At 61.2% G+C, this 57,671-nt stretch carries 49 protein-coding genes and 1 tRNA gene (1 of these 50 running past the window's edge); 25 read left to right on the top strand and 25 right to left on the bottom strand.

The window, feature by feature from the left end:
• Positions 1–163 precede the first annotated feature (163 nt).
• The 5 genes from MRX98_RS15655 to MRX98_RS15675 form a co-directional block, all read right to left on the bottom strand.
• The gene (locus tag MRX98_RS15655; RefSeq protein WP_246911745.1) at positions 164–769 is read right to left on the bottom strand and encodes a DUF1638 domain-containing protein; all 606 of its coding nucleotides are present in this window, start codon (positions 767–769) and stop codon (positions 164–166) included.
• 14 nt (positions 770–783) lie between these two features.
• Entirely contained in the window at positions 784–1,797 is a 1,014-nt protein-coding gene (locus MRX98_RS15660; protein WP_246911747.1) for a uroporphyrinogen decarboxylase family protein, read from the bottom strand.
• Between the two features lie 61 nt (positions 1,798–1,858).
• Complete coding sequence (locus tag MRX98_RS15665; RefSeq protein WP_246911750.1) at positions 1,859–2,218, bottom strand: hypothetical protein; 360 nt, start codon at positions 2,216–2,218, stop codon at positions 1,859–1,861.
• Positions 2,219–2,650: 432 nt separating this feature from the next.
• Positions 2,651–2,725 (bottom strand) — tRNA-Glu (locus MRX98_RS15670).
• A gap of 113 nt (positions 2,726–2,838) precedes the next feature.
• Positions 2,839–3,051, bottom strand: coding sequence for a PLDc N-terminal domain-containing protein (locus tag MRX98_RS15675; RefSeq protein WP_246911757.1), 213 nt, complete (start codon positions 3,049–3,051; stop codon positions 2,839–2,841).
• Positions 3,052–3,230: 179 nt separating this feature from the next.
• Here MRX98_RS15675 and radA point away from each other — a divergent pair, with 179 nt between their 5' ends.
• The 10 genes from radA to MRX98_RS15725 all read left to right on the top strand — a co-directional run bounded on the left by radA (position 3,231) and on the right by MRX98_RS15725 (position 14,601).
• Positions 3,231–4,613, top strand: coding sequence for a DNA repair protein RadA (gene radA, locus MRX98_RS15680; protein ID WP_246911779.1), 1,383 nt, complete (start codon positions 3,231–3,233; stop codon positions 4,611–4,613).
• A gap of 160 nt (positions 4,614–4,773) precedes the next feature.
• The gene (locus tag MRX98_RS15685) at positions 4,774–5,805 is read left to right on the top strand and encodes a rhodanese-like domain-containing protein (protein WP_246911786.1); all 1,032 of its coding nucleotides are present in this window, start codon (positions 4,774–4,776) and stop codon (positions 5,803–5,805) included.
• Positions 5,806–5,934: 129 nt separating this feature from the next.
• The gene (locus MRX98_RS15690) at positions 5,935–6,285 is read left to right on the top strand and encodes a TraR/DksA family transcriptional regulator (protein ID WP_246911789.1); all 351 of its coding nucleotides are present in this window, start codon (positions 5,935–5,937) and stop codon (positions 6,283–6,285) included.
• 125 nt (positions 6,286–6,410) lie between these two features.
• Positions 6,411–7,925 carry a DUF1846 domain-containing protein gene (locus tag MRX98_RS15695; protein WP_246911792.1) on the top strand — a complete coding sequence of 505 codons (1,515 nt, stop codon included), beginning with the start codon at positions 6,411–6,413 and terminating at the stop codon, positions 7,923–7,925.
• Between the two features lie 526 nt (positions 7,926–8,451).
• Positions 8,452–9,429, top strand: a complete 978-nt coding sequence (locus tag MRX98_RS15700) for an NADH-quinone oxidoreductase subunit B family protein (RefSeq protein ID WP_246911794.1) — start codon at positions 8,452–8,454, stop codon at positions 9,427–9,429.
• 24 nt (positions 9,430–9,453) lie between these two features.
• Entirely contained in the window at positions 9,454–10,938 is a 1,485-nt protein-coding gene (locus MRX98_RS15705; protein WP_246911797.1) for a Ni/Fe hydrogenase subunit alpha, read from the top strand.
• A gap of 15 nt (positions 10,939–10,953) precedes the next feature.
• Complete coding sequence (locus tag MRX98_RS15710; protein WP_246911800.1) at positions 10,954–12,792, top strand: FAD-dependent oxidoreductase; 1,839 nt, start codon at positions 10,954–10,956, stop codon at positions 12,790–12,792.
• Positions 12,789–13,244, top strand: a complete 456-nt coding sequence (locus MRX98_RS15715; protein ID WP_246911804.1) for a hydrogenase maturation protease — start codon at positions 12,789–12,791, stop codon at positions 13,242–13,244. Before MRX98_RS15710 ends, MRX98_RS15715 begins: the two co-directional genes overlap by 4 nt.
• Positions 13,241–13,645, top strand: coding sequence for a hydrogenase iron-sulfur subunit (locus tag MRX98_RS15720; protein WP_246911806.1), 405 nt, complete (start codon positions 13,241–13,243; stop codon positions 13,643–13,645). The genes MRX98_RS15715 and MRX98_RS15720 overlap by 4 nt, the downstream gene beginning before the upstream one ends.
• 233 nt (positions 13,646–13,878) lie before the next feature.
• Positions 13,879–14,601, top strand: a complete 723-nt coding sequence (locus MRX98_RS15725) for a polyamine aminopropyltransferase (protein WP_246911807.1) — start codon at positions 13,879–13,881, stop codon at positions 14,599–14,601.
• A gap of 15 nt (positions 14,602–14,616) precedes the next feature.
• Here the strand turns inward: MRX98_RS15725 and MRX98_RS15730 are convergent, their stop codons facing one another.
• The 3 genes from MRX98_RS15730 to MRX98_RS15740 all read right to left on the bottom strand — a co-directional run bounded on the left by MRX98_RS15730 (position 14,617) and on the right by MRX98_RS15740 (position 19,253).
• Positions 14,617–16,227, bottom strand: a complete 1,611-nt coding sequence (locus MRX98_RS15730) for a long-chain-fatty-acid--CoA ligase (protein ID WP_246911809.1) — start codon at positions 16,225–16,227, stop codon at positions 14,617–14,619.
• An 804-nt stretch (positions 16,228–17,031) separates the two neighbouring features.
• Positions 17,032–17,973, bottom strand: a complete 942-nt coding sequence (locus MRX98_RS15735) for an aldo/keto reductase (RefSeq protein WP_246911812.1) — start codon at positions 17,971–17,973, stop codon at positions 17,032–17,034.
• A gap of 77 nt (positions 17,974–18,050) precedes the next feature.
• The gene (locus tag MRX98_RS15740) at positions 18,051–19,253 is read right to left on the bottom strand and encodes an NTP/NDP exchange transporter (protein ID WP_246912081.1); all 1,203 of its coding nucleotides are present in this window, start codon (positions 19,251–19,253) and stop codon (positions 18,051–18,053) included.
• A 324-nt stretch (positions 19,254–19,577) separates the two neighbouring features.
• Here MRX98_RS15740 and MRX98_RS15745 point away from each other — a divergent pair, with 324 nt between their 5' ends.
• Positions 19,578–21,713, top strand: coding sequence for a VTT domain-containing protein (locus MRX98_RS15745; RefSeq protein WP_246911814.1), 2,136 nt, complete (start codon positions 19,578–19,580; stop codon positions 21,711–21,713).
• Positions 21,714–22,400, top strand: a complete 687-nt coding sequence (locus MRX98_RS15750) for an endonuclease/exonuclease/phosphatase family protein (RefSeq protein ID WP_246911823.1) — start codon at positions 21,714–21,716, stop codon at positions 22,398–22,400.
• An 18-nt stretch (positions 22,401–22,418) separates the two neighbouring features.
• On the opposite strand, the gene MRX98_RS15755 is transcribed toward MRX98_RS15750, so the two are convergent.
• Both MRX98_RS15755 and htpX read right to left on the bottom strand, forming a co-directional pair.
• Positions 22,419–24,425, bottom strand: coding sequence for an oxidoreductase (locus MRX98_RS15755; protein ID WP_246911826.1), 2,007 nt, complete (start codon positions 24,423–24,425; stop codon positions 22,419–22,421).
• Positions 24,426–24,631: 206 nt separating this feature from the next.
• Entirely contained in the window at positions 24,632–25,513 is an 882-nt protein-coding gene (gene htpX, locus MRX98_RS15760; protein ID WP_246911828.1) for a protease HtpX, read from the bottom strand.
• Between the two features lie 502 nt (positions 25,514–26,015).
• Between htpX and MRX98_RS15765 the strand changes: the two genes are divergently transcribed.
• The 7 genes from MRX98_RS15765 (at position 26,016) to MRX98_RS15795 (ending at position 30,044) form a co-directional block, all read left to right on the top strand.
• A complete protein-coding gene (locus tag MRX98_RS15765) occupies positions 26,016–26,318 on the top strand; it encodes an AtpZ/AtpI family protein (RefSeq protein ID WP_246911830.1) in 303 nt (100 codons plus the stop codon).
• Positions 26,305–26,700: an ATP synthase subunit I gene (locus tag MRX98_RS15770; RefSeq protein WP_246911833.1), complete on the top strand. Its 396-nt coding sequence runs from the start codon at positions 26,305–26,307 to the stop codon at positions 26,698–26,700. Before MRX98_RS15765 ends, MRX98_RS15770 begins: the two co-directional genes overlap by 14 nt.
• 5 nt (positions 26,701–26,705) lie before the next feature.
• Positions 26,706–27,380 (top strand): F0F1 ATP synthase subunit A, encoded by a 675-nt coding sequence (gene atpB, locus MRX98_RS15775; protein WP_246911836.1) that lies wholly within the window; start codon positions 26,706–26,708, stop codon positions 27,378–27,380.
• A 2-nt stretch (positions 27,381–27,382) separates the two neighbouring features.
• On the top strand, positions 27,383–28,597 hold the full coding sequence (locus MRX98_RS15780; RefSeq protein ID WP_246911839.1) for an ATP synthase F0 subunit C: 1,215 nt from the start codon (positions 27,383–27,385) through the stop codon (positions 28,595–28,597).
• A 33-nt stretch (positions 28,598–28,630) separates the two neighbouring features.
• The gene (atpE, locus tag MRX98_RS15785; RefSeq protein ID WP_246911842.1) at positions 28,631–28,879 is read left to right on the top strand and encodes an ATP synthase F0 subunit C; all 249 of its coding nucleotides are present in this window, start codon (positions 28,631–28,633) and stop codon (positions 28,877–28,879) included.
• Positions 28,880–29,002: 123 nt separating this feature from the next.
• Positions 29,003–29,467, top strand: coding sequence for a F0F1 ATP synthase subunit B (locus tag MRX98_RS15790; protein WP_246911845.1), 465 nt, complete (start codon positions 29,003–29,005; stop codon positions 29,465–29,467).
• Positions 29,454–30,044, top strand: a complete 591-nt coding sequence (locus MRX98_RS15795) for a F0F1 ATP synthase subunit B (RefSeq protein ID WP_246911848.1) — start codon at positions 29,454–29,456, stop codon at positions 30,042–30,044. The genes MRX98_RS15790 and MRX98_RS15795 overlap by 14 nt, the downstream gene beginning before the upstream one ends.
• Before the next feature lie 28 nt (positions 30,045–30,072).
• Here the strand turns inward: MRX98_RS15795 and MRX98_RS15800 are convergent, their stop codons facing one another.
• From MRX98_RS15800 to MRX98_RS15835, 8 genes are all read right to left on the bottom strand, one after another.
• The gene (locus MRX98_RS15800; protein ID WP_246911850.1) at positions 30,073–30,504 is read right to left on the bottom strand and encodes a DUF3783 domain-containing protein; all 432 of its coding nucleotides are present in this window, start codon (positions 30,502–30,504) and stop codon (positions 30,073–30,075) included.
• Positions 30,501–31,049, bottom strand: coding sequence for a hypothetical protein (locus MRX98_RS15805; RefSeq protein ID WP_246911852.1), 549 nt, complete (start codon positions 31,047–31,049; stop codon positions 30,501–30,503). The genes MRX98_RS15800 and MRX98_RS15805 overlap by 4 nt, the downstream gene beginning before the upstream one ends.
• A 378-nt stretch (positions 31,050–31,427) precedes the next feature.
• Positions 31,428–32,555, bottom strand: coding sequence for a glutamate 5-kinase (gene proB / locus MRX98_RS15810; RefSeq protein WP_246911854.1), 1,128 nt, complete (start codon positions 32,553–32,555; stop codon positions 31,428–31,430).
• A complete protein-coding gene (locus tag MRX98_RS15815; protein WP_246911858.1) occupies positions 32,536–33,855 on the bottom strand; it encodes a glutamate-5-semialdehyde dehydrogenase in 1,320 nt (439 codons plus the stop codon). Before MRX98_RS15815 ends, proB begins: the two co-directional genes overlap by 20 nt.
• 160 nt (positions 33,856–34,015) lie before the next feature.
• Complete coding sequence (locus MRX98_RS15820) at positions 34,016–34,429, bottom strand: acyl-CoA thioesterase (RefSeq protein ID WP_246911860.1); 414 nt, start codon at positions 34,427–34,429, stop codon at positions 34,016–34,018.
• A gap of 26 nt (positions 34,430–34,455) precedes the next feature.
• Positions 34,456–35,250 carry a thioesterase family protein gene (locus tag MRX98_RS15825; protein ID WP_246911870.1) on the bottom strand — a complete coding sequence of 265 codons (795 nt, stop codon included), beginning with the start codon at positions 35,248–35,250 and terminating at the stop codon, positions 34,456–34,458.
• Between the two features lie 621 nt (positions 35,251–35,871).
• The gene (amrA, locus tag MRX98_RS15830; RefSeq protein ID WP_246911872.1) at positions 35,872–36,474 is read right to left on the bottom strand and encodes an AmmeMemoRadiSam system protein A; all 603 of its coding nucleotides are present in this window, start codon (positions 36,472–36,474) and stop codon (positions 35,872–35,874) included.
• Between the two features lie 27 nt (positions 36,475–36,501).
• On the bottom strand, positions 36,502–38,478 hold the full coding sequence (locus MRX98_RS15835) for an LOG family protein (protein WP_246911875.1): 1,977 nt from the start codon (positions 38,476–38,478) through the stop codon (positions 36,502–36,504).
• A 225-nt stretch (positions 38,479–38,703) separates the two neighbouring features.
• On the opposite strand from MRX98_RS15835, the gene MRX98_RS15840 reads away from it, so the two are divergent.
• Both MRX98_RS15840 and MRX98_RS15845 read left to right on the top strand, forming a co-directional pair.
• On the top strand, positions 38,704–39,693 hold the full coding sequence (locus tag MRX98_RS15840) for a hypothetical protein (protein WP_246911877.1): 990 nt from the start codon (positions 38,704–38,706) through the stop codon (positions 39,691–39,693).
• 318 nt (positions 39,694–40,011) lie between these two features.
• Positions 40,012–44,397 carry an acyl-CoA dehydratase activase gene (locus MRX98_RS15845; protein WP_246911885.1) on the top strand — a complete coding sequence of 1,462 codons (4,386 nt, stop codon included), beginning with the start codon at positions 40,012–40,014 and terminating at the stop codon, positions 44,395–44,397.
• A gap of 34 nt (positions 44,398–44,431) precedes the next feature.
• Here the strand turns inward: MRX98_RS15845 and MRX98_RS15850 are convergent, their stop codons facing one another.
• Entirely contained in the window at positions 44,432–44,644 is a 213-nt protein-coding gene (locus MRX98_RS15850) for a hypothetical protein (RefSeq protein ID WP_246911888.1), read from the bottom strand.
• A 189-nt stretch (positions 44,645–44,833) separates the two neighbouring features.
• Here MRX98_RS15850 and MRX98_RS15855 point away from each other — a divergent pair, with 189 nt between their 5' ends.
• The gene (locus MRX98_RS15855; protein WP_246911891.1) at positions 44,834–45,934 is read left to right on the top strand and encodes an inositol-3-phosphate synthase; all 1,101 of its coding nucleotides are present in this window, start codon (positions 44,834–44,836) and stop codon (positions 45,932–45,934) included.
• A gap of 10 nt (positions 45,935–45,944) precedes the next feature.
• Here MRX98_RS15855 and MRX98_RS15860 read toward each other — a convergent pair whose 3' ends face one another.
• The 3 genes from MRX98_RS15860 to MRX98_RS15870 all read right to left on the bottom strand — a co-directional run bounded on the left by MRX98_RS15860 (position 45,945) and on the right by MRX98_RS15870 (position 48,142).
• Positions 45,945–47,381 (bottom strand): diadenylate cyclase, encoded by a 1,437-nt coding sequence (locus tag MRX98_RS15860; RefSeq protein ID WP_246911893.1) that lies wholly within the window; start codon positions 47,379–47,381, stop codon positions 45,945–45,947.
• 112 nt (positions 47,382–47,493) lie between these two features.
• A complete protein-coding gene (locus tag MRX98_RS15865) occupies positions 47,494–47,922 on the bottom strand; it encodes a DUF2914 domain-containing protein (protein WP_246911896.1) in 429 nt (142 codons plus the stop codon).
• Positions 47,923–47,995: 73 nt separating this feature from the next.
• Positions 47,996–48,142 (bottom strand): hypothetical protein, encoded by a 147-nt coding sequence (locus MRX98_RS15870; RefSeq protein WP_246911898.1) that lies wholly within the window; start codon positions 48,140–48,142, stop codon positions 47,996–47,998.
• Positions 48,143–48,294: 152 nt separating this feature from the next.
• On the opposite strand from MRX98_RS15870, the gene MRX98_RS15875 reads away from it, so the two are divergent.
• Together MRX98_RS15875 and MRX98_RS15880 are read left to right on the top strand one after the other, a co-directional pair.
• Positions 48,295–49,653 carry an MFS transporter gene (locus tag MRX98_RS15875; RefSeq protein ID WP_246911900.1) on the top strand — a complete coding sequence of 453 codons (1,359 nt, stop codon included), beginning with the start codon at positions 48,295–48,297 and terminating at the stop codon, positions 49,651–49,653.
• Positions 49,654–49,857: 204 nt separating this feature from the next.
• A complete protein-coding gene (locus MRX98_RS15880; protein WP_246911903.1) occupies positions 49,858–52,119 on the top strand; it encodes a hypothetical protein in 2,262 nt (753 codons plus the stop codon).
• Positions 52,120–52,275: 156 nt separating this feature from the next.
• Here the strand turns inward: MRX98_RS15880 and MRX98_RS15885 are convergent, their stop codons facing one another.
• Together MRX98_RS15885 and MRX98_RS15890 are read right to left on the bottom strand one after the other, a co-directional pair.
• A complete protein-coding gene (locus MRX98_RS15885; RefSeq protein WP_246911905.1) occupies positions 52,276–54,246 on the bottom strand; it encodes an ASKHA domain-containing protein in 1,971 nt (656 codons plus the stop codon).
• Between the two features lie 52 nt (positions 54,247–54,298).
• A complete protein-coding gene (locus MRX98_RS15890; protein ID WP_246911908.1) occupies positions 54,299–55,210 on the bottom strand; it encodes a histidinol-phosphatase in 912 nt (303 codons plus the stop codon).
• 210 nt (positions 55,211–55,420) lie between these two features.
• Between MRX98_RS15890 and MRX98_RS15895 the strand changes: the two genes are divergently transcribed.
• Entirely contained in the window at positions 55,421–56,716 is a 1,296-nt protein-coding gene (locus MRX98_RS15895) for a 4Fe-4S dicluster domain-containing protein (protein ID WP_246911926.1), read from the top strand.
• A gap of 223 nt (positions 56,717–56,939) precedes the next feature.
• Here MRX98_RS15895 and MRX98_RS15900 read toward each other — a convergent pair whose 3' ends face one another.
• Positions 56,940–57,671: the 3' portion of a DNA internalization-related competence protein ComEC/Rec2 gene (locus MRX98_RS15900; protein WP_246911928.1), read on the bottom strand. 1,701 nt of this gene lie beyond the right edge of the window; the window shows 732 of its 2,433 coding nt (coding positions 1,702–2,433); the start codon falls outside the window, past its right edge; it ends in the stop codon at positions 56,940–56,942.

Raw genomic sequence — 57,671 nt, forward strand, 5'->3', positions numbered from 1 at the left:
TTGGTCTGCTTGACCTGCAGGAATGCGAAAATCAACGGCAGGGTCAACAGTGGTATCCATGCCGCGGAATTCAGTGCGGTATAAACCGAATAAGGGTCGGCCAATCGACCCGCCAGTGGCGTTGCCACCCCCTCTTTAAAGCGGCAGCGTCAGCTCCGAATGACTACCGCGGAGAGCGGGCAATTGCTTCAGAAATCACCTTTTCAACTCCGTCCAGGCCCACATCAATCAACGCCATCAGCGGCAGGCCGGTCAATACACTAACCCGTTGTAACTCCTCCGAGCAAAGGGCAAGATCGCCCATTGCGTCGATGGGTACAATGGCGGAAAGCATCTTGAATTGCTCTCGAACAGCTACCGGATCTTGATTGAACAGGTTGCGGCCGAATTGGAGAAATGCTCGGTTAAGAAAGAAAAAGCGATGTTCGGGATCGATCTCCAATAGACGGCCGTGCCCGCCCAAAAGACAATCAATGCAGTTGACAGCGGACACCTTGGTCATGCCGTGGTCGGCTACAAGACGGGCCATTTCGCCATTGAAGCCCAGACACGCATCGCCATACACAATAACCACCTGCTGCCCGAATTTCGTGCGGTAAAAAGCCATTGCAGCTGACAGGGCCTTGCTGAGATGCTGTGGATGGGAGTGCAGCCGCGAACTTAAAAAGTGGGTATGCGCAACGACCCGACCCTGGGCTTGCAAAGCTTGAATCTCTTCGCGCAGGATGCCGCAGGAGATAAGCAAAGGGGTAATTCCACCGGATGACATTACGGCCTCCCGTTTCAAGCAATCGGTGGTTCTGGATAAGATCGTGCCGCTTCTACAAAGGCGATAATGTTCTCGATTTTTGCCGGTGGATAGATGTCAGCCGGCGGCAAGACCATGGAAAGGCCTTTGTCAAGAAAGAAACGGACCGTAGCGCCAACCTCGTCCGGGCTTGCTTGGGCCAGCATGGTGCTGTTGCCAATGACAGCCGCAAGTGGCAGATTCCGAGGTGCCATACCCAGAACCTTGTCCAAATCGCAGGATTGGTCTACACCCAGGCCATCGGCCCTGCACTGAGGCATTTGCCCAATATAGCGGTCGGCGTTCCCGGCGAGGAATAAAATGTGGGGCACCGGCTTGTCAAAAAGGATGTCCTCTATAAATGGCACAACCAACCTTGAGAAAAGTCTGGGGGAAATCGCCGCAACCCCACCTTCTTGCACTACGATGAATTGGGCGCCGGCCCGCACATAGGCATCCCGCACAGCGATTATCGTTTGAGACAGCTTTGCCAGAATGGCACAGACCGCCTCGGGCTGCTTCATCGTCATGACCAGCAGTTTATCCATGTCCATAATCTGGCCGGCCAGGGTGAAAGGGCCGACGACAAAGGCGCCCACCGCACCGCGGCCTTCGGCCATCGCTTTGGTTTGAGAGATGGCCGAAGCAATAAGGGGAATACGTCCTGCCGAACCGATATCCTTCGGTAAAACGATGGCATCAGCGTCGCCCCCGAGTTTATGGGCTATGGTCGGGTAAACCGGTATGCCGTCTTGTTCGTCGTGGTAGCGAACGGCGGCCCCGAGTGCCTCGGCTTCCACGTTAAGGTCAAAGGGCAGTACTGTGGATTCAAATCCCAACTCCAGTTTGGTCAGGGCCGCCAGTGCCATAGGCGCATCCCCTTGCAGAATATGATTAAAGCACCATCCTCGCTGCCACAATATCTTGATGGGCAAAAAAGACCCCAGGCTGAAAACGGAGCGCTTCCCGCTGCGAAATTTTTCGAGCAACTCAATGAAGGCATTGTTCATGCGATTCCATCCATGGCGGTCGCCACCGAAAATGGCGAATCCGGGTTCATAGGAATTAAGACTATACCCACCGCAAGGCCTTCTGCAATCCCAACGAAGCCAAACTCACCTTCGGCCCCAATCTCAGCTGAACGTTGCGTCCCTTGCCCACGACCCGGCGAAGCTCGGTGGTGACCACGCGCATCCGGTCATATGCGGCAAGATCGATGTTGTTGCGGCGCTCGGTCCAAGACCGTCCAGACCCGGAAGCGGCAGTAGACGTGTGGTCGGCCTGTAAAGTGACCTGATCGCGGACCTGCCCATGCTCGAACACAACCAGATGCTTCAGCTGCTGAGGGTTCTCCTCGGCAGCCCATGCCAATGCCGATTCACTGAGCAGGCAATACCAGCGTGCGCGGCGGATCAGTTGTGCGCTGTGCATGATGATCCCTTCCGTGGCAGAGGCTACTTTTTCCGGGGTCCAGGCATTTCGTCCTCTGACGCTTCTGCGGCCATATCCCGATCCCGATCATCTTCAGCTTCGCCTTGTGAGACTGTTTTCAATTCAACGGGTTTGTTTTCATTCAACCGATCCCGCCACAGCTTAGCTCCCAAGGAGGTCACAATGCGTAGGGGAGTGCGATTCTCCAGATCGGACTTGTGGATATGATAAAACAGGTCCAAACCCTCCTGCAGGCATTGGAATGGATCGGGTACGGGAAGCTTTGGAGGATTTGAAACCGAGTGCCGCGCAGATCATCAAATTCAGGCCGAGTGAAAAAGGTGCGCGGAGAGCAGGAAAGAAAAAAGCCGTCTAAGGAGCCGTCAACTCCCTGTTCGGCAATGTGTGTATGTTCGTAACTTATTGATTTTTTGGTGATCCCACCGGGATTCGAACCCGGGTTACCGGCGTGAGAGGCCGGCGTCCTAACCGCTAGACGATGGGACCCCAAGAATTGCGATGGCCGTGGAATATAGAAACCGGTTGAATTTGTCAACTCATTTTAAAGGTAGTGCGGGGTCGCGGCGCGTTGGAAAGGCTGTCTGTCGGCCTGCTGTTGTTCAAGCGGGCGGGACTTCGCCCGCGCGTCTGCCTTTGCGGTAGCCGAGGACCAGGTAGAGGACCGGGCCGAGGAAAGGGATCAGGGCGATGAAGGCCCAGCCGGCTTTTTTTTCGATGCCGCCGAAATCCTTGCGGGCGATGTCCACAATGGCCCAGCAGGTCAATAGATAAAAGAGGACGCCGGTGAGAATGATCCAGTAGGTGAGGGTCATGGCGCGGGGTTGTCCTTCCAGCCCATGGGCAGTGTTTGCATCGGCGGCCACACAATGGCCGTAATGGGTTGTCTTCGCATGACGGCAATCGACGCCCTGCTTGCCTGCGGGCACAATGGCATGCTATGGTGCGGCCTGTCAATGGATAATGGTTTGAATATGTGGAGAATAGTGGCGCCATGAGCAAGCGGTCGGTCAAGGGCGGCAAGTCGGTTTTCAGTTGTCAGGCCTGCGGGTTTCAGTCGCCCAAGTGGCTGGGCAAATGTCCTTCCTGCGACCAGTGGGACACCTTTGCCGAAGAGATCGCCGCCGCGGAGCACCGGGGGGGGCCCTTGCGGGGCATCGACGGTTTGCAGCCGTCCGTGCCGGTGCCCATCGATGCGGTGGATGTGCAGGACCAGCCGCGGCTTTCCACCCGAGTGGCGGAGCTGGACCGGGTGCTGGGCGGCGGGTTGGTGGCCGGCTCCCTGGTGTTGATTGGCGGTGACCCGGGCATCGGCAAATCCACCCTCATGCTCCAGGCCTTGCACGGCATGGCCGCCCGGCGGCACAAGGTGCTCTATGTGTCCGGCGAGGAGTCGGTGCGCCAGTTGCGCCTGCGCAGCCGGCGCCTGGCGGCCGAGGCGCCCCACCTGTTCGTGGTGGCGGAGATCGATCTGGACGCCATCTTGAAGATGGTGGCCGAACACCGGCCCGATGTGCTGGTGATCGATTCCATCCAGACCATGTACAGCAGCGATTTGACATCGGCGCCGGGCAGCGTGGGCCAGGTGCGCGAGTCGGCCATGCGGCTGATGCTCAACGCCAAAAAGACCGGCGTGCCCACCTTGCTGGTGGGCCATGTGACCAAGGACGGGTCCATCGCCGGGCCCAAGATTCTGGAGCACATGGTGGACACGGTGCTCTATTTCGAGGGGGACCGCAACCATGTCTTCCGCATCCTGCGCACGGTCAAGAACCGCTTCGGCTCCACCAACGAGATCGGGGTGTTCGAGATGCAGGCCGGTGGTCTGGCCGAGGTGCCCAATCCGTCGGCCGTCTTTTTGTCCGAGCGGCCCGACAACGCGGCGGGTTCGGTGGTCACCGCCAGCATGGAGGGCACGCGGCCGATCCTGGTGGAACTGCAGGCCCTGGTGAGCAGCACCAACCTGGGGACCGCGCGGCGCACGGTGCTGGGGCTCGACCCGCAGCGGGTGTCCCTGCTGGTGGCGGTGATGGAAAAGAAGTTGGGACTGCACATGGTGGGGCACGACATCTTCATGAACGTGGCCGGCGGGGTCAAGATCGACGAACCGGCCGTGGACCTGGCGGTGCTGGCGGCCATCGCTTCCAGTTTCCTGGACAAGCCGGTGACCGGCGAAACCCTGGTGCTCGGCGAGGTGGGCCTGGCGGGCGAGGTGCGGGCCATCGGCAACATGGCGATTCGCCTGACCGAGGCGGCCAAAATGGGCTTTCATCGTTGCCTGGCCCCCCGCGGCAGCCTCAAGCGCCTGGAGGCCCCCGACACCATTCGCCTGGTCGGTGTGCGCACCGTCGCCGAGGCCATGGAAGCCTTGTTCTGAAAAAACCGCCGGCCGCTCCGCCCGATTTGTATCCTTCGCGAAAGTGATTAACTTTGTCGGAAACTTTGCCGCCGGCTGTCGCGCCCACGGCCGTCAAAGACCGTGGGATGGGTGGCGGCCGCCATTGAAAAAGACATCACAACAGTGAAGGAGCAAAACGATGAAACAGCTTTCCCCTCGACGCAGATTCTGGACCGGAGCGATCTGGATTGCCGCGGTCGTGGCCCTTTTGGGGTGCGCCCATGCAACGCAGGCGCCCCAAGGGCTCGACGAAACGCAAGTTTTGGTAGCCTTTTTTGAAAATGAGCGCAACTACATCCACGACAGTCCGCCTTTCGTAATCGGTGCCCAGAACTTGCGGGTCAATCTGCTCACCAAGGCGAGGCAGCAGTACCTCATCGACATCCGGGCGCCGGCGGATTTCGGTCGGGGCCACATCCAGGGGGCGGTCCATGTGCCTTTCGCGGATGTTTATGATCATGTCAAAGGGCTGGATGCCGCATCCTTTGAAAACATCGTGGTGATCGATTGTGACGGCCAGGCGGCCGCATATGTCGTCTCGCTGCTGCGGGCCGCGGGGTATCCCAATGCCGTCTCCCTGAAATGGGGCATGAGCGGTTGGGCCATGGCCTTTGCCGACGGGGCCTGGCTCAAGAAGTTGAGCAACGTGCGTGCGGATGCATTCGTCACCAAACCGTCGCCGCCCAAGAACCCGCCCGGGCCGATGCCCCGCATTGCCACCGGCGGCACCACGGCCGAGGCGATCCTTGAGGCCCGCCTGCGGCAACTGTTTGCGGAAGGCTACGCGCCTGCAGTCGTGACCCACGATTTCGTGTTCGCACGGCTCGATCAAAACACCGACATGTACGTCATCAACTACTGGCCGCCGGAACTGTACGCCAAGCAAGGGCACATCCCCGGTGCCGTGAACTACCCACCGGCGGAAAAGCCGTTTTTGAGCACCACCCACCTGGCCACCCTTTCCACCACCGGGCCCAATATCCTCTATTGCTTCACGGGGCAGACCAGCTCCTATGTGGCCGGTTACCTGCGCATCCTCGGCTACGACGCCCGGTCCTTGGCTTTTGGCGCCAACAGCATGATTTACGATCAGATGCATGCCGGCAAGGTGCCCAACACCTTCGTTCCCGAGACCGAGATCAAGAACTACGATTATGTCGGCGGCCGTTGATCCACCGGTGATAGAGTTGTAAAGCAACACTTCTGTACGGCCCGGAGCCCTTGCTCCGGGCCGTTTCACTTGATTCAAGCGGCGCGATGTGTTTTTCAATGACCTTTTTAATCCGGAAAGGAGCTGTGCATGACTCCGGAACAACGTGATCGTTTTCGTGAACGCCTCGAAACCCAGCGCCAGGAATATCTCGACAGTCGCATGGCGGCCAGGGAGTCCACGCAGCCGGTCCAATTGGACCAGGCCAGCGTCGGCCGGCTTTCACGGCTGGATGCCATGCAGGGCCAAGCGATGGCCAAGGAAGCCCAACGGCGCAGGGATGTCCAGCTGCAGCGGATCGAGTTGGCGCTCAGGCGCATCGACAGCGGGGAATACGGTTTCTGCAACGCATGTGAGGAAGAGATCGCCTTGCGGCGGCTGGAAAGCGACCCGGCCGCGGCCCTCTGCATCGCCTGCGCGTCTCGACAGGAGCAGGAGTAAAGGTGGTTTTAAGTTAGGGTTGCGCATCGGCAATTGCCGTGTTTATAAAGCGGGGTTTCGAAGGCGCCGGTGGTGGGTGCCGCTCATTCTTGTTTCAACCGAAAGGCCTGTCAAAAGGAGAGGTGATGTCGCTGACGGCGTTCGATAACGAAAAATATATTCGCGAACAGACCGAAGAGATTCTGGAAAAAACCAAACTGTTCGACCACAAGCTCTATCTCGAATTCGGCGGCAAGCTGCTTTACGATTACCATGCCGCCCGGGTGTTGCCGGGCTATGACCCCAACATCAAGATGCGCTTGTTGAAAGAGCTGAAACACAACGCCGACATCATTCTGTGCATCTATGCGGGGGATATCGAACGCAAGAAGATCAGGGCCGATTTCGGCATCACCTACGATGCCGAAGCGCTCAAGCTGATCGACGATTTGCGCGCCTGGGGCATCGATGTGCTGGGGGTGGCCATCACCCGCTACAACGAACAGCCGTCGGCCAAGTTGTTTAAGAACCGGTTGGAAAGGCGGCAAATCAAGGTCCATACCCACCGCTACACCAAAGGGTATCCCACCGACATCGATCTGATCGTCAGCGACGAAGGATACGGTGCCAACGATTTCATCGAATCGGACAAGCCCCTGGTGATCGTCACCGGCCCCGGGCCGGGCAGCGGCAAGCTGGCCACCTGCCTTTCCCAAGTCTACCATGAATACAAGCGGGGCGTGCGGGCCGGTTACGCCAAGTTCGAGACCTTTCCCATCTGGAACCTGCCCATCAACCACCCGGTCAACGTGGCCTATGAGGCGGCCACGGCGGACATCAAGGACTACAACCTGATCGACCCCTATCACCTGGAGGCGTACAACAAGAAAGCGGTCAACTATAACCGCGACGTCGAGGTGTTTCCCGTATTGCGCCGGATTTTGAAAAAAATCAGCGGCGGCGAGGCCGTTTATCAGTCCCCCACGGACATGGGGGTCAACCGGGTGGGCTTTGCCATCACCGACGATGCCCAGACCCGCGAAGCGGCCCGGCAGGAGGTGATCCGGCGCTATTTCCGCTATCGCTGCGAGTATGCCATGGGGCTGATCGACAGCGAAACGGTGCAGCGGGTGGAGCTGCTGATCAAGGATTTGAACATCGGCCCGGAATACCGGCCCGTGGTCGACCCGGCCTACGACGCGGCCCTGGAGGCCCAGGAAAAGGAGGAGTGCAACGAGGGGATTTGCTGCGGCGCCGCGCTTCAACTCAAGAACGGCACCATCATTACCGGCAACAACTCCCAATATTTTCACGCCGCCTCCAGCCTGGTGCTCAACGCCATCAAGCACCTGGCGGGCATCCCGGCGCAGATCAAACTGCTGCCCGAGTCCGTCATCGAATCGGTCAGCCACTTGAAGACCCACATCCTCAATGAAAAAACCCTCAGTCTGGATTTGGTGGAAACCTTGATCGCCCTGAGCATCAGCGCCCCTTCCAACCCGGTGGCCCAGTTGGCCATGGAGCAACTCACGGCCCTCAACGGCTGCGAGGTGCACATGACCCACATGCCCACGCCCGGCGACGAAGCCGGCTTCCGGCGGCTGAGCGTCAATTTGACCACCGACCCCAATTTTTCCTCCAAGGACCTTTTTGTCGCCTGACGGGCACACGCTTTTTTCCTGCATCCCCTTCAAGGCACCAATTGCATCCCTTCCCGGATCAAGGCGCGGCCCTTGCGCCCCTCTCGCGGTCCGGTGATGTTCCACTATCATCAACATCCCGGCCGGAACCGGCAACCGATACGCATCCGATGGTGTTGCCCCCTTGAAAAGGGTTGACACGCCAAGGCATTTCATCATTTAATTAATTCGAATCACAAAATGAAGACTTTGCCGTTCAACCCCAATATCGTGTTCTCATGCATTGCATATTCATTGCGGTGAAACACCCAGTCATAAAATATCGCATCGAAATATAGATAGTTTTCATTTTTCAGCGTTCAGCTTCAGAAATTCGAAACGGAAACCCGGCAACAGCGAAAACCGTGGTGGGCGCCACAGCCGATGTTCTGTCCTTGTGGAGACTGTCCAGTTGGGGCTGTCTCTTTTTTTTAAATGGTAACGCTCCAAAGACCAGTGGGGCTTTTCGATGGTCAACCAAATTGCTCGGCCATGAAAGGAGGCGGCAATGGCAAAACCGAAGGTGGCTTTTTACTGGTGCGCATCGTGCGGCGGTTGCGAAGAGGCGGTGGTGGATCTGAACGAGAATCTCCTGGTGGTGGCCGACGCGGTGGACATCGTCTTCTGGCCGGTGGCCATGGATTTCAAGAAAAGGGATGTGGAAGCGATGCAGGATGGCGAAATCGCGGTCAGTTTCATCAATGGCGCCATCCGGCTGGAGGAACAGGAGGAGATGGTCCACCTGATGCGCCGCAAATCGGGGCTGGTGGTGGCCTTCGGCGCCTGTGCCCACCTGGGCGGCATACCGGGTCTGGGCAATTTCCACGACCGCAAGAGCATTTTCGACCGGCAGTTTCTGGAAGCGCCCACGATGGTCAATCCCGAAGGCGTGCTGCCGCAAACCTCGACCATGGTCGATGTCGGCGAACTGACCCTGCCGGCCTTTTTCGACACGGTGCAAACCCTGGATCAGACCATCGACGTGGATTACTACCTGCCCGGTTGCCCGCCACCGCCCGATTTGATCCTGAATGCGGTCAACGCCATCCTGGAAGGTAAGCTGCCCGCCAAGGGCGCGGTGCTGGCGCCGACCAAGGCCCTGTGCGAAACCTGCCCGGTGCGGGACAGCAAGCCGGAGAAGATGGCCATCCGGGAAGTGCGGCGCCCCTGGCAGGTGCGCATGGACCCGGAAAAATGTTTTCTCTCCCAGGGGGTGATTTGCATGGGGCCGGCCACCCGCTCGGGCTGCGGTGAGTCCTGCATTCGCGCCAACATGCCCTGCCGGGGCTGTTTCGGGCCGGTGGAAGGGGTCGAGGACCAGGGTGCGGCCGCCTTGGCCATGGTGGCTTCCATGCTGGGGCTGGACGCCGAGGAAAGTCTGACAGAGGCGCAGGAAGCGGAGTTGATCAACAGCGTTCCCGATCCGGCGGGCACCTTTTACCGCTTTTCACTGGCCGGTTCCCTGTTGCGACGGAAACGCCTGTAGCGTCTACAAGGAGGATTATCATCCATGCAAAAGATTACGATAGATCCCATCACCAGGCTGGAAGGGCACGGCAAGATCGAAATTTTCTTGAACAATGAGGGGGGGGTCGACCGGGCCTATCTGCAGATACCGGAGCTGCGCGGTTTCGAAAAGTTTTGCGAAGGCCGGCCTGCCGAGGAAATTCCCCGCATTACCACCCGTATCTGCGGTGTTTGCCCCACCGCCCATCATCTGGCCGGCACCAAGGCCCTGGACGATCTGTTCAAGGTGGAACCCACCCCAACCGCCAAGAAGATCCGGGAGTTGATGAACAGCGCCTTTGTCGCGGAAGACCACGTGCTCCATTTCGTTTTTCTGGGCGGCCCCGATTTCGTGGTGGGCCCGAACGCACCGGCGGCCGAACGCAATGTTTTGGGGGTGATCAACAAAGTGGGCCGGGAAGTGGGCGGCCAGGTGATCGAAATGCGCAAGCGCATGCGCAATGTCCTGCGCATCATCGGCGGCAAGCCGGTCTGCCCCACCTGCGGACTGCCCGGCGGCGTCTCCAAGGGGATTTCCGAGACGGAACGGCAAACCATCAAGGAAGCCGGCGCCTACGGTGTCGAATTGTGCGGCGCCCTGTTCAACCTGTTCGAGGATGTGGTTTTGAAAAACCAGGACTACCTCGATCTGATCACCGGCGACGCCTTCAAGCACCAGACCTATTACATGGGCATGGTGGACAAGGAGAACCGGGTCAATCTCTACGATGGCGACATCCGGGTGGTGGACCCCAAGGGCAACCGTTTCGCCCGTTTCAAGCCCCAGGAATACCTGGAGCACATCGGCGAACATGCCGAGCCCTGGACCTACGTAAGGTTTTCTTTCCTCAAAAACATCGGCTGGAAAGGGTTCGTGGACGGTGAGCAGAGCGGTGTTTACCGGGTGGCCCCCCTGGCCCGGTTGAACGCGGCGGTGGGCATGGCCACGCCCAGGGCCCATGCGGAGTACGAAAAAATGTACGCCACCCTCGGCGGGCGTCCGGTGCACAACACCCTGGCCTTTCACTGGGCCCGCTTGATCGAGGCCATGTATGGCGCCGAACGGGTGGTGGAGCTGGCCGAAGATCCGGAGATCACCTCGGATGATCTGGTCAACCTGCCGGTCAACCCGCCCCGCGAAGGGGTGGGCATCGTGGAGGCCCCACGGGGCACCCTGATTCACCACTACCAGACCGACCCCAAAGGCATCATCACCAAGGTCAACCTGATCGTGGCTACCCAGAACAACTCGGCCGCGGTCAACATGTCGGTGGAGAAAGCGGCCAAGGCGCTGATCAAAAACGGCGAGGTGTCCGAAGGGCTGCTCAACACCATCGAAATGGGGTTCCGGGCCTACGACCCGTGCCATGCCTGCGCCACCCACTCCCTGCCGGGGCAGACGCCCCTGGAACTCAATGTCTACGATGCCGACCGCAACCTGGTGCGGCAGTTGCGGCACGGCCTGGGCAACCAGCGCCGAACGTCATAAGAGGAGGGTCGACCCATGAGAATCAATGTCGCTTTCATGAAAGAAGAATCCAGCGGCCGGCCGGATCAGGTGGAAGAGGTGATCCGCGAATCCACCGGCAGCCTCCAGTTGCCGCCCTGTCAGTTGGCCTGTCCGGTCGGCGAGGACATCCAGCGCACCAATGTCATGCTTTCCCAGCTCTCCAGCGATCCCAAGCGCGCCTCCTGGGAGATCTTGAACGTCGGCGACGCCATTTACAACAAAAACCCGATGTTCATGATCTGCGGCTACATCTGCGGGATATGCGAAAGTCAGTGCACCTACAAGGAGCACACCGGCGCGGTCAAGCGGACCCTCTTGAAGCGGTTCGTGACCGAGCACTACATGCCCTACCTGGACATCAAGAAGCCGCTGCCGGCGCCCAAGAAGCAGAAGGTGGCCATCATCGGCGGCGGCCCCTCGGGACTGACGGCCGCTTACAAACTGGCCACCAAGGGGTACCGGGTCTCCCTGTTCGAACGCAGCTCCAAGCTGGGCGGCGGCATCCGTTACATTCCCACCTACCGCCTGCCCGCCCGGGTGCTGGACAGCACGGTCAACAACCTGGTGCGCATCGCCAACACCGACGTGCACTACAATGTGGAGTTCGGGGCCGACATCACCCTGGAAAGTTTGAAAGAGGACGGCTTCGAAGCCATTTTCGCCGCCACGGGCACGCCCATGCTGCGCAACATCACCTTCGGCGGCCAGGAACTGGTGGGCACCGCCATGCGCTATGTGATGTACGGTCTGCCGCTGCTCTACGAAGCCAACTACGGGGTGATTTCGGCCAACTGGCTGGCCGGCAAACGGGCCCTGGTGATCGGCGGCGGCAACGTGGCCTTCGATGTGGCCCGCATGGCCCGCCGCCTGGGCGGCGACGTCACGGTGATATGCCTGGAAAACGAGGACAAATCCAGCAAGGACGGCATACCGGCCGACCAGGTGGAGATCGACGACGCCCTGGAAGAGGGTGTCAAGATCCTCTACAGCCGCGGGGTGCAGAAGATCCTGGGCGAGCATGGCCGCTTCACCGGTATCCGGGCTCCCAAATGCACCAGCGTCTTCAATGAAGAGGGGCGCTTTCAGCCGCAGTTCGACATGAACGATGTGCAGAACATCAAGGCCGACGCTCTTTTCATCGCCGTGGGACAATCGCCGGAACGCTTTGTCTATGAGCACGAGAACCTGCTCAACGACCAGGGCCAACTGGATGTCGATCCGGTGACCCGCATGAGCAAACAGATGCCGGGGGTTTTTCTGGGCGGCGATGTCACCCGGATCGGGCTGGCCGCCGAAGCGATGCGCGACGGCCTGATCGCCGCCGAATCCATCAACCGCTATTTGAACAACGAAGATTTGAAGCAGGGCCGCCAAAAGGAGGTGGAGCGCTGCACCGGCCCGGAGGTGCATGCTTTCCGGCCGGCGCCGATGGTCGAGAAAGTGTCGCCGGAAGAGCGCATGAATTTCGATATCGTGGAAAAGGGATTCACTCTGGCCGAGGCGGTGGCCGAGGCCCGACGCTGTCTCTATTGCGGCCCCTGTAAAAGCTGCAAGGCTTGCGTGGCTCTGGGCTACCAGGAACAGATCCCCAACATCGAGGTGGATGCTTACAAATGCAGTGGCTGCGGGGTTTGCATCTCCGTCTGCTGTTTCAATGCCCGGCGCCTGGAGAAACACGGTGAGGACATGGTGGCGGTGGTGGACACCAGCGTTTGTAAACGGTGTGGTTTGTGCGTGGGCGCCTGTCCATCCAATGCCATCACCATTTATGACAACACCGACAACCAACTGGAACATCTGTACGCGTCTCTGTCCGCCGGTGCCAAGCAATGACGCGTGTGCTTCGCGTGTTGGGGGTCGGCAATCCCATTCTAACCGATGACGGCGTCGGTTGGGAGATTGTCGAAGAAATACGCCGGCTGCGCCCGGCGTTGGATGCCGTGACGGTGTGCGCGGGGGCCATGGGGGTGTTCGACTACATTGTGGATTGTGAGCGGGTTGTGCTGATCGACTCCATCAAGTCGGGCACGGTGGCCCCCGGCACCGTGCTGCGGCTGTCCCTGGAAGATTTGACGCCCAGCCTGGACCAGCCCACCTCCCACGGCATGGATATCGCCAGCGCTTGTCGCATCGGCGAAGCCCTGGGTTATCGCATGCCCCGTCAGATCAGTATTTACGCGCTGGAAATCGCCGACAACACCACCATCGGCGAGGGATGTACGCCGGCGGTGGCCGCCCGCATTCCGGATGTCGCCAAGGAAATCATTGCTGAGGAGGCTTTATGAATAAATACGCACCCGAAATAGCGGTGTTCGCCTGCAACTGGTCATCGGCCAACGACGAGCAGGCCGATTGCAACCCTTACGGTCCGGTGGTAAGAACCATGTGCTCGGCCCGGGTGGAGCCGGTCTTCGTGCTCAAGGCGCTCATGGCGGGCGCCGACGGCGTGATGGTGATCGGCTGCAATCCCGGTGATTGCCACTACAAGCGCGGCAGTTACAAAACCTTTCGCCGCATGGCCTTGTTGAAACGGATGCTGGAGCAGTTCGGCATTGCCCCGGAGCGGTTGCGGGTGGAGTGGCTACCGGGAGAGGACCATCCGGGCATGCAGGCGGCCGTGGAGAGCTTTGCCGAAGAGATCGCCTGGATGGGGCCATTTCCGCGTCAACTGCAACAGGTCGCATAACGCCAAGCTGAGGGGCGCGGTTTTATGCGTCGCCTCCAGCTGTTGTTGACGACGTATTTCCGAATTTCTCGTTCTCGTACGCGTTCTCGTACTCGTACGCGTTCTCGTTCTCGTACTCGTACTCGTACGCGTACGAGATTCGAGTACGAGTACCGCCCCTTCGGGGCTGAGTACGCGTACGACTTTGCTGAGTACGCGTACGACTTTTTTGATCACCAACAGGAGTTCGTTCCGTGCGTCGGGCCTTTGAAATTCTGGATGATCGGCCCACCCCCATGGGCGAACTGGTGTTGCGCCGCCGGCGACAACTGTCGCTGGGTGTGGATGTTTACGAAATCAAGCTTGGCGAAGATTTTCTCATGTCGAGCCTGTTCACGGCGTCGGAAGTCGCCCTGGCGCGGCTGGGGTTGGCGACGCTCGACGGTAGCGATTTGGAAGTGGTGGTCGGCGGCCTGGGACTGGGTTATTCGGCCCGGGAGGTGCTGGCCCACGAGACGGTCAGCACCCTGCTGGTGGTCGAGGCCCTGGCGCCGGTCATCGACTGGCATACCGGGGGACTGCTGCCCCTGGGGCCGGCGTTGGCCGCCGATCCCCGCTGCCGCCTGGTGCAGGGCGACTTTTTCGCCCTGGCCGCCTCGGCCGCCGGTTTCGACCCGCAATCCCCCGGCCGGCGCTTCGATGCCATCCTGGTGGATATCGACCACGCACCGGATCAATGGCTCGCGCCGCACCATCAACCCTTCTATCAACCCCAAGGGCTGCGGCGCGCGGCCGCCCGCCTGCGTCCGGGCGGCGTGCTCGGCCTCTGGTCCGACGGATTGCCCGACGAACGCTTCACCGCCCGCCTGGCCGAAGTGTTCGCCACGGCCCGCGCCGAACCGATCACCTTCTACAACCCTCTGCAGGATCGCGAAGCGACCCAAACGGTCTATTTGGCGCAGGTGGGCGCAGATTGACGGCGCGGCGGTCGATCAGTTCACCCGCCGCTCATGGCCCTTCCACTCTTGCTCGCGCAACTTGTACTTCTGGATCTTGCCGGTGGCGGTCTTGGGCAGCTCGCCGAAGGCCACGTACTTGGGCGCTTTGAAGCGCGCCAGGTGCTGCTTGCAAAAGGCGATGATCTCCTGGGCATCGGGCTGACGGCCCGGCTTGGGCAGCACGAAGGCCTTGGGCACCTCGCCCCACTTGGGGTCGGGTACAGGGATCACCGCCACCTCCATTACGTCGGGGTGCCGGAAAATGACGTTCTCCACCTCCACGGTGGAGATGTTCTCCCCGCCGCTGATGATGATATCCTTCTTGCGATCCATGATCTGCGCATAGTTGTCCGGATGCATCACGGCCAGGTCGCCGCTGTGAAACCATCCGCCTTCGAAGGCGGTTTCGGTGGCCTTGGGGTCTTTGTAGTAACCCAACATGACATTGTTGCCCCGCATCACGATCTCGCCCATGGTCTTTCCATCGCGGGGGACCGGCGCCATGGTGAGAGGATCGACGACGTCCATGTGGTGGGCCACGATGTAGGGCACCCCCTGGCGCGCCTTGAGCTGCGCCTTCTCCTCGTCGGGCAGGTGGTCCCATTTGCGCTGCCACTGGCAGACGCTGTGGGGGCCGTAGACTTCGGTCAAGCCGTAGGTCTGGGTGATGTTGGCGCCGATGCCCTCCATGTTCTGAATCACCGTGGGCGCCGGCGGCGCGCCGGCGGTCATGATCTCCAGGCGATGGTCCAGACGGATGGTGTGTTCCGTGGCATAGGCCGACATGCCGATGAGGATGGTGGGAGCGGCGCACAGATGGGTCACCCCTTCCGCGGCGATGATGCGGAAGATCTCTTCGGGCACCACTTTGCGCAGGCACACGTGTGTGGCGCCCATGGCGGTGATGCCCCAGGTGAAGCACCATCCGTTGCAGTGAAACATGGGCAGTGTCCAGAGATAGACGCTGTGGGCGGTGGTGCCGAATTCCAATTGTTCGCCGATGGCATTGAGGTAGGCGCCGCGGTGCTGGTACATTACCCCCTTGGGCAAGCCGGTGGTGCCGCTGGTGTAGTTGATGGTGATTACCTCCAGCTCGTCTTCCACGGCCAGTGGCACCGGCGTGGGCGCCTGCTCCGCCAGCAACGCTTCATAAGCCGGTCCCGGCAAGAGGGTGGCGTCGCTGACGTCGCAAATGTTGACGAAGTGCGATACTTGGGGCAGGCGATCACGCATGGGCGCCACCAGGTCGGCGAATTCATTGTCCACGAACACCGCTTTGGCATCCGAATGGTCGATGATGTAGGCCACTTCGTTGGCCGAAAGGCGGATGTTGACACTCACCAGCACGGCGCCGAGCAACGGCACGGCATAGTGGGCTTCAAGCATGGGCGGCGTGTTGGGGCAGATGTAGGCCACCTTGTCCCCTTTGCCGATGCCCATTTTTTGCAGGGCCCCGGCCAAACGATAGACCCGTTCCAGGAATTCACTGTAAGTGCGCCGCCGGTCACCGTAAACGACCGCCACCTTGTCGGGGAAAACCATGGCGCTGCGGAGCAGGAAATGGACCGGGCTGAGGACATCGTAGTGCACATTGGGAGCCGGCATGGTGCTGTTTCCTTTCTTGGCATAAGCGGGTGGATGATAGGATCACGGCATCTGAAAAAGTGAGCCGCCGCTGTTTGCGAGGGCTTGGCCGACGCATCAGGCGCCGGCGGATTTTTCGATCCGGCTGATTATCGATCACATCGGAGTCGGCACGCTGCAGGAACCGTTTGAGAGCCATTCAGGATACTTCGGCGATTTTACAAAACTAACGCCGTTCAGTCAAATGGTGTTGGCCGGTTTGTTGTGTTTGGATAAAGATAGTTTAAAGTTGAAAAGTTTAAAGTTTAAAGCAAGGAATGCTGTCGATTTAAAGATGGTTTGTGCTTGACAGCGGATAGCGTTCACGCCACCTGCACGAACAATCCGGTTGCCGCTGTTTCGGCGGGTGGCACTGGCAACTGGTTGCCAGTGTTGCGCAGCAACAAGAGGTCATGCGCATCACTGCCGCCACTGGCAAGGCGGATAACGTTCACACCACATGCACGAACAATCCGATTGCCGCTGTTTCGGTTACCAGGGCACAAGACCGACCGGGCAGATAAGTGCTGCCGCCCGGTATCTGTTGAACAGTGTGATGGGTGTACGGTTGACGCCGCTTTTGTGAAAAGCCTCTTGGCCTTCGGCCACCGGCAACCAGTTGCCGGTGCCACCCCCGACGCTGCCGCAACACCATATATCCCCACGCTTTCCTCGGGCGGCGTGGGAAATGGACTGCCTGATCAAAATCCTTTCCACTGGCATCCCCACCCCCTAGAATCGACAGCATTCCTCAACTTAACACTTAACACTTAAAACTTAATAATTTTAAAGCTTTGCAATATATTCGACCATCCGCCGCCGCATGGCCCCATCCGGCAATCGGCCGAATCCGGCGGCCATGTTGTCCAGCATGTGGTGTGCTTTGGAGGTGGCCGGAATGACGCAAGTGACGGCCGGGTGGGCGATGACGAACTTGAGGAAGAATTGTCCCCAACTGCGGGCGTCGAATTCGGCACTCCACTCCGGCAGGGGCGTGCCGCGGGTTTTGCGAAACAGGTCGCCTCGCTGAAACGGCCGGTTGATCAGGACGGCGATGCCCCGGTCGGCGGCCAGGGGCAACAGGCGCTCCTCGACGGTGCGATCTTGCAGGTTGTAGGAAAATTGGACGAAGTCGAAGGGTTCGGTGCGCAGCAGGCCCTCCAGTTCGGCGTGGCCCCGGCCATGGGAGGTGGTGATGCCGATATAGCGAATACGGCCCTGCTGCCGCCACTCCCGCAGCACCGGCAGGTGGGTCTGCCAGTCGCGCAGGTTGTGAATCTGCATCAAATCCATGGTGGCAACGCCGATGCGCTCAAAGGATTGAGCCATTTGCCGCATGCCGTTTTCTCGGCCGTCGGTCCACACTTTGGTGGCGGCAAAAACCACCTCTTGCCGGCCGGTGGCCACCAGCAGTCGGCCTACCACCGACTCGGCGCGGCCATACATGGGGGAGGTGTCGATCAAGGTCCCGCCGTGGTCGAAAAATGCGTGCATGACATCGGCCAGGTCGTTTAAAACAGCGGCGCTGTCGCCCGCATCGAAGGTGCGCGAGGTGCCCATGCCCATCACCGGCAGTTGCTCGCCGGTGACGGGAATGGTGCGCCGGATCGGGTCGGGCGCCGCGGCGGCGGATAGCAGCCGGCCCGGCGCAAGGGCGATTCCGGCCGCAAAAGCGCCGGTGCCCAGAATGAAAGTGCGGCGGTTCATATGCCAGGATGAAATGTTCATGGTGTGTTCCTCCATCGTCATGGGTGCGGAATGAAGTGCCCTGGTTGGGGCATCCGCCTTACGCCATGGTTTGAATATCAACGGTCTTGGGGTCGCGTGGCGGCGATCCGCTCCTGCTGTATGCCCAACCGGAAAGCGACCAAGGTCCATAAGCCGGCCAAAGGTACGGCCGCCAGGGAGATGCCGGCAACGGACAATCCGATGGCCGACATGCCCGCATAGACCCAGGCGCTGACCGCGTCCCCGCCACGATAGACCACGGTGTCGATGAAATTCTTGGACTTATACTTCTCCTCCTTGCCGAGCACCACGTACAACATTTCGCGGGCCGGCCGCATCAGCGCGTAATTGCCTGCCCGGCGAATCACCTGCACGGCTACGATGGCCCATAAGGCGGGTGTCATCGCCAGCAGCAGAAAACCGACCGTCAGCATCAAGGGGATGGTCGCCAGTGTCCAGGCAAACCCCAGTCGCGTGACGATGCGACTGGTCAGTAGAAGTTGGGTGATCAGGGTCAGCGCGTTGACCGTGAAATCCATGCCGGCGAAGAGCGCTGTGCGCTGGGCCGGATCGCTGAAGTGATCGCGGACGATATGGGCCTGATGAAAGTAAAGGAAGGTGGCCAAGGTGGTGAACAGCAGCATCAGGCAGCAAATGCCGAGTAGATAAGGCGATTGCAGCACCAATTTGACGCCGCCCAGAATGTCGCCGCCCACAGGCTTGTCCATGGCGGCTTGGGGGTTGGAAGGCGCGCCCCCGTCTTTGCTGCCGTTTGGCCCGCCATGTGGTTCCAATGTGCGGCCCCAGTTCACCAAGCGGTGGATGCAAAGCACCGACCAGGAAAGAAGGGCGGCCGATAACGGCAGCAGGTTGGTCGGCCCCAGGGGCATCACCAGTAGAGCGGTCAGGGCCGGACCGGTCAAGGCGCCGGCTGTTCCCCCGGCGGCGATGATGCCGAAAAGCCGTTTGGCTTGTTGCGTGGTGAAGATGTCGGCCATGAAACTCCAGAAGACCGAAACGATGAACAGGTTGAACACGCTGGCCCAGATGAAAAAGGCGCGCGCAACGTAGGCGTGGGTGATCTCCATGCGGAACAGCAAAAAGAAGAGCAGCAGGCAACCGATGAAAAAATAGTATATGTAAGGTAGAAAGCGGTGCGGTGCATGGCGTCGGGTCAGCCAGCCGAATAGCGGCACGGCCGCCAACATCACCAAAAAGGTGCCGCTGAAAAGCCATTGCAGATGCTGCACGCCGCCGGCGATTCCCATTTCATCCCGCATGGGGCGCACGATGTAATATCCGCAAAGCAGGGAGAAGAAGTAGCTGAAGGACCAAAAAAGCGGGCGCCACTCATCCGGACGCAGGCCTAAAAGCTGCCGCCATCCTGAGTGGGCGCGTTCTGCGGTGTACGAAGCGGATCGGGAAACACGGGCGGACGATTGGGCAAAAGGAGTACCTCCTGTTCTCTATAATGGGCAATATTGGAACGGGTGTTCCGGGTGTCAATAAAACGCTGCATATCAAGACCTCCATTTGTCATCCTTTCCTCAACATGTTTATGGTAATGTAATGCGAGTCCATCGTCGTCGCCGGGGGAGTAGCGCATGAAGGATCTGTTCAAGCCGGGAGTCAACTGCGGGAAGGTGGCCGTCGCCCATCGGGCGGCCTTCATCGTGGACGGCGAGGCCTATTATCGCGCGGTTTACGAAGCGCTGCAGCGGGCCCGGCGCCATGTGTTCATCATCGGTTGGGATCTGCACAGTGAGCTGAAACTGGTGCGCGATGGGCGCGATCATGTGCCACCCGTGCGGCTGCGGGCGCTGCTCAACCACCTGGCCGCCAAACACAAAGGCTTGCACATCCACCTGCTGTGCTGGGATTTCGCCATGATTTACGCCATGGAGCGGGAATTTTTGCCCTGGTACAAATTGCAGTGGCGCACCCATCGCCGGGTGGCCTATTGCCTGGACGGCGCCCATCCCGTGGGGGCTTCCCAACATCAGAAACTGGTGCTGATCGACGATTGCCTGGCCTTTGCCGGCGGCTTTGATCTGAGCGAACAGCGGTGGGACACGCCGGCCCACCGCCCCGAAGATGCCCGGCGGGTGACACCCGACGGCAAGCCCTATCCCCCGTTCCACGATGTGCAGATGGCGGTGGACGGCCCGGCGGCCCGGGTGTTGGCCGAGCTGGCGCGCACGCGCTGGGCGGCGGCCGGCAATCGTCCACCGGCGATGGTGCCGCTGGACAAGACATCCGATCCCTGGCCGCCGAGCGTCGTGCCGGATCTGCGGGAAGTGCCGGTGGCTGTCGCCCGCACCATCCCCGAATACGAATCCCGCGCGGCGGTGCGGGAGGTGGAGCGGCTTTACCTGGATTCCATCGCCGCCGCCCAGCGTTGGATCTATGTGGAAAATCAATACCTGAGTTCCCACCGCATTTGCCAGGCGCTGGAAGGGCGCTTGGCCGAAACCGATGGGCCGGAAGTGGTTTTGGTGTTGCCCGAACGCACCGGCGGCTGGCTGGAACAGCACACCATGGATATCCTGCGCGGCCGTATATTGGCGCGGCTGCGGCAGGCCGACCGCCACGACCGCTTGCGTGTCTACTGCCCACGCATCTCCGAAACGCCGGCATGCCATCTGATGGTGCACGCCAAGGTGATGGTGATCGACGATCAGGTGGCACGGGTGGGCTCTTCCAATCTGAGCAATCGCTCCATGGGCCTCGATTCGGAGCTGGACCTGGCGGTTGCCGCCGGCACGGACGAGCGTGTGGGCCAAGTCATCGCCGGTTTTCGCAATCGCTTGTTGGCCGAGCACCTGGACAGCGATGTCGATATGGTGGCGCAACTGCTGGACCGCAAGGGATCGTTGATCGCGACCATCGAGGCGCTGGCCACCGGATCCCGTGCCCTGGTGCCCCTAACCGGCGATGTGCCGCCCGAGGTGGACCAGTGGGTTCCCGAATCCGAGCTGCTCGATCCCGAGCAGCCGGTGGCGCCCGAAGCCCTGGTAGACTATTTCGTCACACCGCGGGAACAGCCCTCGGCCTTTCGCCACTTGCTCAAGGTGCTGGTGGTGCTGGGCCTGGTGCTGGCCCTGGCGGCTCTGTGGCGCTGGTCGCCGCTGGGGGCATGGCTCGATTTGGACAAGGTGCTTTCGACGGCCCGGTGGCTGCGGCAGCAGGCGGCGACCCCCCTGCTGGTGCCCCTGGCCTATGTTTTGGGCGGCGTGGTGGTCTTTCCGGTCACCTTGATGATTCTGGCCACCGTTATGGTGTTCGGTCCCTGGTGGGGGTTGGGTTACGCTTTGTTGGGGGCGGAGCTGAGCGCCGCCGTTTTGTTCTTACTGGGCCGCCGCCTGGGCCGGGATGCGGTGCACCGTTTTGCCGGCAACCGGGTTCGCCGCATCAGCCGCAAACTCTCTCGCGCCGGCATCCCCACCATCGTCACCTTGCGCATCATACCGGTGGCACCCTTTTCGGTCATCAACCTGGTGGCCGGTGCATCCGAAATCCCTTTCCGCGATTTCGCCATCGGTACCTTGATCGGCATGTTGCCGGGGATTGTCACCATGGTGGTGTTGGCCCACGGCATCTCCTTTTTCCTGCAACGACCGGCATGGGACCGGTTCGCCCTGGTGGCCGGGGTGCTGCTGCTGGCCGTCGGCGGGTTGCTGGTGTTGCGCAGTTGGCTCAAGCGGCGACACAGCGGCGCAGCGGCCCGTAGAGGGTCTTGAATGACGCTTCGGGTCGCTACCTACAACATTCACCGCTGCGTCGGCCGGGACGGCATGGTCTCCTGCCAGCGGATCGCAACGGTGCTCAAGGGATTGCGGGCCGATGTGATGGCCCTCCAGGAGGTGGCCTACGATCCCGACACCCTGGGCAGGGGGTTGGGTCTGTTGACCCGCACCCTGCGGGCCACGGCCATTCCCGGTCCAACCCTGATGGAACACAAGGGGTGGTACGGCAACGTCCTTCTCACCCGCATCCCGCCGTGCGCCGTCCAGCGCCTGGACCTGCGTCGGTCGGGCCGCGAGGCGCGGGGTGCCGTGGCGGTGACGATCATCAAAGCCGAACGCCGCATCCGCATCGTGGCCACTCACCTGGGCTTGGGGCCGGCGGAACGGCGCGCCCAGACCCGGCGCCTGCTGACCTGGTTGGCGGGCGGCAACGCCGATATCACCATTTTGATGGGCGATTGCAACGAGTGGTGGCCGTGGGCCCGCGTTTTGCGCTGGGTCGCCGGCCGTTTCGGCCACTCGCCGGCACCGGCCAGCTTTCCCGCCCACCGGCCCCTGCTCTCCCTGGACCGCATCTGGGTGGCCCCCGCCCACCGATTGCTGACAGTGGACGCCTACCGCAAACCACCTGCCGCCGAGGCATCCGACCATTTGCCCCTGGTGGCCCGGGTGCGACTATAAAGCGCTCTGCGCGGGCTCTCATCCTACCAGGATCAGGTTCTGGTCGGAGATCCGCTGCATCACCGCCGCCGAAACGCTGCCCAACAACCAGCGCCGCACGCCGGTGACATTGCGCCGCCCCATGACCACCGTTCCGTAGCCGCCGTTGGTCATTTCCCCTAAAAGCGCTTCGGCCGCACCCTGACCGGCGGGAAGCACCTTCAACGGTGTGTCCGGGTCCCAGCCTTGGATCTCCAATGCTTGCCGCCATTGCTGTCGAGCCGTTGCCCGCTCCTTTTCCAGCACATGGGCAAAAGTGATGTCGAACCGCGATGGTGGATAGGCGTGGTGAATGTAGCGCAGCAGCAGCCCTGCGTCTGCGGACAAATCGCAAGGCACCAGGATTTTGGTCGGACGGGGGTGGGTGCCGAGAAAACCGATGGCGCCGCTGGTGTGCTTGGCCGCCAAGCGTTCGCGCCAGCCTTGTGCGGGTGCCGTTCCCAGAAGAATTACGCCGAACCGGCCCTCTTGCGTCGCATCAAGCACCTCGCGATCCAAGGGCTGGCTGGCGGTGCGGATCACCCAATCCACCTCCCCATCGGCCGCCGCGGGCACTTGGCGGAGGCTACGCAACCATCCCAGGAACGGGGGGATGGCGGCCTCGAAGGCGGGATCGGCCGTGGTTTTATGAAGCAACAGAAAACGGACCCGGGTTTGCGCTGCCGGGGGGAATCGGGGCGGCCGGTTGGCGCGAATTGCTGCCAGATCCTGCACTTCGGCGGCCACCACCAGGGTACGCCCCGTCCGTCGGGAAAGGAGGTCGGTCTCCAGATCGATCCGCACCCGCTGCGCCTCGGTCCAGCGGACACAAGCGACGCCTTGATCGTGGATCACCCGTTGCAGGCAAAAGCCGCAGTTGACGCATACCCGGACCTTGCGACCGACCGCCGCCTTTTGCGGCCAGCGGGGATCGGCCAGCAGGGGGCGGGCCAGGCCGATCAGGTCGGCGGCCCCGCGGCGCAGCACCTTGGCCGCCACGGCAGGGGTGAAAAGGCGCCCCGACAGGACCACGGGCAGCCTCACAGCCGCCTTGAGGGCCGTGCCCTCTTGGGCCAGGTGGCCCGGCCGGGCGGTGATGCGGGTCACTTCGGGCTTGAACATGGAGGTGTAACTGCCGGCGGTCAGCGACAGGTAGGCCACCCCCTCTTCTTCGAGCCGACGGGCGAAGGCGACGGCCTCGGGCAGGTCGATGCCGTCGGGGACCCACTCACGCACCATCAGGCGCCATCCGACCGGATAATCGGGCGGCAACCGGCGCCGGACTTCCTGCAGCACCGCCAGGGGAAAGGCGGCCCGTTCGGCCGGGCTGCCGCCGAGTGAGGCATCGATCTTGTTGCTGTAGGCCGAAAGGTAGGATGCCAACAAGTAGCCGGTGCCGCCGTGCAGCTCGACCATGTCGAAACCGGCTTCACGGGCCAGCCGGGCGGCAGCCCCGAAATCGGCGATGGTTTGATGCCGCTCCTTGTCGGTCATGGGTCTTTGCCAACGGGCCAGCATCTCCATCATCTGTTGCGTGAGGCGGAAGCGCTGCTTGACGGGAAAGGTTTCCATGAAGGCCCGCAAGGACGCCACGTCGTGCAGGATGTTTTCGGCATCCATGGGGCTGGGAACCAGGGGCCGGCCGGCCTTGGCGAAAGGGCCGCCGTGGTTCAATTGCAGACAGGCCAGGGCGCCTGCCTCGCGGATGGCCTCGGCCAACCGGGCGAGCCCCGGCAGAAAGGCGTCGCCATGCACGCGCAGATTGCAGCGGGAGGTGACGCCTCCGGGAGATATGGCGCCATTGCCCACCACCACGAGCGCGGCACCTGAAAGAGCCAGGCGCCGGTAGTGGTCGATCATCAAAGGTGTTACCGCCCCCTCCGGGTCGGCATAACCGGTGAACAACGGTAGCGCAACCAGACGGTTGCGCAAACGGTGACCGCCGATATCGGCCGCTTGGAAGAGCGGGGCATGATCGGGATTGGTCACAGGCGTTTCGGTCGGCATGTCGGCACGCACAAGCGGGCGTCGCAAGGCGGATCGCAAGGGGCTCGGTCCCGAGGACGTTTCCCTATGGGCGATAGGGGCCTATCGGCCATCCGCTTTGCCGCAAATGAAGGGGGGGTGGGTTGTTCCGCCCCACCCCCGCCGTGTTGTGGCTGAATTCCAGGCATCGACGCCGGCAAAAGGGCCGGCGTGTTCTTTTTCCGCCGTTATCCGCGCCGCAGTGCCGCAATGCGCTCTTCCAGCGGTGGGTGGGTCATGAACAAACGTTTAATCCCGCCGCCGCCCTTGCCCGAAATGCCGAAGGCCGCCATCTGATCGGGCAAATGGGGTTGCGTCACGCTGCGACGCAAGGCCTCCAGCGCCGATGCCATTTTTTCCCGACCGGCCAGGCGGGCCCCGCCCGCATCGGCGCGGAATTCACGCTGACGGCTGAAATAGAAAACAATTGTGCTGGCCAGAATACCGAACACGATCTGGGCGACGATGGAAGTGATGAAAAACGCCGGGCCGTGGCCCTCTTCGGTCTTGAACACCACCCGGTCCACCAGGTGGCCCACCACCCTGGAGGCCGCGATCACGAAGGTGTTGACCACCCCCTGGATCAAGGCCAGGGTAACCATGTCGCCGTTGGCCACGTGGCTCACCTCGTGGGCCAGTACCGCCTCCACCTCGTCTTGATTCATGGCGCGCAGCAATCCGGTGCTCACCGCCACCAAGGCGGCGTTGCGCCGCATGCCGGTGGCGAAGGCGTTGGGGTCCGGCGCTTCGTAAACGGCCACTTCGGGCATCTGGATGCCGGCCTGCTGGGCCTGTCGCTGCACGGTCTGCAACAGCCAGCCCTCCATTTGGTTGCGCGGGCTGGTGATCACCTTTGCGCCGGTCATGCGCTTGGCGATCCATTTGGACATGGCCAGGGAAATGAACGAACCGCCCATGCCGAACACCGCGGCGAAAATCAAAAGATTCTTCATGTCCAGACCGACACCCTGATCATCCAGAATGCGGTCGACGCCCAAAAGGCTCAGCACGATGCTGAGCACCAGGATAACGGCCAAGTTGGTGGCAATAAACAGGATGACTCTCTTCATCGACGATCTCCTCCGACGTTAAAGGTCTTGCACACGGTCGCGCGGACGATGAACCGGCCGCCGGGGCCACACCCCCTCGGTCGAGCGGCTGTCCGCAAACCAAATCGCTCCAATATAACAACCCATTGACTGCAGTCCAGCGCTTGGGGCCGTGAATTTGTCCAAACAGCCGCCCACTTGGCAGCAATCTCGGGTCAAGAGCGGAAATTAGCAAACGGGTGTGGGGTTGGCAAGCAACATCGGGCAGGGACAGCCGGGATGCCAGGTCCGACCGGGGCGGCTTGGTCCATTTTACCGGATCGCCATCAGGATCGGGCTCGCAAAGCGGTTTCTTGTTGTTATTGTTTTCGATCCCGATTTCGATAGCGATGTTTCCATCCAGGTTCACGCACCACCACCCTCAAGGAAGCTAATCCGCCTGAAGTCATTAAATAATATTAAACATTGACAACCGGCATGGGCATTGTTAGAAGCCTGACGGATTCAAAGGAAGGGTGGACCGTTGCCCTACGACCCTAAAAAGTTCAGGTTGTTCGATTTTAAGAAGAATCGGGTCTGGAGCGAAGGTCTGGCCTTCGTCATGCAGATCGGCCTGACCATGGCCGGATGCATATTTTTCTGTTTTTTCGTTGGTCTTTATCTGGATCGGTGGTTGGGCACGGGCGGCATCTTCATCGCACTGTTCATCATCCTGGGGGTGGTGGGGGGGGCGTACACCGCCTATCGCCAGATTCAGGAGACCTTTGAAAAGGACGAAAGGCGCCGGCGCAAAGCGGCATCCGACGAGCGCAATGGAAACGATTAGAGATCTGCAAAAACGTTACTGTTCACGGGCCATGATCGTTGCCATCGCCGTCGCGCTGGTGCTCGTCGTGCTCGGATACAAGCCCCTGGCACGGGGGTTGGTGCTCGGCACCCTTTTCAGCATCATCAATTTCGTTCTCATGGGACAGACCCTGCAGGCGCGTCTCGCCAAACCCCGAAGCCGGCCGACCTTGGCGGCCCTGTTGTCGGTGCTGGCGCGATACGCCTTGATGGCCGTGCCCCTCATCATCGCTCTTCAGTATGAGCCTTACCACATCGTGACGGCGGTCGTGGGTCTTTTCATGGTTCAGGCGGCAATCCTGTTTGAAAGCGCCAAGAACCTGCTATGGCACCGATCGTCGGCCACAGGCATCGGGAAATAGCTGCCATGGACGAGTTGGGAAAAATTTATCAGTTGATTGTGCCGGTGGGCGGAGTCAACCTGGCGTTCAACCTGAACGTCATCCTCATGACGTGGATCGTCATTTTGCTGCTGATCGTGTTCGGCTATCTGAGCGCCCGCCATCGCAGCCTGTTGCCCGGGCCGATGCAGGCCATGGGCGAGCTGTTCGTCACCCAGTTTTATACGCTGACGGAGGACGCCCTGGGCGAAAAGCTGGCCAAAACCTACGGGCCGCTGATCTGTGCCCTGTTCATGTTTTTGCTGCTCTCCAACTGGATCGGCATCATCCCCCATCTGTCCGAACCGACCATGGATCTCAACACCCCTTTGAGCCTGGGGTTGATGGGCTTCGTGCTGGCTCATTACGCCGGCATCCGGGCCAAGGGAGTGAAGAATTACATCAGGGCCTACTTCGAGCCCATTTTTTTCATGATGCCGCTGAACCTGATCGGCGAGATCGCCAAGGTGGTCTCCATCTCCTTCCGTCTGTTCGGCAACATCATGGGCGGCTCCATCATTATCCTGGTGGTTTCCTACCTGACCTACAGTCTGGTGCTGCCGCCGTTTTTGAACGCCTTTTTCGGGTTGTTCATCGGCACCATCCAGGCGTTTGTCTTCACCATGCTGACAATCGTTTACATCGCGGTACAGGTTGAATAATCATGGAAATCGAGCTTCAATCAATGATCAAGGTCGCCGCCTACCTCGGCGGCGGCATGTCCATCGGCTTCGGTGCCATCGGTGCCGCCATCGGTGAGGGGCATGCCGCGGCGCAGGCCAACCGGGCACTTTCCGAAAATCCCGAACTATCCGGCGACATCGTTAAAACCATGCTGGTGGGTCAGGCGGTGGCGGAATCGGCGGCCATCTTCGCGCTGGTGGTGGCCATCCTGCTGCTGTTTCTGCAGGTGCCGGCACCCACCGTGCTCAAGGCGGCGTCGTTGATCGGCGCAGGCCTGTGCATCGGCCTGGGCGCATTGGGGTCGGGGGTCGGCTCGGGCATGCCGGCCGCCGAAGCGTGCCGCGGTATCGCCCGGCAACCGCAGTTGATGGGCCGCATGACGACCACCATGCTGGTGGGGTCGGCCGTTTGCCAGACGCCGGCCATTCTCTCCATGGTCATCGCCTTGATGCTCATGTTCATCAATTTCGGCGATGCCCCCGTGGTCAAAGCCGTGGCCCTGTTCGGTGCCGGATTGTGCATGGGGCTGGGTGCCATCGGTTCCGGCATGGGTTCGGGCCATCCGGCCGGCGAGGCGTGCAAGGGATTGGCCCGGCAACCCGCGGCCGCCGGTCCGCTGACGGCCAACATGCTGGTCGGCTCGGCGGTCAGCCAGACGCCGGCCATCTTTGCCATGGTGGTGGCCCTGATGCTCATGTTTCTCAACTTCGGCGAATCGGCGTTCAACCCTGCCTGGGCCGCTTTTCTGGGCGCCGCCCTGAGCACCGGCTTGTCGGCCATCGGTTCCGGTTACGGCTGCGGGTTGGCCGCGGGTGCCAGTTGCGAAGGCATCGCCCGTCACCCGCGCAATGTGGGGCCCTTGACCACCATCATGCTGGTGGGCCAGGCCGTGGCCCAAACCCCCTGCATCTTCGGGTTGTTGGTCAGTTTCATTTTGATGTTCAAGGCGTTTCCCGAAACGGCCGCCCTGGCGCCGGCCATGGCCCTGCTCTCCGCCGGCCTGTGCATGGGCTTCGGTGGCATCGGGCCCGGCCTGGGCAACGGCATGACGGCCGAAGGCGCCATCCGCTGGGTGGCCCGCCAGTCGGAAAGCGCCAGCCTGCTGATGCGCATCATGCTGGTGGGCCAGGCGGTTTCCCAATCCACGGCCATTTATGCGATGGTGATCAGTTTGGTACTGATTTTCGTTATATAAGCGTGCATTCCGCACACAAGGAGGAAAAGGATCATGGCAATCGAAGGCATTGATTTGATTAAAGCGGCGGCGTATCTGGGAGCGGGTGTGGCCATGGGTCTGGGCGCCATCGGGCCCGGCGTCGGCGAAGGCATGGTGGGCGCCAAGGCGTGCGAGGCCATCGGACGCAATCCTCAGCAGGCGGCCCTGTTGACTCGTACCATGCTGGTGGGCCAGGCGGTTTCCGAATCCACCGGTATCTATTCGTTGGTTATCGCCCTGTTGTTGCTCTTTGTCGTTTGATGGGGCCATCGATTCATGTCGGTATGCTGAAACCCGCGCTCGCGCGGCAGGATCCGTATCCTGCCGCCGGTCGCAACGGCGTGCAGTCAACCGATTGAATGAGAGGCATATTGGAAACGAGCCATGCAGATTGAAAGCACCATTGCGCTGATCAGCATCAATGCGACCCTGATCGTCCAGTTGGTATCTTTTTTGATCTTCCTGTTCATCATCAACAGGATCATGTTCAAGCCCCTGGACCAGGTCAAGGGGTCCCGTGCTGCCCGCATGGAGGCCCTCCAGCAGGAGATCGCGGCGGCGGAGCAGGAGGTTCACCGCATGATGGACGCCTTGGCCGCGGAAGAGCTCAAGGCCAAGGACGAGGCGCTGGGTCGACAGAAGGCGTTGGAAGAGGAAGCCAAGCAGGAAACCAGCCGCATATTCGATGCGGTCAAGGCCGAAATCGATCAAATGAAGGCCCGCACCAACGAACAGGTCAAGGCGCAAATCGCGGACGTCCGCCAACACTTGCCCGAGGAGTCCCTGAAGCTGGCCCGGGCGATCATGGAACAGACCCTGGAGCGGAGTTTGACCAATGAAACGATTTAGCACCCTATCGTGGACCTCATGGATAAGGCCGGCGGCTTTGGGCGGCCTGCTGGTGCTGCTGCTCAGCGATGCGGCTTTGGCGGCCGAAGGGGGTCAGACGTGGCGGCCGATCTATGATCTGATCATGCGATGGGTCAATTTCGCCATTCTCTTTTTCGTCCTATATAAGTTCGGCCGCAAGCCGATCTTGGACTTCCTGCGGGGCCAGCGGGACGAGATCGCAGGGGAGTTCAGTAAGGTCGAGGCCCAGAAGGACAAAATGCTGGCCCGATTGCAAGAGGCCAAACAGGCGCTCGAGGAAAGCGAGGTGCGCCTGCCGGAACTCAAGGCGCGCCTCATCGAGCAGGGGGAACGGCGCAAGATGGAACTGATCGAGGATGCCCGCCAGCAGAGCCGTTTGGTGATGGAAGGCGCGCGCCACAAGATCGAGTACCAGGTGTTGCGCGCACGGGAAAAGCTGAGCATGGAGTTGCTGGACTTGGCCGTGGACGAGGCGATCAAGCGGTTGCCGTCCATCATCACGGCTGAGGACGACCAACGGCAAGTGGAAAAGTACTTGGCTGCCGCATCCCGATAGTCCCTCTGCCGGCCACCAGTTTGCGTAGCTATCGTGACGGATCGTTGTCCGCCAGCGCATCGCGCTCGGCGGACAACTCTTTGAGCAACTGCCGCAAAGGCCACTGTTCCGAGCTGGGGGTCAGTGCGGCCCACAACGCTTGCCGCATGCCGGCCTGGCGGCAGCCGCTCATCAACTGGTGCAGTTCTTGCTCAGTGATCCCTGCCATGATCACCGCCCTCGGCAAGCCCGAGACGCACCCTTCGCCGCTGTTCGCATCCCGGTTTACAAGCGCACCGACCTTTTCGTCCCCGTCTGCATCACCTGCCCACACCAGGGGGAGATCCTCCATGCCCAGCATCTGCAACAAGTTTTTGAACTTGGGTTGCGCCCCGGGCCCGAAGCCGCACAGCAGCACTTTGCGGGGGCCGTGCAAACAGCGTTGCGAGTGTCCCACTTTTTGAAAACCACCCTCGGTCATGGGCTCTCCTTGCATAGACACCCGGCCGGCGGCGCTGTGAGCCCGACCAGCGGTATCAGATGATGAATGGACAACCAGGCGAGAATTTGGACCGCCGCCTTTTCGGCAGTGCGCCGTTCCGCGGGGCGCCGCCCCCCGGCATCGCAACGGTTGCCGGGCACCGACACCAGCCAGGCGGAGGGTTGCCTTTGGTAGAGGATGTTCAGCAACCCCAGAAAAGCGGCGGGGTCCCAATGTTGCGATCCCATGGCCCAGCCGTTGAGGTTGGGTTCCACCACGGACCAATGAATGGTTTCGTCCGACGGATCGTGCCGCGCATCGACGAACAGGATGTGGTCGGCCATCTGCACCGCTTGCAGCAGGGCCATGTCCAGGTACTGTTTACAGACGATGGATACCGACCCGTTCAGCCCCAGCTGTTCCTTCAATCGGCCGGCCACACAGGCCCCCACACCGCCATCCCCAAGGTGGGGGTTCCCCCAGGCAATCACCCAACAGGAGGCAGTACGCGTTCCATGGGCGACCAATGCGCTGTTGCTTTTCATAAGACACGCTCCTATCCGATGCCCTGCCCTCCCGGTTGGTTGCCTGTTGCCAAAGTCTGCCGGCATTCTTGACCGGCCATGGCGGAACAACCATTCGGGGTACCCACAACCATTTTGGGGGTCCCTTCCGGTGGCGTTCAAAAGGTGATCGGATCTGAGCAACAGCAATTTATGTACCATCAATAGTGTAGATTGGATAATATGATGTAATAATAAATAGTTAAATCGGCATCGGGGCGCATGGGGCCTACAATACAAGGCCTGATGGGAATCGGCCATCAATCTGCGGTGCCCGTGCATCTTCGGATTCCAGAGGCTGCCGGAGGTGCGCCCCTGGATTGCGGCATCATTTACAGTCTGTAAAAAAACCAGACAGGATCAGCACGCCTCGGTGATGACCAGGTTGTCCCGGTGAATCACCTCGTCATAGGGTTTGGTGCCCAGCCGTTCTTTTATTTGGCCGGATTTCGACCCCATGATCAAGCGGATGTCCTTTGCGCTGTAGTTGACCAGGCCGATGCCGATGGTGCCCCCTTCCCTGCTGGCCAAGGCGGCCGGCGCACCGACACCGAACTCCCCTTCCACCGCCACGATGCCGCTGGGCAGAAGGCTTTTGCCGTGGTGCAGGACCGCCTCGGCGGCGCCGTCATCGAGCTGCAAGGTGCCCTTGGGCGTCAGGGTGTAGGCGATCCAGCATTTGCGGCTGTTGAGTCTCTTCGCGCGGGGTACGAAATAGGTGCCGCAGCACTCGCCGGAGAAAAGGCGAGACAGGATGTCGGGCTGGGTGCCGCGGGCGATGATCATGGGCACTCCGGCGGCGGTGATCTTCTTGGCCGCCTTGATTTTGCTCAGCATGCCGCCCCGTCCCAAGGCACCGGGGATATCGCCGGCAAAACGCTCGATGGATTTTTTGAAATTTTCCACCCGGGGGATCAGTGCCGCATCCGGGTGCCGGCGGGGATCCTTGTCGTACAAACCGTCGATGTCGGTGAGATTAATTAAAAAATCGGCATCCATCAGCAGGGTGATCATGGCCGAGAGGTTGTCGTTGTCCCCCAGCTTGATCTCTTCCACCATCACCGTGTCGTTCTCGTTGATGATCGGTACCACCTGCCAGTCGAGCAACGTGTTCAAGGCGTTGCGGGCGTTCAAATAGCGTTTGCGGCTGTTGAGGTCTTCGCCGGTGAGCAGGATCTGGGCCACTTTCTTGCCGTGGCGGGCGAAGGCCGTTTCATAGGCCTTCATCAGACTGCTTTGGCCCATGGCGGCGAGGGCCTGGCGTTGCGGCACCTCTTCGGGACGCCGTTGCATTCCCATTTTACGCAATCCGGCGGCCATGGCCCCGGAAGAGACGAACAGCACCTCCAATCCATGGTCGACCAGGGTGCTGATCTGGGCGGAGAGCATTTCGACCGCTTCCAGGTTCAGGCCGTCGGCGGCCGTCAACACGTTGCTGCCCACTTTGACGACGATGCGCCGGGCGGATTTAAGGCGTTGGTTCGGCATGGGACTGTCCAAAACGCTTATGCAGTTGTTTGTGCGTGAAGGCTTTGGCGCCTTCACCGCTGTAATCGGCCACCACATGACCTTTGCCCATCATGCGCCACTGATAGATCAGCAATCCTTCCATGCCCACCGGGCCGCGGGCGTGGATCTTGTTGGTGCTGATCCCCACTTCGGCGCCCAGACCGTAGCGAAAGCCGTCACTGAAGCGGCTGCTGCAGTTCCAAAAAACATCCGCGGAATCGACCCGGTCCATGAACCGCACGGCCTTGGAGCGGTCGGCGGTGACGATGACATCGGTGTGGCCCGATCCGAAGGTGTTGATGTGATCCACCGCCGCATCCATATCGGCCACCACCTTGATGGAAAGCATGAGGTCCAGGTACTCGGTGCGCCAATCTTCGTCGGTTGCGGAGGGTATGTCGATGATGCGGCGAGTGGCGGCGCAGCCCCGCAGCGCAACGCCCTTTTGTGTAAAAGCATCGCGGACGGCCGGCAAAAAGGCCCGGGCTGCATCTTGGTGCACCAGCAAGGTTTCGGCGGCATTGCAAACGGCCACGTACTGGCATTTGCTGTCCACGGCGACACGCACGGCCATTTGCAGGTCGGCCTCCCGATCCACATAGACATGGCAGATGCCGTCCGCATGTCCCAGAACGGGGATGCGGGTGTGGTCCATGATGTAGCGCACGAATTCGTTGCTGCCGCGGGGAATGATCAGGTCGATGAAGCGGTCCAGGGCCAGCATTTCGGTGACTTCGTCCCGGGTTTCCAGCAGTCCCAACCAGCCGTCCGGCAGATGGGCGCGGGTCGCCGCCGCGGTGATGGTGTCGGCCAGAATGCGGTTGGTGCGCGCGGCTTCGCTGCCCCCTTTGAGCAGCAAGGCGTTGCCGCTTTTCAGGCAAAGCGAGGAGATCTGGACCAGGGCGTCGGGCCGGGACTCGAAAATCACGCCGATGACGCCGATGGGTCGGCTGACCTTGTACAGCTCCAGATCCCGGTCCAGTTCCAAGGCGCTCAAGGTGACGCCCACAGGATCGGGCAGTTGGATCAGACTGCGCAACCCGGCGCACGCTTCCTGGATCTTGGCTTCGTCGAAACGCAACCGTTTGAGCAGCGGCGCGGCCAGGCCATCCTTTTCCGCCTGCGCCAGGTCTTGCCGGTTGGCCGCCGTGATGGCCGCCGTGTCGGCCTCGAGGGCTTTCACGATTTGGGTCAATGCTTCATTCTTGGTCGCGCCGTCCAGGGCGGACAGCCGCGTCGCGGCCGTTTTCGCCATCCGGGCGGCATGTTGGAGATCCATGCACCTCTCCTTTGCGGGGCTGTCGCTCAAGATCACAGCGGCGGGGGCGATTCCCCGCCGATGGCCGGTGCCGGCGATTGTCCGTACCCTTGCACGGCCTGATCCGAACGCCACAGTGATTTAAAAAGACTTAAACAGATAGCGCTTTATGGAGAAAGTGTCAAATGAGCATGTTGACGAAATCTTCCGGCAAAGGATGGCTTTTGTGGGTGCCGATTTTGCTGCAGACCCAGATGATCTCGCCGCGCGAGAGACATGGGGTTTGATCTTGATCGAAGATGCCCAGGGCGAAAGTGAGGCTGGAGGTGCCTACCTTGGCCACTTTTACCCCCACTTCGATCTGTTTGTCGAATCCGATGGGTTGCAGATATTCAACGGTTGCCTTGACCAGGTGAAAGTCGAGGCCCCGGGAGGTGAACAAGGCCTTGTAGTCGTAACCGGCTTGGCGCAGGAACTCGGTGATGGCGGTGTCAAAATAGGTGAGATAATGAGCATTGAACACAACCCCCTGCAGATCGACTTCCGCGTAACGTACCCGGAGGGGATAAAAATAGCTGAACTCGGTGCGCTCCATTTTCACTCGCTTTCGTTGCAGGGTAGCTATCGCATGCGGTACTGGGCGATCTGACGGGAGATGGCGACCAGCGCGCCGGTTTCGTCCCACACCTCGCCATCCTCCTCCAGTAGCCCGCAGGTGATGAAACGGGTGCGAAAGATGCATTTGAGCCATTGGGAGGCGGGCGCTTTGCGCAGATTGACCGTCAATTCGATGGTGGGCACCCAGGCACCCAAACCTTGGGTGGCATAAACGGGTGGTGGAAAGGCATCGGCGGCCAGCAACACGGCAAGGGCATCGAAAGGACGCGCCTGCTGGAAGCGAACCCAGCCTTTGTGCTCAGAACGCTCCGCTTGTCGACCGGACATCCAGCCGGTGCAGGCCGGGTCGAGGCGCACCGCCACCTGGTCGAAGAGGGTGAAACGGGGCATGCGGGGAATGGGGATGCACTGATCCAGCGGTGCCACTTGAGGCGGATCGGCCTCATAACGATCCAGGGGGCAGGCCGTATGGGGGTCGACAAAGGTTCCCCAGGCACGGATTCTTTCACGCCCTTCCTGCACCAATCGGGCCTGGATGCGCTCGAATTGAGCGGAGTCGGCAAACCGTTCCAGGTGAAGGCGCGCCGGCGCGTCGGGCAAACATCGGGCGACGTAGTTTGCGGTGACAATGGCCATGGTTGATTTTGTGCCGCATTGCAACATGCCGTTGGCCATCAAGGCCAACAGGTAGCCGCCATTGGGCAGACCGTTGATGGACCAGTTGGAGGAGACCCGGGCCTGCCGTTCAAAAGGGGTCTCCATCGCTTGACCGGCGATATCCTGATCGAAGGGGTGCATGGCTGATTTCCTTTCCGGGCCGTTAACGGTCGCCAAGATGGTGTGCCTCGGCGGCAAAAGCCATTCATACTACACCGAAGGCAAGGCGTCATGCGCAAATTTTGTTCTTTGCAAGCGTCAAAAGTGTACCAGCAGGGTGTTTTTCCAAAGACCGCCTTTTGGATTTTCATTATAAAAACGGAATGCTGGAGCTTGGCACGTGCCTTGCTTTGCCTTCTAATATGTTCAAAGTACAGCCGGCCCCATCTTGAATGACAGGGGGAGAGAGGCAGGCCGGCGACAACCGCAAGGCTGAAGGCAGGGCGTCACGATGAAAGGCAAACAACATTTTGTGTGGATTGCCGTTATGCTTCTGGAGTAAACCCGAATTGACGGGGCGGTGGGCCTGCGGCCCCCTCCCGGCAATATCCCCAACCCCGCCGTGAACGGCAGACGCGCTCCGTTCTTGGAGCAACCGGGCCGTTCACCCCAACCTCCACCCCTTCGCGACACCCGACGCACAGCCGGCCGATGCCGGTTGTGCGTCGGATTTTTTATGGGGCCCGAAAACAATGCCCCCCAACGCAGGCGCCTCGGTCCGGCGTTGTTGCGCAGCCAAAGAACTGCTTTAGCCGCACCCCTTCAGTGATCTTCCGCGAAAGATTGCACTTGATAGGTTTCCACCGCCAACCGCTCGCTGCGCCAGGCATCGGCCGGCAGCCCCGCCTTGAGGCAGAGCTGGGAGAGAAAGTCGGCCGGTCGGGGCAGCTGTTCCCAAACCTGGGGCAAGAAGGTGGCGCCGGCCGCACCTTTGCGCAATATGACGCCATCCACTCCCGGGCGCAACTTGGCCGCCAGATCGTCACCATCTTTGTAGGGCAACGGTCGGGGCGGTGTCAGCACGCTCACCTCGATGTCGACCTGCGCCAATTCGTCGGCGGTCAAAGGGTCGAAGCGCGGATCGCGGAAGGCGGCATGCTCGGCGTAGACGGGAACGGCCACCGTCAAGGGGTCGCGGCCTTCCAGTGTGCCGATGCAGCCCCTCAGGCAGCCCGCCTTTTTCAGGGTGACGAAAACACCTCCCGGTACCGCCAGGGCAGGATCGGACAGCTCTGTTTCCGATTGCGCCGCCGCTTGATCATCGGCCGCCGTTCGTCCCAACCGCCGACACAGGGTGTGGCGGGCCAGGGCCACCAATCGACGCCCCAACGCTTCGCTCAGTTGTGGCGGATGCTCCCCGTCCATGGTCACCCCCTTGCTGTAGACCTTTTGTTAAAACAGTTGTAGTTGCTTGCGATACACATCGATCACATCCTGCGGATCATCGGTGATCACCACATAGTCCGCAATCCAGGCCGGCGCGCGACCGTATTGCACCATGGTGGCGATCTGTTGGCGCATCCCGGCCCAAAACGCACGCCGGCCCTCCGTATCGAAGAGAATGATGGGCACCCGCTCCATGATAGAGAGTTTCATGTTGCAGAGGGTGATGCCCAGCTCTTCCAGCGAACCCAGCCCGCCGACGTTGAAGATGGGGAAGGAGGCGATTTCGAACCACTTCTGGCGGCTGTGGCGGCAGGTGGATTGAAAGACCTGGCAAAAATCGACATCGGGATTCATGGCCTGATCGGTGATGTCCAGGAAATTGGCCCCGGACAGAATGCCCCGCCGGCGCGCCATGGTGTTGGCGGCCTCCATCACCCCGCTGCCGCCGCCGGTGACGATGCCGATGTTGCGGCCCCAAAAAGCCACCAAGGCATCCATGAGCCGGCCCAACAAATCCATGGCGTTTTGCGACAGCGGCAGGGTTGATCCGTAAAAGGCGAACAACATCGATTTGTGAAAGTCGGCCAGGCGTTCCAGGGCCACGAAATAGCCCTTGCCGTCCCGAATGGTGTGCACCATGAGGCGCTGGTTGAGGCTGCACAGCCAATACACCGCCACGCCGAAGGCGTTGTATTCCTGCAGGCGGGAGTGGTCCTCCTGGGAGAGAAAGGGGCCGTGCTCGCAGGAAGCCTCCAGGAAATAGATCGCTTTGATCTTGTCCGCGGCCGCCAGGTTGACGATTTCCCGGTGTTCCGCCAGGTTGGGGAAATATTTGAGCACCAACACCGCCGCGCCGCCGTCGATGGCTTCCGACAGATGGGCGGTGGCGTACAAATGGGGGCAACGGCTGCGGGCGGTGAAGTCGTTGCGCATGGCGGCGCACTGGGCTTGGGACACATCGCAGCGGGTCGGCGGCCCGTTGGTGAAAATGCGGGCCGCGGCAATCCCCTCTGTCGGCGCCACGATCGCCAGGCTGCGGTCGATGAAGTGGCATGTGCATTTGCGCTCGGACGCCAACCGGCGCTGCAGCGTTTTGAGATCGTCGGCCGAGAGCTCTTGCGGCCGACGCGCAACCGCTTTGCGCCGCTCGCCGGTCTTCTGCTTGGGGGTGCCGTAGATACGGGCGCTGATCAAGGGGTTGGCAATGGTGTGCCGGGTGCCGTTGATGATCTCCAGATAGATGCGAATGCCGCGGGTCTTGATGGGGTCCAACACGGTGGCCGGCAGGTTGCGTCCCAGGGAAAAACCGCTTTGCAACACCACATAGTGCTCGTTCAGATACATGGAACAAGTGGTGATCACGCCTTGGCCCGGCGGCAGAATCAGGTGGGCGACGTTGCGCGGCACCTGATACCGGTTGAGCATCTCCCGGCCGTCCTCGCGCAGCAGAATCCGACCGAAGGTGGCGTTGTCGATATCCTCGCGCAGGCTGCAAATCACCCGGTGCGGGGCGATCACAATACTGCCGTCGCTGGAAATGGCGGTGGAGGCCGGCAGTTTCAGGTCGGCCCGCTCGATGGCGGCCAGCACCTCTTCGGAGGTGAGCAGGGCCTCGGGGTCACAAAACACCAGGCGCCCCACGGGCAGGCCCGGCCCGAAAAAGGGGCTCAAGCGTTTCAGACCGGGATAGCCGGGGATCACCGCCGTCGCCGTCTGGGTCAACACCAGTCGATCACCGTTCAAGTGGTCGACGGTGGGCGGCTCGCAGGTAATCTGCACACCCAGTCGGGCGATGCGCGAGCGCTCGCTGAACAAGATGTGTCCGGGATGGCTGCGGAGCCGTTCGATCATGTGCTGGGACAGGCCGAAGTCGCTCTGGAAGGTGATCTGATGGTCGTCGTGGGACAGCACCGCCACGATCCGGCCATCGTCCGATTGCAGCATGCCCCGATAGGAGCGCGTGTCTTTGAGACGCGTGTTCATGGGGACCTTTCTCTTAAAAATTTTAAAGCCCGGGGGCCGATATTTGTCACCCCCGCCCTTTTTGGGCCTGTCCGGTTTCGCCCGCCCGCATCTCCCGGATGACGTGCCGGCCGGGGCCGGTACCGATTCAATATGCGGGATTCCTGCTCTGAATTCAAGGCCCTGTCGGCGGCCTGATATTTGCATTAATTTTGTAAAAACACCCATGCGTGGAGAGGTACGCTCATGAAGTGTCCCAAATGCGGATATCAACGTCAAGACAGGGATGATTTGTTTGTCGCCGCCACCGAATGTCCCGCCTGCGGTGTGGTTTACGCAAAATGCGCATCGGTCGCACCTGCCGAGCCGGTGCCCGCCGGCCGGGCCGAGGGTGCCGTTCCCCAAACAAGCCCCGTCCACGAAGCTTCCCTGCGCCAGGCCAGGGAACGGGTGGAAATGCGTTTGCGCAAACGCGCGGACATTCATCTGCAGGAAGAACAACGGCTTGAAACCCTGGAGCGGGCCCGCCGCATCACGGCCGAAATGATGCGTCAACGCCGGGAACAGCGCTCGGAGCTTTCGAATGCCGCCGCCCTTCCGGAAATTGCGGCTGCCGAGCCGGCGCATGATCCGGCGCCGGCGACAACACAAGAGACGGTCCCGGCCCACGACGTTGAATATCCCGCGATACGGTCCGACCAGGGGCAGGCCGACGGTGGCGATACCCCCGTGGCCGATCCGCAAGCGCCTTCTTTCGACAAGGCGGCACCTTCTTCCATGGTGATGGAGCCGATGGCGATGGTCCCTTCGCAGGTCTCTGTCTCCGAACCGGCAGCGACGCCGCCGGAAATTCCGGCCGCGCCGAAGGACAACGATGTGTCGGCAGATAGTTACAGAGAAACAGAAACCGAGGCCCTGCCGTCCGCCTCGCTCGCGTCGCTCCCACCGCAACCGACGGCATCAGCTTTGCGGCCCGTGGTCGCCTGGGGCATCCTGGGGGCGGGTACGCTGGGCGCCTTGATCTGCTGGTTCACCATCGGCACCGGGTTTGCCATGGCCGAGAACCCATCGGGACGGGGCACGGGCCTGTTCACCCTGGGACTGCTGTTGGGGTTTGCCTATCTGGCCACCGGCGCCCTGGGGTTTGTCCTGTTCCGGGCCGCCGCTCGTTTTGCCGCCGAAATGGCCGAAATCCGCAGTGGGATGGATCCCGGCGCATCGGCGACATTCAAGTAAAATCTTAGCCTGCAACTTCCGCCAAAGCCCTTGACCAAAGCGATGGATGGTGCAAAGTTATGGGGTGTTTGCCCCATCGGCGCCGGACCGAAGTGGACCCTTTCCATCCGATCAGGTGGCTCGGGGATGCCGCCGGGACCCGGCGCAAGGACGAAAGCGTTCATTAACCCGGAATCCACACCACTTCTCCATGAGGGGTCGTTATCCATTTCACCTAACCAACCGGCTGCTGCTTCTTGATGCCCGGCTCGTTCAGGTTACACCCGCGCACCCGGCCGCCCTTTCGGTTCCCGTGCCGTTGTGCGCCGGAGGTCCACCATGAATCCTTCGCTCAACACCCTTGGTCTCTGCCTGGGCGCCTCGACGGTGTCCCTCGTGACGATACGGACGCAAAAACAGGTCAAGGCCCCCGCGGCCGATGGCGCGCCGTTTGAAATCGTGCATCACGCCGTCTTTCCCCACGACGGCGATCCCAAGCAAACCTTGCTCAAGGCGCTTGAGACCGTGGATTGGCAACATATCGACAAGGTGGCCGCCACCGGCCGCAAGTTCTGCCAGTTCCTCAATCTTTCCTCCATTGGTGAGCCCGAAGCCGTGGAACAAGCCTACAAGCGGCTCAAGCCGGCCGGTGTCCATTGCCCGGCGGTGATCTCCGCCGGCGGCGAAACCTTCATGGTCTATGTGCTCAACCCCGTCGGCCAAATCGCCAACGTGATTACCGGCAACAAATGCGCCGCCGGCACGGGGGAGTTTTTCCTGCAGCAGCTGCGCCGCATGGATGTCACCTTGGAGGAGGCCGGGCAGTGGGCTGAAGAGACCGAGCCCTACCATGTGTCGGGGCGCTGTTCCGTTTTCTGCAAGTCCGACTGTACCCATGCCACCAACAAAGGGGTACCCAAGGCCCGTGTGACCGCCGGCCTGGGCAAGATGATGGCCAACAAGGTGTTGGAGTTGCTCAAAAAAGTGGAGCGTCGCAACCTGATGCTGGTGGGTGGCACGGCCCGCAACCAGATGATGGTGCGCTATCTGCGCGAGGCGGTCCCGGGGCTGATCATTCCTGAAGCGGCGCCCTATTTCGAAGCCTTGGGGGCCGCTTTGTGGGCTTTGGACAATGAAACGCGGCCGTTTCCCGGCGTCGACCGTCTGTTCACCGATCAGACCAACCGGTTTGATGTTTTACCGCCCCTGGCACCGCTGCAGGACCAGGTGACCTTCAAAACCTTGGCCCGCGACACGGCCCGGGAAGCGGATGTCTGTCTGCTGGGATTGGATGTGGGGTCCACCACCACCAAGGCGGTGTTGCTGCGCCGGAAGGATTATGCCCTGTTGGCCGATGTCTATCTGCGGACCAACGGCGACCCGGTGGGGGCCTCCCGGCGCTGCTACGAGGCCCTGCTGGAACAGGTCGCGCAGACGGTCGATCCGGACCGCATCCAAATCGTCGGATTGGGCGTGTGCGGCTCGGGCCGCCAGATCGCCGGTCTGCACGCCCTGACCGACGGGGTGATCAACGAGATCATCGCCCATGCCACGGCATCGGTCTACTTCGACCGGGATGTGGACACGATTTTCGAGATCGGCGGTCAGGATGCCAAGTACACCTATATCACCAACGGCGTGCCCTCCGACTATGCCATGAACGAGGCGTGCTCGGCGGGCACCGGCTCCTTTCTGGAAGAGTCGGCCCTGGAAACCCTGGGGGTGGCCATGGAGCGGATCGCCGACGTGGCCTTGAAGGCGCAACGACCGCCCAACTTCAACGATCAGTGCGCCGCCTTCATCGCCTCGGATATCAAAAACGCCATCCACGACGGCGTGGCCCATGAAGATATTCTGGCCGGTCTGGTTTACTCCATCTGCATGAACTACAACAACCGCGTCAAGGGCAATCGGCCCATGGGCAAGAAGATCTTCATGCAGGGCGGGGTGTGTTACAACCGGGCAGTGCCGCTGGCCATGGCGGGCCTGACCGGCAAACCCATCGTGGTGCCGCCCGAACCGGGGCTGATGGGTGCCTTTGGTGCCGCCCTGGAGGTGCACAAACGGATCAACGCCGGTTTGATGCAGCCGGGCCGTTTCGATTTACAGACCTTGAGCCGAAGGGAGGCCCACTACGGGCGTTCCTTCATCTGCAAAGGCGGCGCCGAAGGGTGCGACCGGCGTTGCGAAATCGCCCGCATCACCGTGGAGGGCCAGGTCTATCCCTTCGGCGGTGCCTGCAACCGCTACGACAACCTGCGGCGCAACAAACGCTACGACGTGCGTCAACTGGACCTGGTCCGGTTGCGCCAGCAGTTGCTTTTCGGCAAATACGCACCGGCGCCCCTGGATCCGTCGGCGACCGACTACCGCGGCCGGGTGGGGATCAACCGCAGCTTCCTGGTCAACACCTATTACCCGCTGTATGCCCATTTTTTCAGCCGCATCGGCTATGCGCCGGTGTTGCCCCGGCAGGCGACGCAGGAGGGCATCGACCAGCGCAACGCCCCCTTTTGCTATCCGGTGGAATTGGCCCACGGCTTTTTCCACGATCTGTTGGCCGGGGAAGATCCGCCCGAAGTGTTGTTTCTGCCCCACTTCAAATCGATGCCGGCCCTCAACGGCGACCTCAATGCCCAGGTCTGCCCGTTGGTCCAGGGAGAAAGCTTCTATTTACAATCCACTTTCCGGCCCCGTTTGCAACAGCTTGAGCAGCGCGGCAGCCGTCTGTTTGCACCGCTGATAGACCTGGCCGGTGGACTGGAAGGGGCGCGCAGCCCCCTGGTGGAGATGGCCGCCGCCCTGGGCATTCGCCGCAAGGCGGCCGAAGCGGCCTTCGACCAGGCGCTGGCCGCCATGCAAGCCTGCATGGACGAAATGCTGGCAGTCGGCCGCGATACCCTGGCCACCCTGGCCCGGGATCCGCAACAGATGGCGGTGGTGTTGTTCGGGCGGGCCTACAGCGCCTATGTGGACGAGGCCCACAAGGGGATTCCCCACAAATTCGCCTCACGGGGGGTGCTGGTGATACCCCTGGATTTTCTCGATCTGTCCGACCAATATGCCAAGCGGCACATGTACTGGGGCGCGGGGCAGCGCATTCTCGCGGCCGCCCGCAAGGTCAAGGAACACCCCCAGCTGTTCGGGACCTACATCACCAACTTTTCCTGTGGGCCGGACTCTTTCGTAATCACCTATTTTCGCGACATCATGGGGCGCAAGCCCTCCCTGACCCTGGAGTTGGACAGCCATACGGCCGATGCAGGCCTGGAAACCCGCATCGAGGCCTTTCTCGACATTGTGCAGGCCTATCGCCAACTGGGGGCCGAAAAAGCCTTTCAACCCGTCTTCAACGGGTTTCGGCCGGCCGGCACGACCGTGCGCAACGGCGTGCTGCACGTGATCGACTCCAGCGGACGCGAATTGCCCTACACCGATCCGCGGGTCACCCTGCTTTTTCCGGCCATGGGGGACCTGGCGGTGCGAGCCGTTTCCGCCACTTTCGCCAGCTACGGTTTCCACACCCGCGCCCATGAGCCGAGCAATGAAGCGATCCTCAAGCTCGGCCGGGGCAACACATCGTGCAAGGAGTGCTTGCCGTTGATCCTCACTACCGGCACCCTGCTCAACTATGCGCAGCACAAACGCCGGTCGGACGAAGTGGTGCTCTATTTCATGCCCACCGGTTCAGGGCCCTGCCGCTTCGGTCAGTACTATATTTTCATGGAGGACCTGGTGCGCAAACTGCAAATTCCGGATGTGGCCATGTTCTCCCTGTCTTCGGACGATGGTTATGCCGGCCTGCCCACCAGTTTGCACCGCAGGGGGTGGTGGGCTGTGGTGGTGTCCGATCTGTTCGAGGACATGCGGGCCATGCTGCTGGCCAATGCCCGGGACACCGCGGCGGCCCTGGATTTGTTCGAACAACAGTATCAGTCGGTTCTGTCGGCCATGGAGCTGGGGGCGTTCGATACGCTGCTAGGGGCCTTGACCCGGGCGGCGCGCAAACTGGCCGCCGTCCCGCTCAAGCGACCGGTGCCCGAGGTGCCGGTGGTCTCTTTGATGGGGGAGATTTACGTGCGCCGCGATGGTCTGTCGCGGCAATACCTGACCGAGCAGTTGGCCGCCAAGGGGATCGCCACGGTCTGCGCGCCCGTGGCGGAATGGATTCTCTACTCCGATTTTATCATCAACAAGGGGTATGGGGATTATACCCATGACAATTGGCGGGAAAAACTCAACGCACGGGTCAAGCAACTGTTCATGCGTTGGGACGACCGCCGCATTCGCAAGGCCCTGGCCGTCTCGGGGTTGGTGCACACGGCGCCGATTCGTGTGGGGGAGGTCATCGATACGGCCCGTCCCTACATCTCTCCCTACCTGGCAGGAGAGGCCATCCTTACCGTGGGCAGCTCCTTGAAGGAGGTGGTTTCCCAAACCTGCGGCGTGATCGCCATCGGTCCCTTCGGCTGCATGCCCAACCGGTTGGCCGAATCCATTCTCAACGAGGCCATGCAAAAAGACAACAAGCTGGCCAGTGAACCGCACAACGCCCGGTTGCGGACCGTGCTGGCCGACGTGCACGATCTGCCGTTTCTGGCCATTGAAAGCGACGGATCGCCCTTTCCGCAGTTGATTCACGCCAAGCTGGAGGCTTTCTGCCTGAGGGCGGAGCGCATGCACGAACGGATGCGTGCCGGCGGGATGGGAAATCATGGGCACTGATCCACGCCCCGGTCCCGATCCGGTGCGACGACGGTCACCCCTTTTTGCGGCGATCCGGTTGCTGCCGTCGCTCCTCGATGTGCGAGAGGGTCACCACGACCCCGTCCCGCACGCCGCGACGGCGATCCCGTTTGTTCTTGCGCCGCTCGGGAGGGCGCTTTCCATCGCGGGGCGCCTGCTGCTGCGGATTGCGCCGATTGGGATCGTTCTGAACCGGGGGTATTTGGCCGATAACGATATCCACCATGATGCTTCACCTCCTGAATTCGGTATCGGTCGCCTCCAGATAAACTTTAGCTTCAAAATCAACGGCACCCATGACCGTTCTTGTCTGGATCGGCTTTCCGCTCTATAACGGCTTGATGCTGGCAGCCGTGTTGCAGCGCATGCGGCATTTTCAAAGACAGATGGAGCAATGAAGGAGTTACAAGAACCCATGGGTACCATCAAAATCGCCATCGTGGGCGTGGGCAACTGTGCCGGCGCGCTGGTGCAAGGCATTCATTATTATCGGGACAAACAGCCCGATGCGGCCATCGGGTTGATGCACTGGGAAATCGCGGGCTACCCCCCCCATGCCATCGAGGTGGTCGCGGCCTTTGATATCGATCAACGCAAAGTGGGCCGGGATGTCAGCGACGCCATCTTCGCGCCGCCCAACTGTACCACCGTTTTTTGCGACCAGGTGCCTGCCACCGGCACCATGGTGCAAATGGGCGCCGTTTTGGACGGCATCGCCGATCATATGGCGCAAATGCCTCCCCATCGCACCTTTTTGCCCGCCGACCGGCCGCAACCGGACAAAAACAAGGTGGTCGCCATTCTCAAGGAGAGCGGCGCGGAAATTCTGCTCAACTATCTGCCGGTGGGCGCCGAGCAGGCCACCCGTTTCTATGCCGAATGCGCACTGGCCGCCGGCGTGGCCTTCATCAACAATATTCCCGTGTTCATTGCCAGCGATTCCCGTTGGGCGGCCCGTTTTGCCGAAAAGGGGCTGCCCGTGGTGGGCGACGACATCAAATCGCAACTGGGCGCCACCATCACCCACCGCGTGTTGACCGATCTGTTCCGCAAGCGGGGCGTTCGCTTGGACCGCACCTACCAACTGAATATCGGCGGCAACACCGATTTTCTCAACATGCTCAACCGCACACGCCTGGACTCCAAAAAGCGATCCAAAACCGAAGCGGTCCAGGCGGTGGCCGCTCGGCGCCTGGACAACGAAGACATTCATGTGGGCCCCAGCGACTACGTGCCCTGGCAAAAGGACAACAAGGTGTGTTTCATTCGCATGGAGGGTCGTGTGTTCGGCGATGTGCCCATGAACCTGGAATTGCGACTTTCGGTGGAGGATTCACCCAATTCCGCCGGAGTGGCCATCGACGCCATCCGCTGCGTCAAACTGGCCCTGTTGCGCGGTGTGGGCGGTGCCCTGGAAGCGCCCGCCGCCTACTTTTGCAAGCACCCGCCCCGGCAGTTCACCGACGACGAGGCCTACCGCATGATCGAGGCGTTCTTGCGCACCGAGGGGGATTGAAAGAGCTGATCTAAGGCGTACGGCGGCGGATCGTATAGCGCACTTCCACCCGGTCCCGGCCCGCCTCCACCAGGCGCACGGATGCCCCGTTCAAGGTCAGGACGGCGGTCAGCTGACCCGATGCGGCCAAGTCATCCAGGCGTACCTTTTCGGTATAGATGGTGCTGATCTGTGCCAGGGTGCGCTGGGCGCCCGCTACCGTGATTTTGGCGGGGGTGACCGTCACGCTTTCCAGCAGCAGGCCGGAGGGCAGGGTCCCCACCCAGTCCACCTGAACCGGCAGATCCTTGTTGATCGGCATGTCCAGGGCCACCCGCACTTCCGGCGGTTCGATGCGGCTGAGCCACAGGCCCGGCGGAAGGACGATGTTCTCCTCGGAAAGGGTGAAGGTGTTCACTCCGCTGACGGCTTTGCCCAGGTCCAATTTGGCCTTGACCTGGTAGGGGCGCAGGGAGCTGATCAAGGCATTGCTGCCGCTCAAGTGCAGCCGCACGGAGTTGACCGATGTGGACATGATTTGCATGCGTGGGTCGCGGTTCAAATATTCCAGGGGCACCTCCACACTGACGAGGGTCTCCATGCCCCGGGCGAAACTGAACCAGATGCCGGCCATGCAGAGCAAGCACACCGCCGCCGCCACGGTCAACTTGCGGCTTTCGTGCAAGCGGCCCTTGGAAGAATCGCGGGCCGCCCCCAGGTGTTCGGTCAACTGCCGCTTGAGGGAGAGGTTGTCGTCGATGGGAATGAATCGACTGTTTTTAGCGGCCACCACCCGGCCCCGTTCCTCGGACACTACGATGACCAATGCATCGGACTGTTCCGCCAGGCCGGCGGCGGCGCGGTGGCGGGTGCCGTATTGCCGGGGCAGGTCATCGCGCAGGCTCAGGGGCAGAATGCCCCCCACCCGCGTCACCCGGTTACCCTCCAGAACGGCGGCGCCATCGTGCACCGGATTGCCGTTCCAGAAGATGGACAGCAGCATCTCCTTGGATACTTTGCCGTCCCATTGCACCCCGCCCTGAATCAGTTCGTGGACATTTTCCCTGCCCGGTAAAACGATGAGGGCGCCGATACGCTTGCGCGCCAGGTCGTACACCCCTTCGATGATGGCCTCCACGGGGGTGGCGACGTGCTGCTGGGGAAAGCCCCACAGGAGCGCGCGCAGATTCTTGGCTTGCAATACATTGCGCAGTTCATTGCGAAACACGATGATGATGATCAAGGCCGCACCGGCGATGATGCCCTGCATCGCCCAACTGGTGACGATCAGCCCCATGCCCACGGCCAACCGCTGGAAGACCCACAGCAGGGCGATGCCGGCCAATACCCGCAACACCACCGTGCCCCGGAACAGGACATAGAAGCGAAACAGGATGTAGCTGTTCAACAGCACATCCACCACATCCTGCCAGCGCAGCGTGCCAAGAAGGGAAAGCAGCGTGTTCATTGTTTCTCGTCGTTGTTGACAAGCGGCGCTTGCCGGGCGTGGTGCGCACGTGCGGGTCGTACCGGGGTTTGTGACCGAGGGCACCGCGAAGATGTGGCGGCCCGCCGGGGTATCAATCGATCACGCTGAAACGCAAGGTACGAACGATTCTGTTACGTGCGTCCAGGATTTCCACCCGCCACGGTCCCTTGTCGGCTTCGCGTAGCTGGATGCTGCTGAAGGTGGCCCAATTGGGCGGCCGCAGGGTCAGCCGTTTGACCGTCACCAGCTCGTCCCGACGATACCACTTGTGTTCGATATAGGTTGTTTCCGTCACACCGTCAAAGGAAGTGTAGCAGGAGATGCGGCCGACGGCGACGGAAAAGGCCACCGCAATATGGCGCGGTTCGTAGCCTTCAATGGTTTCGCACATCACGGCCCGCACCAAGCGGAAAGCCGGTCCGGGCGGATCGGTCGCATCCTCGGTGGCTTGCCCCGATGCGGGTAGGTACAGCAACCCAAGCAACAGGCAGCCGATAATGATCGGGAGCTTGCCGTTCATGACGGTATTACTAACCGATACGCTGAATTTTGCAAGTCAGAAGTGGCGTCGTTGGTCGGAAACGGGCGTGGTATCAAGGACGGTGCAATAAATCGGCAAGGCTCTTTTCGGCGATGGCGGTTTCGTCTTCGTTGAGCGCTTCGATCCGCTCGACGATGGCTTTCTCCACCACCCAGCCGAACCCCAGTGTGTCGAAAAAAATGATCTCTTGGTGCTCCATAAACAAATAAAGCCTCCCTCTCCCTGCGCCGGTGCCTCGGCCGGCGCCGCCCTTTACCCTAATATCGTCGGCCGGGCGGCAATCTTTAGTGGATTTTGGCAATCGGATCGGGTTAAAAGAAGACCATCTGCAACACTTCGAGGAGGCTTCCAATGGCAGATGTAACATCCGAATATCGCCAAACCAGGCAAGACCGCCGGGCCGTTTGGGGTTGGGCCATGTACGATTGGGCCAATTCGGCATTTGCCACCACCGTGATGGCTGCCTTTTTTCCGGTCTTCTTCAAGCAGGAGTGGAGTCGCGGCGTGGATGCCAATCTGAGCACCGCCCGCTTGGGAATGGGGGTTGCCGCCGCCGGCCTGCTAGTGGCGCTGCTGGCGCCCTATCTGGGCGCTGTCTCCGATCAAAGCGGCCGCCGCAAAACCTTTCTGATGGTTTTTACGGTCCTGGGCGTCGCCATGACGGCTTCCTTGGCCCTGATTCCCCAGGGCCAGTGGCTGACCGCCCTGCTGGCCTATGCCTTGGCCACCATCGGTTTTGCCGGCGGGCTCATTTTTTACGATGCCCTGCTGCCCCAGGTAGCACCCCTGGACCGCATCGACCAGGTCTCGAGTTTGGGATACGCCCTCGGCTACCTGGGCGGCGGTGCTTTGCTGGTTCTCAATGTCGCCATGACCTTGCAACCCGCTGTGTTCGGCTTGGCGGATGCAGGCCAGGCGGTGCGCTTCTCCTTTGCCAGTGTGGCCATCTGGTGGGGTCTGTTCTCCCTCGTCACCTTTGCCTGGCTGCCCCCGGAACCGCGCATCCGGCGACGTTCCATGGGCATTCAAGTCGTGGCCGGATGGCGACAGCTGATGGAAACCTTCCGCAAAGTCCGGCGCTTGAAAACCGCTTTTCTCTTTCTGGTGGCCTACTTCTGCTATATCGACGGAGTGGGTACCATCATCCGGATGGCGGTGGATTTCGGCATGTCCTTGGGGTTTGATTTCAAAGACCTGATCGTGGCCCTGATCATCACCCAATTCATCGGTTTTCCGGCGGCCCTGGTGTTCGGCCAATTGGGCAAACATTGGGGGGTGCGGCGCTCCATATTCCTGGCCCTGGCCATCTACATGGGCGTGACCATCTATGGCGCCACCATGAACCGGGTGACGGAGTTCTACGTCCTGGCGGCGGTCATCGGTCTGGTGCAGGGCGGCATTCAAGCCTTGAGCCGTTCTTATTTCGCCCGGTTCATCCCTTTGGGCCAGAATGCGGAGTTTTACGGCTTCTACAACATGATCGGCAAGTTCGCCGCCATCATGGGGCCCGCGCTGATGGGTGCGACCGGTCTGCTGGTGCGTCACCTGTTGATGCCGGCGACCCCCACGGTCGAACAGATGCACAATGTCGGTTTCACGGCCACCCGCTGGAGCATCGTTGCCGTCTTGTTGCTCTTCGGCATCGGAGCGGTTTTGCTGCGCCTGGTGGATGAAGAAAAGGGCCGTGCCGAGGCCGCCGCCTTTCATTGAAAAGGCGCTCAACCTTTTTCACCAAGGGCCGATAAGATTCATTAGCGACCCCTTGAAAGGGAACGCCCCGGCCGCGAAGCGCTCGCCGGCGGCAGGGGCCGGCCATCGTCCCACCGGGCACCGAACAGACAGCGGCACGATTGCGGCCGCCATCGCGCCGGTAATGAATGATGAGACCCAAGGCGACCGAAGCCGAACAGCGATATGGTGGAAAACAAAGACATAGCTCTGGATCCCGAAGCTCAGCGGTTGTTCGCCCAGTTCGGCGGTTTGGAGGCCTACCGGGCCCAGACACCGGTGGTGGGCACGGCCCACATGACCCAAAGGCTCCTGGAAGAGCAGAAACGACATGATGCGGTCCGCAAGCTGATGGTGCAGGCCATCTGGTTGATCAGCCGTTATTTGGCCGATGACGCCTTGGCGCTCGAAACGCGACGAGACCTGCGCCTGGTGGAACAACTGGCTGCCGTATTGTCCCGCTTGGGTCAAACGGGCGGCCATTTGGGATGTCTGTTGATTCGTTTTCGCGGTACGCCCCCCGACCCTGAACTACCGGCCAAGCTGGATTACGAACTGGTGGCAGGACATACGCTGGTGGACAGCCGCCTTCTACCTGCCATGGCGCGGCGCAACGGGGATGGTTGGGCCAAACTGAGCGACCAATTGCAGGACGCCTGCATGGTGCTGGCCGATTACGGCGTCAACAACATCTTCGTGCGCTTGCCCGCTGACGGTGCAGTACCCGCCGAACCGTTGCGGGTCTGTTTGAAGATCCTGGCCGGTTTCCGCCGGGCCCGCCAGGACGGCAATCCCATCCTGGTCCGCACCGACAATGGGCAGCGTGCCGTGCCCCTGGTCAACGACGAAAACCTTTTCCCGGACCCCAATTTGACCGTGTTGGCGGGGTTGAACCGCTTGGGCGCGGCTGCCATGGCCAACCTGGTGGACAAGGTGGATCGATGGCTGCGGCAACAGGCGGCCCAATCGGCCTTGAAACGCTACGCCGGGGTCTACAGCGCGGCCCTGGAACTGCCCAAAGTGCGAGCCAAGGTGCGCCGGCCGCCGTTGGAGCTGAACAATGTCAAGTGGCTGCTCACCGAGACCGACGATCAGGACGTGTCCGCCGAGAAACTGGACATTGCCCGGCTGGCCGTGAACCTTGCGGCGGCAGCACCGCAGCAGGTGGCCCGAATGATCCAGAGTGTCTACGGCGACGATTACGGCCGCATCGATACCCGCTTGTTGGGGCAGCGGCTCCACCTCTCTTCAAACATGTTGCAGGCGGCCGACCGGCGGCCCGCGGCTCGGGATTTGGGCAAGGCCGTACTGGGCAACCTGCAGTTGCGACTGGACCAGGTCAAGGACAGTGTCATCGACGACATCCACGTGGTCGAAGCGCAAAACCGGGCGCCTTCGGAAACGCCGTCCGCCGATCCTGCCGCGGTCCACAAAGATATCTTTCGTATGGTCTCATTCTATAAAGGGCGTTCCACGGCCCGCAAGAAGATGGTGGGCATGGTCCACCAACCCATCCAGTTCAGCCTGCACGACTACACGATTCTGGCCAAGGATTTCCAGATCGACCGCGCCGCGGCCGAAACCCTGGTGCGCACCCTAAAAGGGTGTTTCGATGGCCAAGGTCGCTTCCTGAAACGGGCCTTTGCCGAGGCCGTACCGTTGTTCCGGCGCTATGAGCAGAAGATTTTTCACTTTTTGTGGCATCACATGAAGGATGTGGTGCTGCCGGCGGACCGCACCTCCTTTCTCAACGCCCTGCAAATGCTGACTACCCGCATGGATCAACCCAAAAAGGCGCTCAAGATCCTGATCGAGGATTTGTGCAGCGACCCGGACGCCATCCAGTTTTCCGACAACAAGGCGATCATGCTGGCCAACCTGATTCTGCACCGGGACAAATCGATCACGGATTACGATATGACCCCCGAGGACGTCGTGCTCAGCCGGCACGGCATCGACAAGCAGGTGGTGCAATATGCGGCTTGGCGGGTGGCCAAGGATCAGGAGGCCTTCGCCGCTAAAATGCGTGCCGTACACCGGCAGCTGGTGGAAGCTCTGCATCTAGGGCAGACCGGCGACAGGAAACTGCCCCCCGCTTTTTTGCTCAATCTCGAACGGGAGCTGTTCATCTTCTTTTCAATGGTGCACTGTGATGCCGGCAAGGCGATTTTGTGCTCGGCGGCCATCGAGTACGGGGATCCGACCGCATCCATCTATCACCAGAACCATAGCGGGAACTGCATGGGGGCTTTGCTGCAAAACCTGCGGGTGGCCTTGCGGGGGATGGGGTGCGTGGGCGCCATGCCGGACGTGACTCTGCTCGAAGGCATCAAGGTGCACGAAGAAACCTTCATGCGGCTGAAAAAGGATCCCCAATATCGGGCTCAAGCCCGCATGATTACCGAATGGGTGGACGAGGCGATCAAGCTGATCCGGTTTCGCAGCTGATTTCTCCGATCATAAGGCGTCTCCGGCGCCGGCCCTGTGGTTAGGCGCCGGTGCAGGTCGCAGGAAACGCACCGACCCCCGTTTGGCGGGGCAACGAAGGCGGGTCCGCCCGCATTGCCCCGATCAGAGCCGCATGTCACCGGTGTCGCACAAGCATCAAGCGTTGCCGTGCGCCCGGATCTTGGCCGCCAACGCCCGGCGCTCCTCCAGGCGGGTTTTCAAGCGAGGGAAGCGGTCCATGTCGGTGTGGGGCAGAAACAGGGAGGCCACGTAGTTGTCCATGTAGGAGGGCGTTTCGGACAGCTCGAAGTTGGTCATCATGTTGGTGACCCCCACCACTTGTTGGCGCACGCTGTTGGTCAGGGCGCTCATGCGGGCGCCCAGCAGGGAGCTGTTGCCCACGTAAACCACCTTTTCCGGCGCCACTTCCGGCAACAGGCCGATGATCATGGCCCGCTCCAGGTCCACGTAGCTGCCGAAACCGCCGGCGAGAAGGATCTGTTCCACATCGTCGAGCTGCATGCCCACCTCTTTGAGCAGCGTGGTGCAGCCGCTGTAGATGGCCCCCTTGGCCCGAATCAGGTTTTCGATATCGATCTCGTTGATGGTGATGTCCCGATCGATCTGGGTCTGGTCGGCGAACGCCAGAACATACTCGTAAATATTGTCGGTTGCCCGGATGCGGGGGGTGTTCAGGTCGCGATCGAATTTGCCCTGGTTGTCGATCACCCCCATTTCGAACAGGGTGGCGACGATGATGATCAGTCCCGAACCGCAGATTCCCTTGGGCCGGACGTTGCCGATGGTCATGAGCATGGGCTCCAGGGTTTCCGGATCGATGGAGAAATCCTCGATGGCCCCCTTGGCGGCGCGCATGCCGAACTGGATGCCGCCGCCTTCAAAGGCGGGCCCCGCGCTGCAGGCCGCACAGGCCATCCAATCCTTGTTGCCGATCACCACTTCGGCGTTGGTGCCGATATCCATGAACAGGGTCAGCGCTTCGCTGCGGTACATGCCGCTGCCCATCACCCCGGCCACAATGTCGCCGCCCACGTAACTGGACACCTGGGGGTAAACCAGGGCGGTGACATGATCGTCCAGGGCGATCCCCAGGTCGGTGGCCCGGATGGTCGGATAGATGCTGGCCGTGGGCACATAGGGGGCGCGGCGAATGTGGCGTGGTTCCACCTTGAGCAGCAGTTGGGTCATGGTGGTGTTGCCCGCCAGGGTGATCAGGGAGATCTCCTCCCGGGCGATCTTGGACTGCTTGAGGATGCGGGTCAGCACCTTGTTGACCGTTTCGATGACCACCCGTTGCAGGGTTTCCAGGCCGCCCGGCTTTTCGGCGAACATGATGCGCGTGATCACATCTTCGCCGTAGCTGACCTGACCGTTGAAGTCGCCGTTTTCCGCCACCACCTTGCCCGACACCAGATCCACCAGCTGACCATAGATTGTGGTGGTGCCGATGTCCATGGCCACCGCATAGTTGCGATCCGTGGTGTCCCCCGGCTCCACCCGGATGATCTGCGTTTTGCCCGAGCTACGCACGGGTCGGGCGAGGGTCACCGTCACCTTGAAATCCTGCTCCCGAAACACAGATGGGATTTGGCGGATAACGGGCAACGACACTTCTAGGCCGTGTTCGTCGTGTTGGAGCCGCAAGTGGTTGACCAGCCGTGTCACATCGGGCAGGTGGTCTTGTGTGTCCGGAGGCGTAAGCTCAAGGTAGCGCTTTTCCACCGCCGGTAGAAAAAGGCCCTGCTCCTTGATCTCTTCCAGGCCGATCTGCTTAACGGTTGCGGTGCGACGGGGCGCCTGGCGTTGCAGGGCCGAAATGTCCACCGCCGATTCCACCGGAATACGTATGGTCACGTCTCCCTGCACCGTGGTCTTGCACGCCAGGCGGTACCCTTTTTCCCGGTCTTCGGCACTGATGCGGTCGGAAGTCTCCCCCTCGACGCTGCCCGCCTCGACCATCACGCGGCACTTGCCGCAGGTCCCGTCTCCACCGCACGAAGCGTTGATATGCACGCCGGCCGCCATGGCGGCCCGCAACACAGTTTCGCCGCGGGCCACTTCGATGGAAACATTGTTGGGCAGAAAGGTGACTTGGACGTTGCTCATGATGGCTCCTTGGCTTGAAGGTTCGATTGTTGTTTATGGGTTGCCGGCCCGTCTACCGTACGACGGCATCCGCGACATCCGTGGGGCCGTTGGGTCGATGCGCCCTATCCTGATTGCGGTCCGGTTTAGGCCACCGTCCGTCCCAGCCCGCTTCGCGCAGGCGCCGCATCCCCTCGTCCAGATATAGGCCCACCATGGCCACGCCGTGGGCGTCGTCGCCCGGCACCAAGGCAATCCCCATGGCGCGGGCCTGGTCCAGAATGGCGCGGCTCGGATAGGGCTCGACCGCCCCTTTCCGGAGCGCCGCCACATTGTAGTCCAGCAGCATCCCTCCATCCTTGATCAAGGTCAAGTTGCGCGTGATGCGCGCCTGAACGTCGGGCAATGCCAAATGGCGCTCATAGGAGGGATCGAACAAGCGGATCAGGTCGAAGTGGCCCACCACCGCCGGCCGCAGCCGGCGCAATAAGTCGTACTGGCGATCGAAATAGTGACAGTAGAGACTTTCGATGCCGCCGCACCGCGCAACGGCTTGGCGATAGGCATCGACACTGTAATCGAAGGAGATGTCCGCCACATGGTGCACACTGCCGACCACGTAGTCCGGTCCATAGCGGTCGATCAATCGCAGGGCCAGGTTCAGGGCCCCGGAGGTGGCCTCGGTTTCGAACGCCACCAATATTTCCATGCGATCGGCATAGGCCGACTGCAAGCGCCGCGCTTCGGCCATGTAGCGGTCGAAGCGTCGGGCCATGGCGGCGCTGTCCAGGCCGGCGGCGCGCTCTTCCGGGTAGAGGAAACGGTCATCCACCGGCGGCATGTGCTCGGTCAAGCCGATCCAGGCGTACCCTTGATCCACATAGGCCTGCACCACCTCCTCCAGGCGATCTTGGGCGTGGCAACAGAATTGCCCGCTGTGGCCGCCGTGGGCCGACACCCGCTCGAAGGTCATGTGGTGTACCATCCTCTTCCCTTGTTTCCGTTCGCTGCTTATGGCGGCACCATAGGGGCCTAACCAACGGTTGTCAAATGACCGCCTGCAGCAGTAATATAAACCATAAGAGCCGTGACAAGGGAAAAAGATACAGTCGAGCAGCCTTTCGATGCCCATGGCAGGTCGCGTCACGGCATTGCGCGACCGGTTCGCCAATCAGGCCAAGCGGAGTGAATCTTCATGGCCCACCTTGTTTCCAACGCCGGTTATCATGACTTGGTGCGACGGTTGAACCGCTTTCCCCAGGGGGCTCCGCCCAGCGACACCCTCTTTCCGATTTTGAAAATGCTGTTCAGTGAAAAGGAAGCCGGCTGGGTGTCTCGGCTGCCCATCCGTGTCTTTTCCGCGGAACAGGCGGCCAAACGATGGTCCATTGCGCCGTCGGCCGCGCGCCGTCGCTTGGATGACCTGTGTCGGCGGGGCTTGGTGGTGGATTTTGCCTACCCCGACGGGTTTCGCTACTGCTTGCCGCCACCCATGGCCGGCTTTTTCGAGTTTTCCATGATGCGGCTGCGATCCGATCTGGACCAAAAGGCCTTGGCGGAATTGCTCTACCACTACATCAACGTGGAACACGATTTCGCCGCGGCGCTGTTCGCCCGGGGTGAAATCCAGCTGGGCCGCATCTTCACCAAAGAAGCCTTGCTGGATGACCCCTTGCAGTTGACGGTGCTCGATTTCGAGCGGGCCTCTCATGTGATTCGCACCGCCGGCGCCATCGCCCTGGGTATTTGCTACTGCCGTCACAAAATGGGTCATCTGGGAACAGCCTGCGACGCTCCCCTGGAGCTCTGCCTGACCTTCAATCATGCGGCTGCTTTCCTGATTCGCCACGGCCATGCGCGCCCGATCGAAAGCGTCGAAGCCCTGGATGTGCTGCAACGGGCCAACGCCCATCACCTGGTGCAGTTCGGGGAGAATGTGCGCCGGGAGGTCAACTTCATCTGCAACTGCTGTAAATGTTGTTGCGAAGCCATGCAAGCCGCCCGCCGTTTCGCCCTGATGCACCCGGTGCATGCCGCCCCCTTCGTGCCAAGGGTTGCGCCGGACCTGTGCAGCGGCTGCGGTCTGTGCGCCACCCATTGTCCGGTGGAAGCCATTGCACCGGCCGCCCCGGCTCCAGACCAACCCGTCCGCGCCGGCACGGCCCGGGTCGATGTGCAACGCTGCCTGGGTTGCGGTGTGTGTGCCGGTGTATGTCCCAACGGCGCCATTACCATGGTGGAGGGTCCGCCTCGTGTGCTTACCCCGCGGGACACCGCCCACCGCACAGTGCTCATGGCCATCGAGCGCGGCACCCTGCCCCACATCCTGCTCAACAACGCATCCATTCCCGGCCACCGTTTGCTGGCCGTCATCCTGGATGTCATCTTCCGCCTGCCACCGGTCCAACAACTGTTGGCGGCCCATCAACTGCAATCCCGCTATTTGGAGTGGCTGATCGACCGGTTGCGCTGGCAGCCGCGGCTTTATTGAGTTTGTTGAGTTTATTGTGTTTGTTGGGTTGATGGGGCGCGATCATCGATATCGGAAAAGGAATAAGGGTGAATTTCGGGCCCAATCCGCACGCCGATCCTCCAACCGCTGCACCCCCAAACCGTAGGGGCACGGCACGCCGTGCCCAATAAGGCCCGATCCTTACGGCACGCCGTGCGCGAACAGGTCCCAATTTCCTGCAAGGGCACGGCATGCCGTGCCCCTACGGGTTACAATCGCGCTCCGTGCGGATTGTGTAATGTTTGCCGTCGGTGCGGATCTGAATGGCCCCGCAAAGATCGGTGCGCCAGATGTGGCTGCCGGCCGCGGTCAGTCGTGCGACTACCGGTTCGTGGGGAAACCCGAAACGGTTGCGCCACCCTGTGGCGACGATCCCTTCGGCCGGTGAAACGGCCGCCAAAAAGGCCGGGCTGCTCGAACTGTCGCTGCCGTGGTGCGGGACGAACAAAATGGTGCTTCGCAGACCGTCGGCGCCATGTCGGGCCACCAGTCGGGCTTCGGCCGGTGCGGTGATATCGCCGCTGAACAGAAAGGCGATGTCGCGCCAGGCAACCCGCACCACCAGCGAGTTGCCGTTGCTGTCGCGCCAGCTTTCCGTGGCGGTCCGCTGCCGAAAATCCACCGGTGGTGCCAGGATGTCGAATCGTACGCCGTTGTGTCGGCTGTGGCGCTCGAGCTGCGTGAAAGGGGGGTGGGGGATCTCCCGGTCGGCAATGATGCGCCGCCACTGCCGGTAGCCGCGGGTATCGGCCGGTTCGTGATTGCTCCACACCTCACGTACACGGAAATGGCGCAAGAGGTGCAGAAGGCCGTTGAGGTGGTCGCTGTCGGGATGGGTCAATATCACCAGGTCGATGGTGCGGATTTTCTCGCGCAGCAGCAAGGGCGCCAATATTTGTCGGCCCACATCGAAATAGGTGTTGTCGCTGAATCC

Source organism: Desulfatitalea alkaliphila (assembly GCF_022968795.1).
Classification (GTDB): Bacteria; Desulfobacterota; Desulfobacteria; order Desulfobacterales; family Desulfosarcinaceae; genus Desulfatitalea; species Desulfatitalea alkaliphila.

Excerpts from the sequence above, each read along its gene's own strand:
- htpX (WP_246911828.1), bottom strand. The coding sequence starts at position 25,513 with ATGAAGAGAGTCATCCTGTTTATTGCCACCAACTTGGCCGTTATCCTG.
- MRX98_RS15800 (WP_246911850.1), bottom strand. The coding sequence starts at position 30,504 with ATGACCGAGGGTGGTTTTCAAAAAGTGGGACACTCGCAACGCTGTTTG.
- MRX98_RS15730 (WP_246911809.1), bottom strand. The coding sequence starts at position 16,227 with ATGCCGGCTCCCAATGTGCACTACGATGTCCTCAGCCCGGTCCATTTC.
- MRX98_RS15820 (WP_246911860.1), bottom strand. The coding sequence starts at position 34,429 with ATGGAGCGCACCGAGTTCAGCTATTTTTATCCCCTCCGGGTACGTTAC.
- atpB (WP_246911836.1), top strand. The coding sequence starts at position 26,706 with ATGGACGAGTTGGGAAAAATTTATCAGTTGATTGTGCCGGTGGGCGGA.
- MRX98_RS15695 (WP_246911792.1), top strand. The coding sequence starts at position 6,411 with ATGTCGCTGACGGCGTTCGATAACGAAAAATATATTCGCGAACAGACC.
- MRX98_RS15805 (WP_246911852.1), bottom strand. The coding sequence starts at position 31,049 with ATGAAAAGCAACAGCGCATTGGTCGCCCATGGAACGCGTACTGCCTCC.
- MRX98_RS15665 (WP_246911750.1), bottom strand. The coding sequence starts at position 2,218 with ATGCACAGCGCACAACTGATCCGCCGCGCACGCTGGTATTGCCTGCTC.
- MRX98_RS15780 (WP_246911839.1), top strand. The coding sequence starts at position 27,383 with ATGGAAATCGAGCTTCAATCAATGATCAAGGTCGCCGCCTACCTCGGC.
- MRX98_RS15685 (WP_246911786.1), top strand. The coding sequence starts at position 4,774 with ATGAAACAGCTTTCCCCTCGACGCAGATTCTGGACCGGAGCGATCTGG.
- MRX98_RS15660 (WP_246911747.1), bottom strand. The coding sequence starts at position 1,797 with ATGAACAATGCCTTCATTGAGTTGCTCGAAAAATTTCGCAGCGGGAAG.
- MRX98_RS15675 (WP_246911757.1), bottom strand. The coding sequence starts at position 3,051 with ATGACCCTCACCTACTGGATCATTCTCACCGGCGTCCTCTTTTATCTA.
- MRX98_RS15790 (WP_246911845.1), top strand. The coding sequence starts at position 29,003 with ATGCAGATTGAAAGCACCATTGCGCTGATCAGCATCAATGCGACCCTG.
- MRX98_RS15710 (WP_246911800.1), top strand. The coding sequence starts at position 10,954 with ATGAGAATCAATGTCGCTTTCATGAAAGAAGAATCCAGCGGCCGGCCG.
- amrA (WP_246911872.1), bottom strand. The coding sequence starts at position 36,474 with ATGGACGGGGAGCATCCGCCACAACTGAGCGAAGCGTTGGGGCGTCGA.
- MRX98_RS15770 (WP_246911833.1), top strand. The coding sequence starts at position 26,305 with ATGGAAACGATTAGAGATCTGCAAAAACGTTACTGTTCACGGGCCATG.
- MRX98_RS15815 (WP_246911858.1), bottom strand. The coding sequence starts at position 33,855 with ATGGATCTCCAACATGCCGCCCGGATGGCGAAAACGGCCGCGACGCGG.
- MRX98_RS15865 (WP_246911896.1), bottom strand. The coding sequence starts at position 47,922 with ATGAACGGCAAGCTCCCGATCATTATCGGCTGCCTGTTGCTTGGGTTG.
- MRX98_RS15845 (WP_246911885.1), top strand. The coding sequence starts at position 40,012 with ATGAATCCTTCGCTCAACACCCTTGGTCTCTGCCTGGGCGCCTCGACG.
- MRX98_RS15895 (WP_246911926.1), top strand. The coding sequence starts at position 55,421 with ATGGCCCACCTTGTTTCCAACGCCGGTTATCATGACTTGGTGCGACGG.
- MRX98_RS15860 (WP_246911893.1), bottom strand. The coding sequence starts at position 47,381 with ATGAACACGCTGCTTTCCCTTCTTGGCACGCTGCGCTGGCAGGATGTG.
- MRX98_RS15825 (WP_246911870.1), bottom strand. The coding sequence starts at position 35,250 with ATGCACCCCTTCGATCAGGATATCGCCGGTCAAGCGATGGAGACCCCT.
- MRX98_RS15855 (WP_246911891.1), top strand. The coding sequence starts at position 44,834 with ATGGGTACCATCAAAATCGCCATCGTGGGCGTGGGCAACTGTGCCGGC.
- MRX98_RS15745 (WP_246911814.1), top strand. The coding sequence starts at position 19,578 with ATGAAGGATCTGTTCAAGCCGGGAGTCAACTGCGGGAAGGTGGCCGTC.
- MRX98_RS15715 (WP_246911804.1), top strand. The coding sequence starts at position 12,789 with ATGACGCGTGTGCTTCGCGTGTTGGGGGTCGGCAATCCCATTCTAACC.
- MRX98_RS15835 (WP_246911875.1), bottom strand. The coding sequence starts at position 38,478 with ATGAACACGCGTCTCAAAGACACGCGCTCCTATCGGGGCATGCTGCAA.
- MRX98_RS15840 (WP_246911877.1), top strand. The coding sequence starts at position 38,704 with ATGAAGTGTCCCAAATGCGGATATCAACGTCAAGACAGGGATGATTTG.
- MRX98_RS15795 (WP_246911848.1), top strand. The coding sequence starts at position 29,454 with ATGAAACGATTTAGCACCCTATCGTGGACCTCATGGATAAGGCCGGCG.
- MRX98_RS15700 (WP_246911794.1), top strand. The coding sequence starts at position 8,452 with ATGGCAAAACCGAAGGTGGCTTTTTACTGGTGCGCATCGTGCGGCGGT.
- MRX98_RS15890 (WP_246911908.1), bottom strand. The coding sequence starts at position 55,210 with ATGGTACACCACATGACCTTCGAGCGGGTGTCGGCCCACGGCGGCCAC.
- MRX98_RS15720 (WP_246911806.1), top strand. The coding sequence starts at position 13,241 with ATGAATAAATACGCACCCGAAATAGCGGTGTTCGCCTGCAACTGGTCA.
- MRX98_RS15880 (WP_246911903.1), top strand. The coding sequence starts at position 49,858 with ATGGTGGAAAACAAAGACATAGCTCTGGATCCCGAAGCTCAGCGGTTG.
- MRX98_RS15755 (WP_246911826.1), bottom strand. The coding sequence starts at position 24,425 with ATGCCGACCGAAACGCCTGTGACCAATCCCGATCATGCCCCGCTCTTC.
- MRX98_RS15740 (WP_246912081.1), bottom strand. The coding sequence starts at position 19,253 with ATGCGGGATGAAATGGGAATCGCCGGCGGCGTGCAGCATCTGCAATGG.
- MRX98_RS15655 (WP_246911745.1), bottom strand. The coding sequence starts at position 769 with ATGTCATCCGGTGGAATTACCCCTTTGCTTATCTCCTGCGGCATCCTG.
- radA (WP_246911779.1), top strand. The coding sequence starts at position 3,231 with ATGAGCAAGCGGTCGGTCAAGGGCGGCAAGTCGGTTTTCAGTTGTCAG.
- atpE (WP_246911842.1), top strand. The coding sequence starts at position 28,631 with ATGGCAATCGAAGGCATTGATTTGATTAAAGCGGCGGCGTATCTGGGA.
- MRX98_RS15705 (WP_246911797.1), top strand. The coding sequence starts at position 9,454 with ATGCAAAAGATTACGATAGATCCCATCACCAGGCTGGAAGGGCACGGC.
- MRX98_RS15850 (WP_246911888.1), bottom strand. The coding sequence starts at position 44,644 with ATGGTGGATATCGTTATCGGCCAAATACCCCCGGTTCAGAACGATCCC.
- proB (WP_246911854.1), bottom strand. The coding sequence starts at position 32,555 with ATGCCGAACCAACGCCTTAAATCCGCCCGGCGCATCGTCGTCAAAGTG.
- MRX98_RS15870 (WP_246911898.1), bottom strand. The coding sequence starts at position 48,142 with ATGGAGCACCAAGAGATCATTTTTTTCGACACACTGGGGTTCGGCTGG.
- MRX98_RS15875 (WP_246911900.1), top strand. The coding sequence starts at position 48,295 with ATGGCAGATGTAACATCCGAATATCGCCAAACCAGGCAAGACCGCCGG.
- MRX98_RS15690 (WP_246911789.1), top strand. The coding sequence starts at position 5,935 with ATGACTCCGGAACAACGTGATCGTTTTCGTGAACGCCTCGAAACCCAG.
- MRX98_RS15735 (WP_246911812.1), bottom strand. The coding sequence starts at position 17,973 with ATGAACATTTCATCCTGGCATATGAACCGCCGCACTTTCATTCTGGGC.
- MRX98_RS15885 (WP_246911905.1), bottom strand. The coding sequence starts at position 54,246 with ATGAGCAACGTCCAAGTCACCTTTCTGCCCAACAATGTTTCCATCGAA.
- MRX98_RS15750 (WP_246911823.1), top strand. The coding sequence starts at position 21,714 with ATGACGCTTCGGGTCGCTACCTACAACATTCACCGCTGCGTCGGCCGG.